The organism is Symplocastrum torsivum, assembly GCF_059505465.1.
Genome location: NZ_JCACKQ010000095.1, coordinates 173,014 through 230,684, shown reverse-complemented (window position 1 = coordinate 230,684; position 57,671 = coordinate 173,014). Strand labels below are relative to the sequence as shown.

The 57,671-nt window shown below is 46.2% G+C and carries 49 protein-coding genes; 21 read left to right on the top strand and 28 right to left on the bottom strand.

Annotated elements, in window-relative coordinates:
- Positions 1-224 precede the first annotated feature (224 nt).
- From AC5JL3_RS24295 to psbU, 3 genes are all read right to left on the bottom strand, one after another.
- Positions 225-1,793 carry a PAS domain-containing protein gene (locus AC5JL3_RS24295; RefSeq protein WP_496076918.1) on the bottom strand — a complete coding sequence of 523 codons (1,569 nt, stop codon included), beginning with the start codon at positions 1,791-1,793 and terminating at the stop codon, positions 225-227.
- Between the two features lie 1,719 nt (positions 1,794-3,512).
- Positions 3,513-5,294 carry an L-aspartate oxidase gene (nadB, locus tag AC5JL3_RS24290; protein ID WP_496076917.1) on the bottom strand — a complete coding sequence of 594 codons (1,782 nt, stop codon included), beginning with the start codon at positions 5,292-5,294 and terminating at the stop codon, positions 3,513-3,515.
- Positions 5,295-5,513: 219 nt separating this feature from the next.
- Positions 5,514-5,969 carry a photosystem II complex extrinsic protein PsbU gene (gene psbU / locus AC5JL3_RS24285; RefSeq protein ID WP_496076916.1) on the bottom strand — a complete coding sequence of 152 codons (456 nt, stop codon included), beginning with the start codon at positions 5,967-5,969 and terminating at the stop codon, positions 5,514-5,516.
- A gap of 379 nt (positions 5,970-6,348) precedes the next feature.
- On the opposite strand from psbU, the gene AC5JL3_RS24280 reads away from it, so the two are divergent.
- Entirely contained in the window at positions 6,349-7,221 is an 873-nt protein-coding gene (locus AC5JL3_RS24280) for a cyanophycinase (RefSeq protein ID WP_496076915.1), read from the top strand.
- 378 nt (positions 7,222-7,599) lie between these two features.
- A complete protein-coding gene (locus AC5JL3_RS24275) occupies positions 7,600-9,297 on the top strand; it encodes an ABC-F family ATP-binding cassette domain-containing protein (RefSeq protein WP_496076914.1) in 1,698 nt (565 codons plus the stop codon).
- Between the two features lie 109 nt (positions 9,298-9,406).
- Here the strand turns inward: AC5JL3_RS24275 and AC5JL3_RS24270 are convergent, their stop codons facing one another.
- The gene (locus AC5JL3_RS24270) at positions 9,407-12,961 is read right to left on the bottom strand and encodes a two-partner secretion domain-containing protein (RefSeq protein ID WP_496076913.1); all 3,555 of its coding nucleotides are present in this window, start codon (positions 12,959-12,961) and stop codon (positions 9,407-9,409) included.
- 392 nt (positions 12,962-13,353) lie between these two features.
- Between AC5JL3_RS24270 and gpmI the strand changes: the two genes are divergently transcribed.
- Together gpmI and secG are read left to right on the top strand one after the other, a co-directional pair.
- Positions 13,354-14,952 (top strand): 2,3-bisphosphoglycerate-independent phosphoglycerate mutase, encoded by a 1,599-nt coding sequence (gene gpmI, locus AC5JL3_RS24265; protein WP_496076912.1) that lies wholly within the window; start codon positions 13,354-13,356, stop codon positions 14,950-14,952.
- Between the two features lie 145 nt (positions 14,953-15,097).
- Positions 15,098-15,331 (top strand): preprotein translocase subunit SecG, encoded by a 234-nt coding sequence (gene secG, locus AC5JL3_RS24260; protein WP_192221080.1) that lies wholly within the window; start codon positions 15,098-15,100, stop codon positions 15,329-15,331.
- A gap of 17 nt (positions 15,332-15,348) precedes the next feature.
- Here the strand turns inward: secG and AC5JL3_RS24255 are convergent, their stop codons facing one another.
- On the bottom strand, positions 15,349-15,522 hold the full coding sequence (locus tag AC5JL3_RS24255) for a hypothetical protein (RefSeq protein ID WP_496076911.1): 174 nt from the start codon (positions 15,520-15,522) through the stop codon (positions 15,349-15,351).
- A 16-nt stretch (positions 15,523-15,538) separates the two neighbouring features.
- On the opposite strand from AC5JL3_RS24255, the gene AC5JL3_RS24250 reads away from it, so the two are divergent.
- Complete coding sequence (locus AC5JL3_RS24250; protein WP_496076910.1) at positions 15,539-16,402, top strand: peptidase; 864 nt, start codon at positions 15,539-15,541, stop codon at positions 16,400-16,402.
- 6 nt (positions 16,403-16,408) lie between these two features.
- Here AC5JL3_RS24250 and AC5JL3_RS24245 read toward each other — a convergent pair whose 3' ends face one another.
- From AC5JL3_RS24245 to AC5JL3_RS24220, 6 genes are all read right to left on the bottom strand, one after another.
- Positions 16,409-16,690, bottom strand: a complete 282-nt coding sequence (locus tag AC5JL3_RS24245) for a hypothetical protein (protein WP_192221081.1) — start codon at positions 16,688-16,690, stop codon at positions 16,409-16,411.
- Between the two features lie 313 nt (positions 16,691-17,003).
- Entirely contained in the window at positions 17,004-18,455 is a 1,452-nt protein-coding gene (gene ftsZ / locus AC5JL3_RS24240) for a cell division protein FtsZ (RefSeq protein WP_496076909.1), read from the bottom strand.
- Between the two features lie 54 nt (positions 18,456-18,509).
- Positions 18,510-18,875: an aspartyl protease gene (locus AC5JL3_RS24235; RefSeq protein ID WP_496076908.1), complete on the bottom strand. Its 366-nt coding sequence runs from the start codon at positions 18,873-18,875 to the stop codon at positions 18,510-18,512.
- A complete protein-coding gene (locus AC5JL3_RS24230) occupies positions 18,872-19,240 on the bottom strand; it encodes a hypothetical protein (protein WP_496076907.1) in 369 nt (122 codons plus the stop codon). Before AC5JL3_RS24230 ends, AC5JL3_RS24235 begins: the two co-directional genes overlap by 4 nt.
- 10 nt (positions 19,241-19,250) lie before the next feature.
- A complete protein-coding gene (locus AC5JL3_RS24225; RefSeq protein WP_496076906.1) occupies positions 19,251-20,138 on the bottom strand; it encodes a metal ABC transporter permease in 888 nt (295 codons plus the stop codon).
- 46 nt (positions 20,139-20,184) lie between these two features.
- Positions 20,185-20,922 (bottom strand): metal ABC transporter ATP-binding protein, encoded by a 738-nt coding sequence (locus AC5JL3_RS24220; protein WP_496076905.1) that lies wholly within the window; start codon positions 20,920-20,922, stop codon positions 20,185-20,187.
- Positions 20,923-21,092: 170 nt separating this feature from the next.
- Between AC5JL3_RS24220 and AC5JL3_RS24215 the strand changes: the two genes are divergently transcribed.
- Positions 21,093-22,091 (top strand): metal ABC transporter substrate-binding protein, encoded by a 999-nt coding sequence (locus tag AC5JL3_RS24215; RefSeq protein WP_496076904.1) that lies wholly within the window; start codon positions 21,093-21,095, stop codon positions 22,089-22,091.
- A 227-nt stretch (positions 22,092-22,318) separates the two neighbouring features.
- Here AC5JL3_RS24215 and AC5JL3_RS24210 read toward each other — a convergent pair whose 3' ends face one another.
- Both AC5JL3_RS24210 and AC5JL3_RS24205 read right to left on the bottom strand, forming a co-directional pair.
- Positions 22,319-23,143, bottom strand: a complete 825-nt coding sequence (locus tag AC5JL3_RS24210; protein ID WP_496076903.1) for a hypothetical protein — start codon at positions 23,141-23,143, stop codon at positions 22,319-22,321.
- 265 nt (positions 23,144-23,408) lie between these two features.
- Positions 23,409-25,886 carry a bluetail domain-containing putative surface protein gene (locus AC5JL3_RS24205; protein WP_496076902.1) on the bottom strand — a complete coding sequence of 826 codons (2,478 nt, stop codon included), beginning with the start codon at positions 25,884-25,886 and terminating at the stop codon, positions 23,409-23,411.
- 181 nt (positions 25,887-26,067) lie between these two features.
- Here AC5JL3_RS24205 and AC5JL3_RS24200 point away from each other — a divergent pair, with 181 nt between their 5' ends.
- Positions 26,068-26,193 carry a hypothetical protein gene (locus AC5JL3_RS24200; protein WP_496076901.1) on the top strand — a complete coding sequence of 42 codons (126 nt, stop codon included), beginning with the start codon at positions 26,068-26,070 and terminating at the stop codon, positions 26,191-26,193.
- A 61-nt stretch (positions 26,194-26,254) separates the two neighbouring features.
- Positions 26,255-27,649: a helix-turn-helix domain-containing protein gene (locus AC5JL3_RS24195; RefSeq protein WP_496076900.1), complete on the top strand. Its 1,395-nt coding sequence runs from the start codon at positions 26,255-26,257 to the stop codon at positions 27,647-27,649.
- Between the two features lie 151 nt (positions 27,650-27,800).
- Here the strand turns inward: AC5JL3_RS24195 and AC5JL3_RS24190 are convergent, their stop codons facing one another.
- From AC5JL3_RS24190 to AC5JL3_RS24175, 4 genes are all read right to left on the bottom strand, one after another.
- Entirely contained in the window at positions 27,801-28,196 is a 396-nt protein-coding gene (locus AC5JL3_RS24190; RefSeq protein WP_496076899.1) for an ACP S-malonyltransferase, read from the bottom strand.
- On the bottom strand, positions 28,193-28,567 hold the full coding sequence (locus tag AC5JL3_RS24185; RefSeq protein ID WP_496076898.1) for a DUF433 domain-containing protein: 375 nt from the start codon (positions 28,565-28,567) through the stop codon (positions 28,193-28,195). Before AC5JL3_RS24185 ends, AC5JL3_RS24190 begins: the two co-directional genes overlap by 4 nt.
- Positions 28,568-28,694: 127 nt before the next feature.
- Positions 28,695-28,913: a type II toxin-antitoxin system HicA family toxin gene (locus AC5JL3_RS24180; RefSeq protein ID WP_496076897.1), complete on the bottom strand. Its 219-nt coding sequence runs from the start codon at positions 28,911-28,913 to the stop codon at positions 28,695-28,697.
- Between the two features lies 1 nt (position 28,914).
- Entirely contained in the window at positions 28,915-29,124 is a 210-nt protein-coding gene (locus AC5JL3_RS24175) for a type II toxin-antitoxin system HicB family antitoxin (RefSeq protein ID WP_496076896.1), read from the bottom strand.
- A gap of 268 nt (positions 29,125-29,392) precedes the next feature.
- Between AC5JL3_RS24175 and deoC the strand changes: the two genes are divergently transcribed.
- The 4 genes from deoC (at position 29,393) to AC5JL3_RS24155 (ending at position 33,842) form a co-directional block, all read left to right on the top strand.
- A complete protein-coding gene (gene deoC, locus AC5JL3_RS24170; RefSeq protein ID WP_496076895.1) occupies positions 29,393-30,079 on the top strand; it encodes a deoxyribose-phosphate aldolase in 687 nt (228 codons plus the stop codon).
- Positions 30,080-30,216: 137 nt separating this feature from the next.
- Positions 30,217-31,146, top strand: coding sequence for a DNA repair protein RecO (gene recO / locus AC5JL3_RS24165; RefSeq protein ID WP_496076894.1), 930 nt, complete (start codon positions 30,217-30,219; stop codon positions 31,144-31,146).
- Positions 31,147-31,275: 129 nt separating this feature from the next.
- Positions 31,276-32,673, top strand: coding sequence for an MFS transporter (locus tag AC5JL3_RS24160; RefSeq protein WP_496076893.1), 1,398 nt, complete (start codon positions 31,276-31,278; stop codon positions 32,671-32,673).
- A gap of 20 nt (positions 32,674-32,693) precedes the next feature.
- Positions 32,694-33,842 (top strand): glycosyltransferase family 4 protein, encoded by a 1,149-nt coding sequence (locus tag AC5JL3_RS24155; protein ID WP_496076892.1) that lies wholly within the window; start codon positions 32,694-32,696, stop codon positions 33,840-33,842.
- 117 nt (positions 33,843-33,959) lie between these two features.
- Here the strand turns inward: AC5JL3_RS24155 and AC5JL3_RS24150 are convergent, their stop codons facing one another.
- Positions 33,960-34,484, bottom strand: coding sequence for a hypothetical protein (locus tag AC5JL3_RS24150; protein WP_496076891.1), 525 nt, complete (start codon positions 34,482-34,484; stop codon positions 33,960-33,962).
- 346 nt (positions 34,485-34,830) lie between these two features.
- Positions 34,831-35,481, bottom strand: coding sequence for a ribosome hibernation-promoting factor, HPF/YfiA family (hpf, locus tag AC5JL3_RS24145; protein WP_496076890.1), 651 nt, complete (start codon positions 35,479-35,481; stop codon positions 34,831-34,833).
- Between the two features lie 175 nt (positions 35,482-35,656).
- On the opposite strand from hpf, the gene lipB reads away from it, so the two are divergent.
- Positions 35,657-36,322 carry a lipoyl(octanoyl) transferase LipB gene (gene lipB / locus AC5JL3_RS24140; protein ID WP_496076889.1) on the top strand — a complete coding sequence of 222 codons (666 nt, stop codon included), beginning with the start codon at positions 35,657-35,659 and terminating at the stop codon, positions 36,320-36,322.
- On the opposite strand, the gene AC5JL3_RS24135 is transcribed toward lipB, so the two are convergent.
- A complete protein-coding gene (locus tag AC5JL3_RS24135; protein ID WP_496076888.1) occupies positions 36,312-36,740 on the bottom strand; it encodes a hypothetical protein in 429 nt (142 codons plus the stop codon). The two genes, lipB and AC5JL3_RS24135, sit on opposite strands and share 11 nt — an antisense overlap.
- 469 nt (positions 36,741-37,209) lie before the next feature.
- On the opposite strand from AC5JL3_RS24135, the gene AC5JL3_RS24130 reads away from it, so the two are divergent.
- Positions 37,210-39,915, top strand: coding sequence for a GUN4 domain-containing protein (locus tag AC5JL3_RS24130; protein WP_496076887.1), 2,706 nt, complete (start codon positions 37,210-37,212; stop codon positions 39,913-39,915).
- Positions 39,916-39,983: 68 nt separating this feature from the next.
- Here the strand turns inward: AC5JL3_RS24130 and AC5JL3_RS24125 are convergent, their stop codons facing one another.
- The 3 genes from AC5JL3_RS24125 to AC5JL3_RS24115 all read right to left on the bottom strand — a co-directional run bounded on the left by AC5JL3_RS24125 (position 39,984) and on the right by AC5JL3_RS24115 (position 41,845).
- Positions 39,984-40,298, bottom strand: coding sequence for a hypothetical protein (locus AC5JL3_RS24125; RefSeq protein WP_496076886.1), 315 nt, complete (start codon positions 40,296-40,298; stop codon positions 39,984-39,986).
- A 131-nt stretch (positions 40,299-40,429) separates the two neighbouring features.
- The gene (locus tag AC5JL3_RS24120) at positions 40,430-41,227 is read right to left on the bottom strand and encodes a carbohydrate ABC transporter permease (protein ID WP_396813186.1); all 798 of its coding nucleotides are present in this window, start codon (positions 41,225-41,227) and stop codon (positions 40,430-40,432) included.
- Positions 41,228-41,293: 66 nt separating this feature from the next.
- Entirely contained in the window at positions 41,294-41,845 is a 552-nt protein-coding gene (locus AC5JL3_RS24115) for a 5-formyltetrahydrofolate cyclo-ligase (RefSeq protein ID WP_496076885.1), read from the bottom strand.
- Positions 41,846-42,104: 259 nt separating this feature from the next.
- Here AC5JL3_RS24115 and AC5JL3_RS24110 point away from each other — a divergent pair, with 259 nt between their 5' ends.
- From AC5JL3_RS24110 to AC5JL3_RS24090, 5 genes are all read left to right on the top strand, one after another.
- Positions 42,105-42,848 (top strand): phycocyanobilin:ferredoxin oxidoreductase, encoded by a 744-nt coding sequence (locus AC5JL3_RS24110; protein ID WP_496076884.1) that lies wholly within the window; start codon positions 42,105-42,107, stop codon positions 42,846-42,848.
- A 125-nt stretch (positions 42,849-42,973) separates the two neighbouring features.
- Complete coding sequence (locus AC5JL3_RS24105) at positions 42,974-44,290, top strand: ABC exporter membrane fusion protein (protein ID WP_496076883.1); 1,317 nt, start codon at positions 42,974-42,976, stop codon at positions 44,288-44,290.
- A gap of 212 nt (positions 44,291-44,502) precedes the next feature.
- The gene (devC, locus tag AC5JL3_RS24100; RefSeq protein WP_496076882.1) at positions 44,503-45,651 is read left to right on the top strand and encodes an ABC transporter permease DevC; all 1,149 of its coding nucleotides are present in this window, start codon (positions 44,503-44,505) and stop codon (positions 45,649-45,651) included.
- Between the two features lie 104 nt (positions 45,652-45,755).
- Positions 45,756-46,448 (top strand): DevA family ABC transporter ATP-binding protein, encoded by a 693-nt coding sequence (locus AC5JL3_RS24095; protein WP_192221243.1) that lies wholly within the window; start codon positions 45,756-45,758, stop codon positions 46,446-46,448.
- 12 nt (positions 46,449-46,460) lie between these two features.
- A complete protein-coding gene (locus AC5JL3_RS24090) occupies positions 46,461-48,215 on the top strand; it encodes a HEAT repeat domain-containing protein (RefSeq protein ID WP_496076881.1) in 1,755 nt (584 codons plus the stop codon).
- A gap of 353 nt (positions 48,216-48,568) precedes the next feature.
- On the opposite strand, the gene AC5JL3_RS24085 is transcribed toward AC5JL3_RS24090, so the two are convergent.
- Both AC5JL3_RS24085 and AC5JL3_RS24080 read right to left on the bottom strand, forming a co-directional pair.
- On the bottom strand, positions 48,569-49,354 hold the full coding sequence (locus tag AC5JL3_RS24085; protein WP_192221109.1) for a hypothetical protein: 786 nt from the start codon (positions 49,352-49,354) through the stop codon (positions 48,569-48,571).
- Between the two features lie 191 nt (positions 49,355-49,545).
- The gene (locus AC5JL3_RS24080; RefSeq protein WP_496076880.1) at positions 49,546-51,207 is read right to left on the bottom strand and encodes a D-Ala-D-Ala carboxypeptidase family metallohydrolase; all 1,662 of its coding nucleotides are present in this window, start codon (positions 51,205-51,207) and stop codon (positions 49,546-49,548) included.
- Between the two features lie 224 nt (positions 51,208-51,431).
- Here AC5JL3_RS24080 and AC5JL3_RS24075 point away from each other — a divergent pair, with 224 nt between their 5' ends.
- Positions 51,432-52,214, top strand: a complete 783-nt coding sequence (locus tag AC5JL3_RS24075; protein ID WP_496076879.1) for an HAD family hydrolase — start codon at positions 51,432-51,434, stop codon at positions 52,212-52,214.
- A 122-nt stretch (positions 52,215-52,336) separates the two neighbouring features.
- Here the strand turns inward: AC5JL3_RS24075 and AC5JL3_RS24070 are convergent, their stop codons facing one another.
- Positions 52,337-53,848, bottom strand: a complete 1,512-nt coding sequence (locus AC5JL3_RS24070) for a glycosyltransferase (protein WP_496076878.1) — start codon at positions 53,846-53,848, stop codon at positions 52,337-52,339.
- Positions 53,849-53,944: 96 nt separating this feature from the next.
- A complete protein-coding gene (locus AC5JL3_RS24065; protein ID WP_496076877.1) occupies positions 53,945-56,080 on the bottom strand; it encodes a HEAT repeat domain-containing protein in 2,136 nt (711 codons plus the stop codon).
- A gap of 430 nt (positions 56,081-56,510) precedes the next feature.
- Here AC5JL3_RS24065 and galT point away from each other — a divergent pair, with 430 nt between their 5' ends.
- Complete coding sequence (gene galT / locus AC5JL3_RS24060; protein WP_192221116.1) at positions 56,511-57,509, top strand: galactose-1-phosphate uridylyltransferase; 999 nt, start codon at positions 56,511-56,513, stop codon at positions 57,507-57,509.
- A 23-nt stretch (positions 57,510-57,532) separates the two neighbouring features.
- On the opposite strand, the gene AC5JL3_RS24055 is transcribed toward galT, so the two are convergent.
- The gene (locus tag AC5JL3_RS24055; RefSeq protein WP_496076876.1) at positions 57,533-57,664 is read right to left on the bottom strand and encodes a hypothetical protein; all 132 of its coding nucleotides are present in this window, start codon (positions 57,662-57,664) and stop codon (positions 57,533-57,535) included.
- Positions 57,665-57,671 lie beyond the last annotated feature (7 nt).

Sequence of the window (57,671 nt, the reverse complement as noted above, 5' to 3'; positions counted from 1 at the left end):
TTATAGCGTCTCTCGGTTAAACGAGGTACAGTTCAAAGCTGTGAAACAAGCGCGACTAGTCAGGAAAACAAAAAAGCTGATGGCTGATAGCTGACCACTAACTGCGATAAAGCTATAGATACTGAGGTAGAGTAGACCCTGAAGATAGTGAAAAAGCGATCGCTAAAACCCTGGAAGTAATTCACTCTACAGGATTTCGCTGGAATCGGACTTAGCGCTTTTCCTTAAAATGGCTTGTGGTCAGTGAGGTTGCGTTTAGTTTCTACATAGTAGATAGGCTCACCAGTATCATTGCAGACAACAAACGTTTCCAGTTCCAGCGTTAGTAAGTGTCCGCTCTTGGTATAACTGGTGACTTGACCACAAAAGCGACCATTGTTAAGTAACTCCTTCCGGATGAGCGCAAACACCTCTTCTCCTAAGTGGAAAGCAGCGGTAAGTTTGGCAAGCTCATCATCACTGTAGCCCAGTAGCAAGGAATGAGAAGGATTCTGTTGAATGTAGCGACCTTTTAAATCAAGGATCGCCATCGCTTCGCTATATTGAGCAATAATTGCCCAATACAAATCTGCTCTTTCTTCCGCCTGTTTGCGCTGGGTAATATCACGAACAAAGCTTTGAATTGCTAGCTGACCTCCATATTCAACCACACGACTACTAATTTCTACTGGCATCTGTGAGCCTTGCTTACACTGGTGAACGTGCTCAAATGTCACGCTGCCTGTCTTCCACAAATGCTCAAGTATGTCTGCACGGTGTTCAGGGTCCATTGGTGGACTAAATACCTCAGCCGGTAAACTCAAAAGTTGCTTGCGGGTATATCCTAATCGTCGTGCCCCATGCTCGTTAACATCCAAAAGGACTTGGGTTGAGGAATCAGTGATAAAGATTGAATCGTGTGCCCACTCAAACAAGTTGCGGTAGTTTTTTTCCGATTCTCGTAGCAACTCTTCAGCTTGCTTACGCTCAGTAATATCTCTAGCCGTGTATACCACTGCCTCAATACTACCGTCAGGCGTGTTGATGGGGCTGAGAATGTACTCGTAGTCTCTAACGCCATTAACCGTTGGCAGACTAATTTCCTCAGCAATCGACTGCCCTGTCGCAAAGGCTATTTGACGTTTTGCCTCGAAAGGCTTCATTGTATCTGCTGGTAAGCCGAGTTGCTGCCAAGTCTTACCATACAGATCAGACTGCTCTAACCCGAATGACTGCATGAAGGCACGATTGGCATAGGTGTACCGCCCTAACCTGTCATACATACAAACATGATCTACAGATGCCGAGAGAACCTGTTCGAGCATCCTCGCTCGCTGCTCAACCTTTGCGGCTAGGACTTGCAGAGCCTGATGAACTCCACCGTTTTGCTCTTCAGCAGATTTTGACTCCTGGCTGATAACGTTGCTAGCGTCTATCACATCCTCAGACGCATTAATGCTTTGTGCTTGGGACACTTGTTGGGGTGGTAACAAGACATCATCAAGGAAAGCTTGACCAGCAACCGTATCATGATTTAACTCCTCTATACGATTAACGCTGTTGTATGACAGCGTGCCTCGATTCAGCTCAACCAACGATTGATTCAAGCCAGCAACCCCTTCGCTTAATGCCTCCTGTTGTTCTTGAAGCTTTTTCATTAAAGTGGGTGCTGCTGTACTCGTTCGTAATTCAAACACTTGCTTGAGCGCATCAATTACCACAGCAGTTTTGCATTTACCTGTTGCAGTAGCTTGAGACGTAATCGCTTGTATCAGGTCTTCTGGCAGCCTGAATGTCACTACCCTAGTAGCCATTTTATGTCCCATTAAGTTAAGTCCATAAAACTTCTCAATTTTATCTAACTTAATACATTGAAATTAATATTAATATAGCTCTTCTGTAAATAGTCTGTAAATCTTTGATGAATTTGCTGATTAGCCAATCAGTTTCTTCTTAGTTGAGCAATATTTGGCGAGAGGCTTTCTTGCGACACCAAGGAAAAAGAGAGCTTCATCCAGTGATTGTCATTATAGCTCATTATTGCCTTTTACTAAGTTTTATGAGAGTAATAAAGAACGTTGTCTACTTCCTTCTCTCCTCATTCAGGGAGTCCAAGCTTCTACTCAGACAGGCTTAGACCTTTGTAAATTGCTTTTGTTTGGATAACCTGAAATGACGTATAGTTATCGGTCTACAGTCTGGGAACACAATATTAGAAATTTTAATCAAAGATATTAGTTTTATATATTTAAGTTAGATACTTAAGCTCAACTGATTTAGGTTGAGAAGGCAAATCGAAATCTGTATGTAGTTTTTGGGAGATAATTCTGCAAAGAAAGGATTATACATCCGAAGACTAAGAGGCTCTGACTGAAGCCAAGTTTTTGCTACCCATCGAAACGTTCTTGTCATAAATACTTTTGAGCTTTCACAAGCTAGGTTTCTATTAAAGCTAAATTAGCCGAAGTAAGTGTTTTACTAATTCTACAGTCAGCTAAAAAAAAGTTGTTATAAATTGATTACTTTAAGTATTGAATTGGAAGTTTTAGAGATTTACTACTAGTCGTCCCTCTCACCTCCCAAGTTGTATCCTGTTGTTCCCGAACAATGGCAATAGAACAAAGGTGAAAGCTTAATTATTCCTTGCTTTTTTCTCTCGCTAAATTAACAGTCTCTTTGAAAAAAGCTTGGTATCACCGCTGTAGTACACAGGTGTTAAAACAGGAAACAGTATTACATTTAGCCAATTCACGTAGTACAAAAAACGGTACTGGTACTACGCTCATCAGCAAAACATAAATAAGTAACCTTGATTTGATTACAAGGCTTAAATCATTGATAACACGTTAGCTCAATGGTTGGGGTGTTGATTTTGAACCCAATTTTTACCCTGGCTGGAGCATCTTCAACTTAGGAGTAGACAAAGGTTTTATAAATAAACTATAAACTTCCGGTAAATTCAATCGTAAATTCATAAAGTTTTCTTGTAAGCCAGACGCTGATTAGTTTTTAGCTAGATTAGTTATTAATTTACTGATTCATAAACCTTCTGTAAATGGGTTGTGAATCTTCCATAAATGCTCTTACAACTTGTAAATCCACTGAATATACTGAACATGTGAACCCTAGAACAGTTGATTTACAGTTATGTGTCTTTTCCTACGTCTCACTAGTATTGCAACTCTGCTAATTGGTTTACAGCTATTCGCTCCTAAGCTAATTGATGATCAAGGAGAGCTTAGTTCTTTAACTTCGAGTTCATCGAATTCATCAGTTGTCGCTTCTTCTGGAAGCACATTACAATCATTGAAGCGAGCTAATCTCTCCAGTTTGAATGGAGAATTCAACCCACCCGATAATGGTGGTCCAGACAATACTAGAGGTTCTGGAACTCGTTAAAAACAAGATTGCTTTTTAGTGGAACAAAACAGTGAGTACATACGTCAAGACTCTATTTCCTCAAATAGTTCTCCAAACACGAACGACCTTTTTAGGATTAGGGTTAGATTACTTGCTGATTGTCTGTCTACTCATTAAAATCCTATGGGTGACGATTTCCACCACTGCTTCTTTTGCACCAATGTATGGACTTGCCAGTTGGGATCGGGTTGTGGATAGTCCAGTCGGTAATGTCCACCTCGGCTTTCTGTACGAAAAGCAGCGCTTTTAAGAATTAAGTACGCCACGTCGAGTAAATTATAAGTTTCTCCCCAAAGTCGCAGTTGTCGGTCAGCATCCGGTAAGTCAAATCTGACCGTATCGACAGGGGTTAAATTTAGTAAGTATTGGCTTAAGGGAAGATCAGCAAATTCCTGTCTTCGGGAATCTAAGGTTGCGATCGCATTTTCCAAGACATCCTGTTGCCGACAAATCCCGGCACTTTGCCACATGAGTTGCCGTAACTCAAAGCGCAGGGCAGTCATTTTATCCATTTGAGCTGCCCAGTCTTGCACTGCCAAACTGGGAATGGGGAATTGGGAATTGGGAATTGGGGATTCCTGATTCGTTATTGATAATTCATCAGGAGTAATTCTTGCTAGCTGGGCACCGAAGACGATGCATTCTAGGAGTGAATTACTGGCAAGACGATTTGCACCATGAACACCTGTGCTTGCGGTTTCCCCAACAGCATATAAACCAGGAATCGAGGTACGGTTCATCAAATCCGTTGTAATTCCACCCATCCAGTAGTGAGCGGCAGGTGCAACGGGAATCGGTTCGTTGAAAATATCAACGCCCCAGTGCTGACAGACTTGGATAATGTTGGGAAATCGGTAGCGAATCGTATCAGCAGGAATTGCTTGCAAGTCTAGATAGACACATTGAGGAGTAGGGGTTGCGGAGTACGCAGAAGATGAGGACAAGGGAGAATTTTCTTTTGTATTTCCCGTTTCTTGTTTTGCACTCTCAGCTTGACGTTGCAAATGGCTAAAGATTGCCCGACTAACAACATCTCTTGGCGCAAGTTCTCCTGCGGGGTGGTAATCAAAAGCAAATCGGTGTCCTTGTGCATCGACTAAGTGAGCGCCTTCTCCTCGCACCGCTTCACTAATCAGAAAGCGTGGGGCACCGGGTTTGGTTAAAGCTGTGGGATGAAACTGGACAAATTCTAAATCTTGTAGGATAGCTCCGGATCGCCATGCGATCGCAACTCCATCTCCTGTACTCACCTCTGGGTTAGTCGTTTGAGCAAATACTTGCCCTCCACCACCCGTTGCAAGTACCACTGCCCCAGCTCGTACCCAACTAACTTGACCGTTGTAGATTAGGCTTATCCCTTGACAACGACCCGTTTCGGGATTTAACCACAACGATACCGCAAAGGCTTGCTGTAAAACCGTGATGTTCTGACGGTGCAACACCTGAGACGTGAGCGTGCTAACCACTTTTCGACCTGTGGTATCAGCCGCATGTAGCACACGAGGACGAGAGTGAGCCGCCTCTAGTGTCAAAGCCAACTGATTTTCCTTACGATCAAAGGCAACACCCATGCCTACTAATGACTGAATGCACTCTGGGGCATATTCGACCAGAAACTTCACAGCATCTAAGTCACAAAGACCAGCACCCGCCCGCATCGTATCCTCAACATGCAATGCTAGTGAGTCAGTGGGGTCAATAACAGCAGCAATACCCCCTTGTGCCCAATCACTCGCACCTGTGGATAAAGTGTCTTTCGTAATTAAACCAACCTGCAACGTATCTGGTAGACAAAGCGCTGCATAAAGCCCAGCCGCACCAGCACCCACTACTAGGATGTCAAACTGGGTAGGACTATCTAGCTCAAGGGAAGAATCGGACGGGAGCAGAGTCAACGTTGATATAGTTCCTGATAAGGATTTAATAAATTTTAATAAATAAAACCCACTCCTTGATGGGGTGGGTTGAGTAAATAACTTGTCAACTTTTCGAGTTTTAAAGTGGCGGTGTCTGCAAGGGTTCTAGTTTTAGCGGTTGCTCTGTAGTCTGTTGCTCTTGAACACTAACAAACAAGCTTAAGAAAGAACGGTACTATGTGTTAAACGCCTAGGCGTTTAATAGATGCCGTTGTTGTAGCGATCGCCACCTTCTACAAACGTTGTATCAACCTTTGTGATCGCAAACTTATCAAGGTTGGCTTGGAGTAGTTCTTTTTGGCGAGTGCTTAATCCTGGAATTTCCAGAACATCCTCGACTGACTGGTAGGGAGCATTGTCCACAACTTTGCGAGCGAGGGTGGGGTACATTCCAGGGTACTTACGAAAGGCTCGAACATTGGTATTGTTCAAGTCAATTTTCTTGCCAAATTCAGTAGCCAGCTTGTCATCAGCCGTGTTACGCAGATTCAGCTCAGCGACCAAAATTGGCAATGATGGCGAAGTAACATTACTTAAAGAAGCTCCGTACACCAAAGGTGTGGGCGAAGCCAAGGCACTCTGAGACATTCCAAACCAGCCTAGACAGCCTACTAACAGGCACAAGACTGATAGGAAACGAACAAACTTTTTCATCAACTTAACTCCTTACCTACACAACGCAGCCTGAAGAGAGAGGTGCCTCTCTTCGATTAGTTTAATTTTTGTTTTCTATCATCTCATTTTATGGAATATGGCGTAAAACCCATAGCGATTCAGTGGCTATATCCACCCTCACGCAACAGGATTCATTTTACGCGACTACTCGCCAAACCACTTAGTTACTGGCAAAGCCTTGGAAGCGAGTCAAATTCCTACTTTGAGCGGATTTCACCGTAGTTTGATTTTACCAAACCGGAAGGGGGCTTTTTTTGCCAGTTGATTAATTTCTGTATAAAAATCTACCGTTTGGCTGTGTGAACAACCAGATGATGTCCGGCTTAATAGGAGTTATTAGCAGAGAATCGAGGGGAATATGGCAACTGATAGCAGTGGGCAGTTGGTAATTATTGGTGGTGCGGAAGACAAGGAAGGAGATTGTACGATTCTTCGAGAGTTTGTTCGACGTTCCGGAGGACTGCAAGCCCGAATCGTTGTAATGACAGTCGCAACCGAACTACCGAGGGAAGTGGGAGATAACTACACCCGCGTGTTTGAGCGGCTGGGAGTTGAGAATGTTCGGATTGTTGATACCGTTTATCGGGAAGATGCCACTGATGCCAGTGCCTTGGAAGCAATAGAAAAAGCAACAGGTGTCTTTTTCACAGGTGGTGATCAAGCTCGCATCAGTAGTGTTCTCAAGGATACGGATATTGATAAAGCTCTACACAAACGGTTTTCTGAAGGCATCGTGATTGGTGGGACAAGTGCAGGTGCTGCAATGATGCCCGATATGATGATTGTTGAAGGAGACGGTGAAACCAATCCCCGTGTAGAAATCGTGAAAATGGAGCCTGGAATGGCTTTTCTACCCGGTGTGGTAATCGATCAACATTTCGCACAGCGTGGACGGATAGGACGTTTACTCTCAGCTGTTGCACAGCAGCCAGTAGTTTTAGGATTTGGTATTGACGAGAATACAGCAATTGTCGTAAACAACAATCAGCTTGAAGTGATTGGAGAAGGTGCTGTTACTGTTATTGATGTCTCAGATATTACCCATACTAATCTTGGTCAAATTTTGAAAGATGAGGACTTGGCACTCTGCGGCGTTAAGCTTCATATCCTTCCCCATGGCTATCGATTTGACCTAAATACTCGCAAACCGATTCTTGAAGACGACGCTGCTAATACAAATCAAACGCAGAATGCATCCGAGCAGATGCCTTTGGTTGAATCAGCTAGTTAATGTCTAGTTTCCTGATACTAAGTAGGTCGGCACTAATATTTACTGTTGAGGCAAGGTAGAGGGCAGAAGGCAGAAGGGAAGAGGATTTTAGTCTCTTAACATTTGTTGACATACCGTCGTTTATCTGTGTCTACCTACTTAGTGATTTGCGGATGGAAGGGTGAAAATAAGTTTTTAAGAATTGGCGATCGCATTCTTGATTCACAAGCGCACCAACCTAAATCAATAAACTGTAGGTGATGGACATAACAACTCAATCTGACCGATCGCCCAATCCGTAATTAAATTTTGTTACGATTAACTCGGATATTAAGCAATCTGCGACTCTAGCTTCGTATATCGCTATCATCTCCCCTACACCTGTCCTGGAGACTTTTGATGCTGCGACTCGAACATATCAGTAAAATTTACCCGACTGGCGAAGTTCTCAAGGATGTCAACTGGGAAGTCAAACCAGGCGATCGCATTGGTCTTGTTGGGGTCAATGGTGCAGGCAAATCCACGCAACTCAAAATTATTGCGGGGGAGATTGAACCGACGGCTGGGGAGGTGATTCGTCCTGGGAGTTTGCACATCGCCTACCTCACTCAAGAATTTGAAGTCGATCCCACCCGTACCGTTAGGGAAGAATTTTGGACAGTTTTTAAAGAAGCTAACCAAGTTCAGCACTCGCTGGCACAAGTGCAGCGAGACATGGAAACGGCTGATCCAGAAAAACTAGACCAACTCATTCACAAGCTAGATCGCTTACAGCGCCAGTTTGAGGGTTTGGATGGCTATGGCTTAGAGTCACAAATTGAGAAAATCCTACCCGAAATGGGATTTGAGGCAGAAGATGGAGATCGCCTTGTGAGCGCCTTTAGTGGTGGCTGGCAGATGCGGATGAGTTTAGGCAAAATCCTGCTGCAAAAACCCGATTTGTTACTGCTGGACGAGCCAACTAACCATTTAGATTTAGAAACCATCGAATGGCTAGAAACTTACCTCAAAGGGTTAAAAACCCCGATGGTCATCGTCTCGCATGACCGGGAGTTTCTTGACCGTCTCTGCACTCAGATTGTAGAAACTGAACGTGGTGTCTCTAGTACTTACTTAGGTAACTACTCCGCCTATCTGCAACAAAAAGCGGAAGCGCAGGAAGCACAATTAAGTGCTTATGAACGTCAGCAGAAAGAACTGGACAAGCAACAAGCGTTTGTCGAGCGATTTCGAGCCAGTGCCACCCGTAGTACCCAAGCCAAAAGCCGTGAGAAGCAATTAGACAAAATTGAACGAATCGAAGCGCCAACAGGTGGATTAAGAACCCTCCATTTCCGCTTCCCTCCCGCGCCTCGTAGCGGTCGTGAGGTGGTGGTAATTAAAGATTTAGTGCATACCTACGGGGAGAAAATTCTGTTTTTAGGAGCAGATTTGCTGATTGAACGAGGCGATCGCATTGCCTTCCTAGGTCCCAATGGTGCTGGAAAATCCACCCTCCTCCACTTAATGATGGGTATGGAGCAACCTACCGAAGGCACAGTTGAAGTGGGACACCATCAAGTCATCCCTGGCTACTTCGAGCAGAATCAGGCAGAAGCCTTGGATTTGAGCCGAACAGTCATGCAAACTATTCATGATGAAGTACCCGACTGGAAAAACGAGGAAGTCCGCACTCTACTAGGGCGCTTCCTGTTTAGCGGCGAGACTGTATTTAAAAAAGTTGAGTCCCTAAGTGGTGGTGAAAAAGCGCGTCTAGCTCTAGCTAAGATGCTCTTACGTCCTGCCAATTTACTTATCTTGGATGAGCCAACCAATCACCTAGATATCCCAGCGAAAGAAATGCTGGAAGAAGCGATCCAGAACTATGATGGCACGGTAATTATTGTCTCCCACGATCGCTATTTCATCTCCCAGGTTGCCAACAAAATTGTTGAAATCCGAGATGGGGAATTCCGTACTTATTTGGGAGATTACCATTACTACCTAGATAAGATTGCCGAGGAGAAAGAGCAAGCGAGACAAGAAGCGATCGCAGCAGAGAAAGCCGCGAAGAAAGCCGCCAAAGCTGCCAAAAAATCTACCACCAAACGTCAATAACTTGTTGAGGTTCTCTCCAGCTAAGCTTACCCTCTACCTTTCACAACGCGGAGTTATAAAGCTCAGGTTTTAGCAGCGTAAGAGCTAAGTGAACTTATGTAAATCTGTACTAGGAACGACGACAAGCGGCTGGCGAAAGCCATGAACCATAAGAGGTGGCGGTGGGTGTAGAACTGGTTAGAACAACCTGCCCTTTGTCATTAATCACCCATTCTTGCGCTTCCACTAACGTTTTTACCGTGGAGTTAGTAGGCAATGTGCTTTCTTGAGAAATGGTGTGAGTTTCAGCGGTTTGAACAGTTGGACGCAAGTCTGTCCAAATAGCATCACTGTTAAGCATCTGGTTAGGATTGTCCGGCAACCCACCACGCCCAGTGATAATAAATTGATTTTGAGCGACTTTTCCTCCAGACGGACAATTCTGGGCAATCTGATTGGAGGCATCAACGACTTCAGTTGGTAGATTGGATAAACCTCGGCTGGGGTCAACATCGGGTGTATTGATTGTCACGAAACCGTTGATGCCAAATTGAGAACTGGCAGTGATATCACTTAAAGGGGTATCTTTCGGGCGGAATTGGGTTCCATAAATCCCTTGAGTCGTGATGTTGATATTACCGCCTCGACCTGTGAAGGCATTGGCGCTGATGTCGCTACCTTCCTTAGGGACAGCAACGATGAACTGAGCATCAATTGTGATATCACCACCATCTCCACCAGCTAGCGCAGTACCAGCCGTGGTAGAAATCTCACTCCCCTGACGCATCAGTAGTAAGTCTTTCACTTGCAGGGAAATATTCCCGCCGTCACCCGATAAAGTCGTAGCGCTGATGAATCCCTCGTTCAAACTAACGGAGTCAGACGTGACTTCCAGGTTTCCTGCCCTTCCTGTTCCTATACTATTCACAGATATGGCAGCGCCATCCTCAACATTCAGCTCTCCTGCGGTAATGCTCAAATTTCCTCCTTGTCCTATGCCAGAAGTCTGAGCTGATACCAAGGCTTCATCCCGAACAATCATGTTCCCTGTGTCAATTCTCAAGTTTCCGCCAGCCCCAGCACCTTCAGTTTCAACAAACAATCCGCTGAGAACCCGACCATCTGCTGAGGTACCAATCACTTCTACAGACTCAGAGGCGTTCACACTCAACGTCCCTCCCCGCCCCTCACCGAAAGTACCAGCTTCTACCTGTGCCCCATCGCGGACAATCAACTGTCTAGTATCAATCCTCAAGTCTCCAGCCGCTTCAGCACCTTCAGTCTGAGTAGTCAAGCGACTGGGAATACCGTTTGCTGATGTTCCAATCAGTTTTACCAAGTCCGAGGCGCTCACTGTCAATGTTCCTCCACGACCCGCACCCAAAGTTGCAGCTGAGACTTGTGCCCCCCCCTCAACAGTTAGCCGTCCAGTTTGGATGGTCAAGTTCCCCCCATCTCCCGCTGATTCTGGATTGACTTGAGTAGACAAGACACTAGGGTTACCATTAACTGATGTTCCACGCACTTCGACAGCTTCTGAGGCACTAACTATCAAATCTCCTGCATCCCCTAAACCCGAAGTGGAAGTCGATGCAGATGCCCCATCACGGATAATCAGCCGTCCAGTAGCAATTGTCAATTCTCCAGCAGCTACATCACCCTTAGTTGTAGAAAACAAGCCGCTAGGAGTCTGACCATCTGCTGTCGTTCCGCTTAGTTCTACAAAGTCAGAGGCAATCACCGTCAAAGTGCCTCCTTGACCACTGCCAGAAGTACTAGCTTGTACCTGTGCCCCATCGCGGACAATCAACACCCCAGTGGTGATTGTCAAGTCCCCGGCATCTCCTTCAGCTTGAGTCCCAACTGATAAGCCACTGGCAAACCGGATATCTGCTGATGTTCCAATCAATTCTACAAACTCAGAGGCGGTGACATTCAAGTTTCCCGCATTTCCCTGACCAAAAGTACTACTAGCTGCTATCAGTGCGCCATCGCGAACAATCAACCGTCCCGTGTCAATTGTCAAGTCTCCAGCATCTCCGTCACCTAAAGTTCTAGTGAACAAGCCGCTCAAAAAGCGATCGCCTGTTCCACTCACTTCCACAGAGTCAGAGGCGCTAACACTTAAAATCCCACCCTTCCCCTCACCAAAAGTAGAGGCTGATACCCGCGCTCCATCCAGTACAATCAAACGTCCCGTGTCAATTGTTAAGTTTCCGGCATTTCCGACACTGTGAGTTGAAGTCGATATGCTGCTGGGAAATAGCCCATCTGCTGATGTTCCAACCAGTTCCACAAAATCAGAGGCAGTGACTGTTAAAGTTCCTCCTTGACCCTTGTCAAAAGTACCCGTTCCTACCACTGCCCCATCATGGATAATCAACCGTCCAGTATTAATCGTTAAGTTGCCAGCGGCTCCAGCATCGTAAGTTGTAGTCTTTAAGTCACCTTCGCTCACTTGCACAGAATCAGAGGCGTTGACTGTCAACTTTCCCCCTGCGCCCTGCTCCCGCGTAATCGATGACACTAGTCCCCCATCCCGAACAATCAACTGCTGCGTGTTAATATCCACGTTGCCAGCCGCACCAGCACCATATGTGTCAGTCCCCAAGATACTGGAGTCCTCACCATCTAGTGTCGTTCCGCTTACTTCCACAGAATCAGAGGCGTTGACCGTCAAATTTCCCCCCTGACCTGTGCTAAAAGTACCAGCTAATACGAATGAGCCATCCCGGACTATCACCTGCGAAGCTTGGAGAAGGATTCCGCCACCGTTCTCGTTCCCTTCGGTATCTGCCGTAATTCCTGATTCATCAGTGAGCGTAATGCGATTCCCTCGTACCTGGATATTGCCACCGCCCTTGCCACTGGCATCGACTGATGCAGCGTTGCTCAAAGATACATCGGCTAGTGCTACTCCATCGGGAAAACTCAGACGCAGGTTGTTGTCATCCAGATTCAGCCCGACTGTTCCTGATCCTGCTACTCCACCCAACTCAACTCGACCTGCCTCCGCTTGCAAAGAAGCGCCATTGATCTGCACATTGCCACCCACAAGGGCTAATGTTTCACCATTGGGCACTTGGAGTGTAGAATTTTGCACCTGAATACTTCCGGCATTACCTCCGTATTGCAAACCAAGGGGAACAGTCACGGTCAGCAGGGGGGTAGTTTGGGAACCAGTGGCACTAAACTGGGTACCATCAGCAAAGTTCAAGCTATTCGCTGTACTCCCAACGAAAGACCCGCCAATATTCAGCGATGCATTGGGACTCAAAATAATGCCGTTAGGATTGAGTAGAAACAGGTTGGCAGTACCGTTGGCAGCAATCAAACCATCAATGCTAGAGATAGAACCACCTGTTACACGGCTAAGGATGTTTTGAATCTCGCCTGCATTGTTGAAGTAGGCAATACCGAAGGTGGGTACAGAAAACTCACTAAAACTGTGGAATAAATTTGTCCCCCTAGTTGCTCCACCCTCAATTAGGAAAGCTCCGGGTATTGGGGATGTGACTAAAGAACTTTCACTTCCCAAGGTATTGTCACTGGCGATTTGACCCCAAGCATAATTCCCAGAAAAAGCGATCGCCTCACCTAATACCAAGTAACTAACTACGCTAAGCTTCCAGTATCTCTGTAATCCACCATTCATGCGCTTGAGTTTCAGCCATTTTTGTCTCATCAACGTTTTTCCTGTCCTGCTTAGGTTTGAGCCTATTCTAGGGTGAGAAACTTTCAATGTGTCCCAAGCGCAACTTTTTCCAACAGTTGGATTTGATGGTGAGCTGGATATGGCTGTGCGCGATCGGGACAATATCTAGTAAAGATTAAATAGAGAATAAAAGAGTTGATGAAGTTATTTCAGCCTCTCAAGTGCATTAATTGAGAATATTGTCAACATATAGCGAATGATGCTCAGGAGCATAGAAATGCAAAGCTTTACAACGAGTGCGTTTCAGGCTTTGTTTTCTGCCTAAAGTTAGAAACTCAAAGGAAAAGCAAAATCAGCAGTGAATATCGGCTCTGATGGTATATCATTGCGGTGAAATTCATCTATGAATAAAGGGCAATACTATGGCGCAAGCACCTGTCTCTCCCGTGGTGCTAGTCATCTTGGACGGCTGGGGCTACCGCGAGGCAACTGAAGGAAATGCCCTTGCCGCTGCCGAGACACCCGTAATGGACAGCCTTTGGGCTGCTTACCCTAGTACATTAATCCGGACTTCTGGGAAAGATGTGGGGCTACCAGAAGGTCAAATGGGTAACTCAGAAGTGGGTCACCTAAACATTGGTGCGGGGCGCGTGGTACCACAAGAACTAGTTCGTATCTCCGATGCTGTAGAAGACGGCACAATAAGAGAAAATACAGCGCTGGTGCAAGTATGCCAAGAAGTTAAGGGTCGAGCTAGTAAGCTTCACCTAGTAGGCTTATGTTCTGAAGGTGGGGTACATTCTCATCTCGATCATCTGCTTGGCTTACTAGATTTTGCCAAGTCCCAAGGGTTGTCAGATGTCTGTATTCACGCGATTACAGATGGTCGTGATACTCGACCGACTGATGGTGTAGAGGCGATTCAAAAGATTCAGGATCACATTGATCAGATTGGTGTTGGGCGCATTACCACTCTTAGTGGTCGCTACTATGCGATGGATCGAGATAAACGCTGGGATCGCGTCAAGCAAGCCTATGATGTCATGACTCAGGATGGTTCTGGGGACGGTCGTGCAGTCATTGAGGTCTTAAAGGCATCCTATGAGTCAGATATCACAGACGAGTTTGTCCAGCCAACGCGAATTGCTCCTGGGGCTGTAGAACCGGGAGATGGTGTGATCTTCTTTAACTTCCGCCCTGATCGCGCACGGCAGCTAACACAAGCTTTGGTTGACCCAGCGTTTAAGGGTTTTGATCGGGTTCAAATTCAACCTCTAACGTTTGCAACCTTTACTCAGTACGAACCATCATTCCCTGTCTTAGTAGCGTTTGAGCCTCAGAACTTGGATAACATTCTGGGGGAAGTGATTGCGAGGAACGGTTTACTCCAATTTCGTACCGCTGAAACCGAGAAATACGCCCACGTAACATACTTTTTCAATGGTGGTTTAGAACTGCCCTTTGATGGCGAAGATCGGGAACTCGTGCAAAGTCCGATGGTAGCCACGTATGATCGGGCACCTGCCATGTCAGCCGTAGCAGTAACGGATGTCGTAATCGCTGCGATTGAAAAGCGCATTTACTCTCTAATTGTGATCAATTACGCCAATACCGATATGGTGGGTCACACGGGGAACATGGAGGCTTGTGTCCAAGCGGTTGAAACTGTAGATCGATGTATGGGACGGCTAATCGAAAGCATTAACAAAGCTGGTGGTACGGCTTTGATTACGGCTGACCATGGCAATGCTGAATATATGTTCGATGAGGAAGGTCGCCCTTGGACAGCTCACACAACTAATCCTGTACCTTTTATTTTGGTGGAAGGGGAAGGATTGAAAATCCCTGGACATGGTACGGATGTTGTTCTACGCAGCGACGGATGTCTGGCGGATCTCGCACCGACGATTCTAGAAATCTTAAGACTGTCGCAGCCAATCGAGATGACTGGGCGATCGCTTCTTCAACCCACTGAGTTTGAAGTCCGGGCGAATCGAACACCCGTGCGCGTCTCTCTCTAACGAAAGGGAGTGGTTAGCTGCTAGCATTTAGCTATTATCGAGATTTTCACTTTTGGACTAGGCACACCTTTCGTGTCATTTCACGAGTGAATTAAGCTAAACGCTACTTGTTAACCACTCTTAATTTTCCCTCAGAGTTTTCGTCATGACGATTGATAACGTTCTAAAAATTGTTTGGGCAGTGTCTGCCTTGGGTTTGGTTATTTTGGTATTGCTGCATAGTCCTAAGGGCGATGGAATTGGGGGGATCGGTGGACAGGCGCAACTGTTTACAAGTACGAAAAGTGCAGAAACAGCCCTGAACCGAGTTACCTGGGCGCTTGCTGTTATTTTTATGGGGTTGACGGTAGTTTTGAGTGCAGGATGGTTGAATCAGTAGCAAGCCAAGGCTTTGAGTTAAATAACCTCTAACACATACATCCCAAAGACACTCATAGCAAAGGGAGTGTAAGTAGGGGAAAAATTGAGGAGAAGAGAACGTACTGCATTAAAGCTGAGGTGTCGCCAGAACAGCAACTGGAGATGCCTCATTTTGATTGGGACGGCGATCGCTTCCACTGTGTTGGTCATTTTTACTTCGTTACAAGTGGATGCTCAATTGCAAACCCCTGGATTTATCCCTGAGGGTAATCTGACATCCCAAAGCGCACCTCCCAAATTAAATGACTTCCTAGTAGCTGCTGAGTTATCCTCGTCTTCTTTACCAGTTCCTCAGGCTCACCCTTTACCTTCAACACTAGTGCAGTGGCAATATACTACTGGTGCAGGTGACTACTTTTCTGATGTCAAGCTGACTCCAGTAGGCTATTTGGTTTGGTTTCGGTTTCCCGTCAAGGTTTATGTGGCGCGACCACTAGACCAAGCTGAAGCATCCCCCAGTATCCAAAGGTTCGACAATTGGGTTGAGGCAGTATTACAGGCTGTACAGGAATGGGGTGTCTATTTGCCTTTAGAAGTGATTGCCCAACCAGAGGGGGCGGATATTTCAATTTTGCGATCGCGTCCTCCTCTACAAGCTTCCTTAAACCGCGAAACTGGACAATTTAATCTGCCTCGCGCTCGTTCTGCTGAAACTAACTACGAGTTTTACCTGAGTACCGCAGTGGATAGAAACATAGAAGCTGACACAGGAGAAAGTCAGGGAACCGCTTCGCATCAGATACCCCAACTGAATGCAACTCAGTCTGAACCAGTTTTATCCCAACGATTTACTATCCAACTCAGTCCTGACCAGACTGTTGAATATACCCTTGCAACTGCCCGCCATGAACTCGGTCATGCTTTGGGCATTTGGGGTCATAGTCCGCTAGAAACCGACACGATGTACTTTTCTCAAGTACGCAATCCGCCCCAGATTTCTGTTAGGGACATCAATACGCTTAAACGAATTTACGAACAACCAACCCGCTTAGGCTGGTCTTTGGTGTCTCAGCCTAGTAGAGAAGAGTAAGAATTACTAGTCTTGGTAAAATTGTTTCTCAAGCTGGGATAGTTTCTCATCAATTTCAAAGTGGTTGAACTGGTGCCAGGAATTCGCGATCGCTAAAATTTGCCCAATAACCGAATGTGCCTCCTGAGAATAAGAAACATCTGTTCTTCCCCAAGTGCCTTGGTCAATAGCGGTACATTCAATAACACCAAGGCTTTGCTCTAGTTCCTTTCTAGCATCTTGGAGTAACTGACCTAGCCTTTTAGCATTTCGTTTTTGCGCTTTGGCTTGTTGACGTGTAAGTAACATATTGATTTTTTTACCTCAACTGTTCATACTTCAACAGTAGAAAGCTCTAATCAGGGAAAAGAATGCAATATGCAACTGTTTGAAGTGAGTCAAGCTAGGCCAGAGAGTTATTGCACTCAAATTTAAGTTAGTGACTTATGGATAGATTAGTGCGATCGCCTTCACATTAAAGTCAAAAATGCAATCATGCAGACTTAGATCTATCAATAAAAACTAAACTAATTTCAACCATTAACTCTTCCTTAATTAGACAATCCTACTACGAATGAAGAGCTGCTATAACTCTTACAGAAACTATCCCATCGTTCGCCTGTTACTGAGAGCTGTCATCAAATCTGGTCTTAGGAATCGATCCTATGTAAGGAACACGTCTTTGTTGGTAAGGAACCTCTCTGGCATCAGGAACATTCCTGCTATATCCGGTGGCAATGACCGTGATTCTGACCTCATCTCCCATTTTGTCATCAACCACTATGTCAAAAATGATGTTGGCACTAGGATCGACAACCTCAGATATCGTTTCCACGGCGGCATTAACTTCACCATAGGTTAAATCACTACCAGAGGTGAGCTTAATGATGACACCTTTAGCTCCTTCAACAGAATACTCAAGCAAGGGAGAAGAAATTGCCGCCATTGCTGCTTCTCTGGCTCTCGACTTTCCGGAACCGACACCTATGCCCATCATTACTGAGCCTGCATCTGCCATCACACCTCGGACATGGGAAAAATCAAGACTAAATAAACCAGGATTACTAATAATATCGGAAATTCCTTGCACTGCTTGACGCAGAGCATCATCGGCAACTCTAAAGGCTTCTTGAGGCGGTGTCTGTTCAGAAATTACTGACAAAAGCTTGTTAAGAGGTATAACCACAAGCGTATCCACTCGGCTTTCCAAAGCGGCAATACCTTCCTCGGCTTGAGAGCTGCGTCTGCGTCCTTCATGGGTAAAGGGACGGCTGACAACACCGATAGTTAAGGCTCCCATTTCTTTTGCCACTTCAGCAATAATCGGTGCCGCGCCTGTGCCAGTGCCGCCTCCCATCCTGGCAACAATAAAAACGACATCAGTGTATCCTATTGCCTTAGCAATTTCCTCGCGAGATTCCTCAGCCGCCTTCTGTCCAATCGCTGGATTCCCACCTGCACCAAGCCCTCGCATCAACCTTTGTCCAATTGGCAATTGTTTTGCAGCAGATGAGGATTGAGTTAATGCATTAGCATCAGTGTCAACCTGCAAAAATTCGATGCCAGTTACCTCAGCCTCGATAATGCGGTTAACTGCTTCGCAACCTTCCCTGCAAACGCCAATTACTAAAATTTTGGTCAAGCTACCTAGCGCTATATTGTCACTCCCAATTTCTTGCTGGGGTATTTCTTTGGAATCATTGGTTGAAGCTAACTGAGATTCATTGTTATGATAAATTTGCACCGTGTCCGCGCACTCAAGAGCTTGTAGCTGTGCTTTGAGAGCGACAATATCTGCTTCTACCTCTGTGAGATCTATGGCTTGAGTTGGCAGCGTCTGAACTTGCTGATGTAGGGATTGAATGACTTGATGCACATCAGCGATCGCGTTTGTTATGTACTGCCGTGTCTGTTGGTAGGCTCGTTTTCGATTAACCAGATTCAGCGAAAGAGCCAGCGTCAGAGGCACTGCTGCATACATCATCTGACTTGACGTAGCTGCTGCAATGATTCCTAATGCGGAACTAGCTAGGGAAGCATATTCGGCTATTTCTAGCCAGGGTTGTTTAAGCATGGATTTATCTTTAAACCAACTGCCTTAGCGAAGCGGGGGCGCAGTTCCTCGCTCTTACCCCAGCGTTAACACTCCTGCTGGAAAATCTGCTACTAACCGCTTGGTTTGCAACCAACGTACACCCAAGAGAATGTTTTCCAGTTCATTGCTACCTAGGACTTCAATTGTGAATTCCTGTCCATCCAGAAGCATAGTTCCCTCATAAAGATTAAACCGTGCTTCTCCCCGTGCCGTTTGCATATCCCGTTGATCGCTATCAAGTAGCCACCCTAGACTCTCAGCGTCTTGGTTGTCAATTGCCAACCAACCCGTGAAGCCTGTATCTAAGAGCGCCTTGACTGGGATAACATCACCATCAGCAGCAATTAATCCAATCTCAAAGATTAACTCCCCCCTATCACTGAACTCTCCTGAAATCATATTCTGCCGCAAGTTCCAGTTTCATTGAGGCGCATGATAAGTCGCTTCTTATCAGGATGTTTCTCACGCGCATTTGCCCTTGCAACTTTTTCATCTAGATCGATGAAATAATCTCCGCTGTCCGGTTCGATAATGATAAACCAGTCGTAGTATTCCTCAATTAGCTCAGGTTGAACTCGATCAAAAATCAGGCGACAACGCTGATAAAATGCTTCATCTTCAGCTTTGCGTCTGGCTTTCTCTTCGGGTGATAGTTGGCGTTCGGGAAATACCCTGCCTAAACGAGCAGTACGGTTAGAAGATAGCTGAGTCATGTTGTGTTCTACCTGTTTAACAGTAAGGGTTTGTTTTTCATTGTCGCTCAATCTGAAATCTTCAACGCAGCAAACTCTTAATCTCTCGCCAAATCTGTGACTGCCCCGAATTAGAACGAGGATTAGTCAAAATCCCTTGACTAGGGCTAAACAAAAACGCCAGCATAAAAAAACTGAAAGCAACTAACACAATTGCGGGACCAGATGGCAGATTGAAAAAATAGCTCAGGTACATCCCGCTAATGCTAGCCATAACACCAATTGCAGACCCTAAAATCATCATTTGTTGCAGTCGCGTGACCAATAAGTAAGCCGTTGCTCCGGGAGTAATTAGCATAGCAAGAACTAGGATTACACCAACGGCTTTGAGACTGGCAACAATAGTTAGAGCAATCAAAATCATTAGACCAAAGTCAAGCAAGTTGGTTGGGAGTCCAGCCGCTTTTGCCCCAACTGGGTCAAAGGTATAAAACATCAATTCTTTGTACAGCAGCACGACAATTGAGAGGACAATTAAAGTAATAATCGCTGTATTGATCACTTCTTCATTACTAACACTCAAAATATTGCCAAAAAGGAAGTGATTAAGGTCTATTTTATTGTCTTTCTGAACAATAGTAATTAAGGTAATACCCAGTGCAAAAAAGGCAGAAAAGACAATGCCCATTGCTGCATCTTCTTTAATTTGCGATCGCGTCCGTATCCAAGCAATCACCATTGTGCTAATAATGCCAGCAATGAACGCCCCGACAAAAATATCAGCACCTACAATAAACGCGATCGCTAAACCCGGCAAGACAGAATGGCTAATCGCATCTCCCAACAAAGCAAGCCGCTGCACCATCAAGTAACTGCCTACCGTAGCGCAAACAATGCCAACTAAAACAGCAGTCATAAGAGATCGCTGCATAAAGCCGTATTGCAGCGGTTCAATCAACGCTTCTAGCATATGTTTGTTATTTGTGGTTGGTTATTTGTTGTTTGTCAATAACCATTTAAGCTGCTGCTTCTTCAGAGAAGAACACAACTTGACCCCCATAGGCGCGTTGCAGGTTATCCGCACTCAGCACCTGCTTGCGGGAACCACTGGCAATTATTTCTCGATTCAGCAGAATCAAGTCGTCAAAATTAGTAATTGCCTGTCCCAAATCGTGGTTTACAACCATTAGGGTTTTGCCAGCGTTGGCAAGTTCGTGGAAGATATCAAAAATTACGGCTTCAGTTTTTTTATCAATCCCTACTAAAGGCTCATCAAAGCAGAAAATCTCAGCTTCTTCAGTCAGTGCCCTAGCCAAAAAGACTCGCTGTTGCTGTCCTCCCGATAGTTGTCCAATAGGGCGATTGCGATAATCACTCATGCCAACGCGATCTAAAGCCTCTGCCGCTAAATGCCTTGACACCATTGAATAGCGACGAAACCAGCCAGTTTTCCGCACTCGACCCATCAGCACCACATCCCACACTGTTGCAGGATAAGTCCAGTCAATTTGCGATCGCTGTGGCACATACGCCACCTTCTCCAACTGCTCCATCAAGGGTTTCCCCTTGTACATCGCCGTTCCACCAGTTGTCGGAACTAACCCCAGCATGGCTTTAATCAGGGTACTTTTTCCTGCACCATTGGGACCAATAATTCCTGTGAGTCGCCCTGGTTTGATATCGCAGTTGACATCCTTCAGAGCCTCTACCATGCGGTACTGCACACCCAATTGCTGAACTGTAACGCTTTCCATCTGTAACCCCTAGTTATCTACCTGTTGCTCATCTCTACTTGGTTGAACTGACTGTACGGAAAGTGGCAGTTTCCATGGTGGAGCTTTTCCAGAAAAAAGAATATGAAAGAAATATGAAAGTAGCTTACTGTAAAAAATGAAAGGAATATGAAAATAAATGTATCAATTGTATGAAAGTAGTAACTCAATCCCCAGGCAGAAAATACGGATGGTTGGCAGTTGGGCTAATCTTCGCCCTTTGGATGAGTGGGTGCAATTCAACATCTACCGACCAGAACACTTCTAGTGATGACGATAAGCCGAAGGTTGTGTCTACCAGCACAATGATTACCGACTGGACAGAACAAGTAGGAGGAGACGAGATTGAACTCACAGGTATCTTAAAACCAGGAGCTGACCCTCACGTTTACGAGCCAGTACCAGCCGATAGTATTGCCTTGGAGAAAGCCGATTTGATTCTCTACAACGGCTACAATCTGGAGCCAGGGCTAATTAAGTTGATGAACTCAGCAGGGGCTAATGCCAAGAAGTTTGCCGTTGGGGAAGTTGTGCAGCCTTTAGATTTTAATTACAAAGGGAGAAAAGAGCCTGACCCTCATGTTTGGGGTAATGCGAAAAATGCGATCGCAATGGTCAATGCGATTCGTGACCAACTCATTGCACTTTCACCCGAAGACAAACAAGAATTTACAGACAACGCAGCGCAACTTACCAATGAATTAAAGCAACTCGATACCTGGATTAGCCAACAGATCCAAACAATTCCACAGAATCAGCGCAAGCTAATCACAACCCACGATGCGTTTCAATACTATTCCCGCGCTTACGGTATACCAGTAGCAGGTACCCTAATTGGCATCAGCACAGAAGAACAACCCAGTGCCCAGACAGTGAAAAGCTTGTCGGACTCAGTCAGACAAACTGGGGTCAAAAGCATTTTTGCAGAAACAACGATTAATCCAGCGTTGATTAAAACTGTGGCTGAGGAAGCTGGAGTCAAGTTAGCGTCGCGAGAACTCTACTCTGATTCAATCGGCGCACCAGGCGGTGAAGCGGATACCTATGTCAAAATGCTTGTAACGAATACACACACCATTGTCGAAGCATTAGGTGGAAAATACACGGCTTTTGAGCCAGCAGGAGAACAGAAAAAGACTTCTGTGCAATAGAGAGATAGTATCTGCTAGGAGATATTGGTAGTAATGCATAGTAATGGTAACCTAGCAAGCTAAGAACTTTAATCATTACAGACGGCTCAATGTACTGTTCCAAGTGCCAATTAACTCAAATCATCCAATAGGGGCATACGCACTACGGCAAATCCCGATTCCGTTGCTCCCTTTTTTTATTCCAATGCCCAAATATTTGCCTGAGGTTATAATCAATTAGGTTTAACCTACCTTATAGCTTCTCCCGCAACTTTCATGTGACCACGCCAAGAAGCATGGTATGTGTATTTTTCTATGTTTTCTACTTCAACCTGCGGCAGATTATCCTCTGGTAGTGTAGGTGGGAAAGGTGCTGTTTGATCACACGCTCGGAACAAGCTTGCTTCGAGATATTCTAGCTTGCCATTCACATCATATACAGCCCTTTTAACATTGAGCGCCCCCGCGCCCCATACCTGGCATCCTAACTTGCCATGAGAAGGGTCTGAGTACAATTGGCGTGAGTAAGTAATTACATCTTCTATGGGTGTTGAGCCAGCTTCTCCAAAGGTATAGGTTCCTGGAATTAATTTACTTCCTGGCAGCGCAATTTGAATTTCCGCAACATTGCCTCTGGCAGGTGCGGCTGCCCCCTGTTGACATGCTCTAATCGTGTCTGATTGACATTGCTGCTCAGGTATGCTGGAAACTTGCAAAAGATATTTGATAGTATTACCCTGATTGATCAGAGTAATATCGAGAGCGCCGTTATTGTCGTGAGTAATAGACTCTGCATAGTTATCTGGATTTGTCTGGACTGAAGAGGGAAAGTCCACATGGGTTTCAAAATGAAATTCTTTTGCATCCAGATGAATTATCTGATGTTCCTTGCTGGAAAACTTTGAAGATATCTGATCGTTGGGCTGAAATTCTTGTTGATAAGTCATTTTAGGTTCGTCGTTTGGGTGTTGAACTCTTTCTTGAGCAAACGGTTTTGAAACAGCTAGTAAAGTAAATATAAAAGCTGTACTAAAAAAAAATATAATGTAGTACTTTTTAAAATATCTATTCATTGTCAAACCTCCGACTTTCCCCTACCTATTTTACTGATTCAATTCAACCCTCTTAAGCTAACAAGCCTCTCAAAATGAAGTTATCAAGATTGCGAAAGCAATAGCCCTATTGATGAAGTATTTTTCTTCTAAATGCGCTCATTAATTTTTATTGATTAAGTAGTTAGTCCAGGAGGGGATGAGACTCGCAATTAAGACATAGGTGTAGGGTGAGCAATGCCCACCCTAAATTATTTTTGTAATGTCTATCGACGATTAACCTCCTCTAGACAATAGAAACAGGGGAAGCCGCTCCAATCGTAAAATTCTGGAGGAAAATGATCGAGTCAGTTGTAGAATTAAAGCCAGATACTGCGTCATTGAGAGCGATGAACGTTCCGCTTTGACCAGTAACGGTAAATGCTCTAGCACTATTGCCTCCAAACACACCACTAGTCAGTACACCAGAGATAGCAGCTGCACTCAAACTAGCTGCGGTACCAATAAAGGTAGTGAGCGTTGCTGCAAAGATAGAACTAGGAGCATCAATTTGCTCACCACTAGTGTAGTCAGTAATGACATCATAATTGGCTAACAAGGAATCGCTCAGAGCTGTGTAGGTGAATTTATCAATGCCACTCCCACCAGTTAAGGTATCTTTCCCCGCTCCGCCAATCAGGATGTCGTTACCAGAATAGCCTAGCAGAGTGTCATTGCCGGCTTCGCCGTAGTAAGTTTCGTTGCCGGTGTACCCATAAATGAAGTCATTGCCATTGCCGCCGTAGAAGGTGTCGTTGCCCAAGGAGGTGATGTTGAGGTAGTCGTCGCCGTCACCAAGGTAGATTCGGTCATCGCCATTCCCACCATCAACGGTATCATTTCCGGCACCGCCGTAAATTGTGTCAATGCCATCCCCACCGTTGATGGTGTCATTTCCCACCCCACCATCGAGGATATTGTTACCGCTACTGCCAGTGAGAGTATCGTTAAAACTCGAACCCGTCACATTTTCAAAGTTGACAATAGTGTCACCGATGGCATCACCACCACTCACTGTATTCGTGGCGAGGTTGACACTCACTCCTGCCGTAGAGCCGACGTAGGAAAGAGTATCAGTATTTGCACCTCCATCCAGAGAATCTGCACCAGCGCCACCGTTAATCGTATCGTTGCCGGAAGACCCCCACAGAGTGTCATTGCCAGCCTCGCCGTAGTAGGTTTCGTTGCCGGTATACCCATAAATGAAGTCATTGCCATTGCCGCCGTAGAAGGTGTCGTTGCCTCCGGAAATGATGTTGACGTAGTCGTCGCCGTCGCCAAGATAGATGAGGTCATTGCCATTCCCACCATCAACGGTATCATTTCCGGCACCGCCGTAAATTGTGTCAATGCCATCCCCACCGTTAATGTTGTCGTTGCCAGCACCAGCGTTGAGAGTATTATTAGCACTACTGCCAATCACTGTGTCATTCCCGCCTCCGGTAAGGATGTTCTCAAAGTTGAGAATCTCCTCGTCATAGAAGCCTGGGAAGGATGCAACTCCAGTTGCGAGATTGTAAGTGCCTCCACCACTCCAGTGTGTGTAATTGACGGTGTCGATACCAGCACCACCATTCATGTAATCATCGCCTCCACCACCGCTGATGGTATCATTGCCATCGCCGCCGTTGAGGGTGTCATTGCCATCACCGCCGTTGAGGGTGTCATTGCCGCCATTGCCATTCAGGACGTTGTTAGCGCTGTTGCCGACAATTGTGTCGTTCCCCGAACCACCGTTGGCGTTTTCGATCAACGAGCGAACATCGCCATTGTACTGAAGCGCGTTGAACACATGACCACGAGCATAATTGCCGTTGCCAAGATTGGCGTTTTGGAAGTTACCACTAGCATCCAGGTCAGACCAACCGCCTGGTGTCAGGTCAATTGATTGATTAGTGGTGTAGTTCGAGAAGTCGTAGGTGTCGATCCCGTTACCATCCCAGATTGTGCGGAAGATGCGGTTGGCAGCCGGTGTACCTTGTCCGACGCCATTGACAAACATCTCCCCCGTGGTGGTGGAGAAGGTGTAAGTGGTGTTGGTGGAGTTGTAGCCAAACCACGCACCGTACATATGCTGAATCGCAGCGATGTCGTACATCATCAGCGATTGTGCATATCCCCCATACTCGTTAGTGTATCCGCCGGTGGTCGAGGCACCCACATATGACCGGTAGCTCATAATCGAGAACTCCATTGAGTCGCGGTCGGAGTTCATAGCGACGTTGCGAACACCACCAGTCTCATGAGGGTGCTTCAGACCCAGTGCATGACCAAACTCATGCCCAAAGGTGAGATAGGCATAGTTACCGATGGTCGGGCTGTTGTAGTCACGCGGGTTAAACCATACATCGCCCCCTTCAACAGAAGAGCCATTAGGGTAATAGGCGTAGGCTGTGCCTGGGTCGTTAGACTCTGCCATGCGGATCGTTGCATCGCGATCGCTGGCACCAGTCAGTTCAAACGGGCTGAGTAAGGAGACATTGTAGAACTCCCCCCCTGTCCCTATCCATCTCCGCGCAGCAGCTCGCTGAGTTTCGTTTAGCGTTTGGAAGCTAGCTGCATGAGTCGCACGGTTTGCATAACCAGACTCATAGTCATTGATGCTGTCAGTGAAGCTAAAGCTCACTGAGGTAGATGTCCACCTAGTCCCAATCAGTAAACCATCAATGTTATTGTTGCCTGTTGCTGTTACGGTCGTTGTTGACGTGGGAACTCCAAAGGTCATTTTCTATATCCTTTTTTGGTTTCAAGGAAAAATTTATATTCCTGCATGACATAAGGAATAACCCACGCCTGATCGCACTGTCGGTGAGAAAAAGTGAGTTATTTTTGTAAACTTTTTGCAACTTTCGCGTAATACCCAGCAAATATGCAGATGAATCAACAACAGGTCAAGATAGCTGGCAATGACGGAACAAGATGCGATCGCTTTAGCCGATACGCTTTTACAGCCTGCTAACCGAGGACAAAGACTCACTATCAACAATCGCCAAAATAATATCCCACTATTGGGGGATGTAAACCTTTTGTAAATTCGCTGAGCGGCAACCTGAAGAATCCGGTAAATTTAACCATCATTCAAAATAACTAGCAATGACGGAACAAGAAGCGCTTACCCTAGTCGATACTCTGTTACACACTGCCAACCAGAGGCAAGGACTCAACGATGTTCAATCGGTAGTCTTTCTGGAAACTTGGACGGGAACCTCTTACCGGGAGATTGCCGAGCAGTCAGGTTATGAATACGACTACATCAAACAAGTCGGTTCGCACTTGTGGCGATCGCTCACCCAATCCCTTGGCGAACCTGTCTCGAAGCGCAATCTTCAAGCTGTTTTGCGTCGCTACCAACAGTTGCAACAAGCTGCAACTACATTACCCATCATTCAAGATAGGCAAGATTGGGGAGAAGCGCCCGATGTTTCCCGATTTTACGGTCGGCAAGGGGAACTACAAACGCTAGAAACCTGGATTCTTGAGGACTGCTGCCGTGCAATTGAAATCTTCGGACTCGGCGGGATGGGCAAAACTGCCCTCTCGGTGAAACTCGCTCAACAACTACAATCCCAATTTGACTGTGTGATTTGGCGCAGCTTACAGCAAGCACCGCTCTTAGAACTCATCGTCAGCGAAATTTTACCCATTTTAGTGGGTTCAGAGGTCACAATCGACAACTCAATCGATACCCTAATGAAACAGTTGCGCTCAAAACGCTGTTTGTTAGTCCTCGATAACGTTGAGTCGATCTTGCAAGACGGAAATCGCAGTGGACAGTACCAACCGGGTTATGAAGCCTACCACCAGTTATTCGATCGCATCTGCGATGAACCTCACCAAAGTTGCCTGATTATCACCGGACGAGACAAACCAGGCGGATTCGCCCTGCGGCAAGGAAAAAAACTCCCCGTGCGATCGCTACAACTGCAAGGACTCGCAGGCGCAGAAGGTCAGCAAATCCTCATCGCCAAAGGCTTAGAAGCTACAAAATCCCAGAGTCAAACCCTTGTTAATTACTTTGGTGGCAACCCCCTTGCGATTAAGATTGCTGCAACAACGATTCAAACGCTATTTGGCGGCAATATTCAGGGATTTTTAGCCCAAGGAAGCCATGTTTTTAGCGATTTGTGGGACTTACTCGATCGCCAGTTCGAGCGCTTATCTGCCCTGCAACAACAAATTATGTACTGGTTGGTGATTAACCGAGAAGCGGTAATGCCCGCAAAATTACAGGAAGAAATCCTGCCCAAAGTACCTCTGCGAGAGCTACTAGAGGCATTGGAGTCACTTCAGGCGCGATCGCTTATTGAAACCGCAGACACAGGTTTAACGCTACAACCCGTGATTATGGAGTATGTCACGGAACGCTTCATTCAGGCGCTCAAGCGAGAGGTTACTACAAACGAACTCACTATTCAAAACCGATGCTTAATTGAATCCCAGACTCAAGACTACCTACGCGATCCTCAAATTCAACTGATATCTTCGTGAATCCAGGTGTTAGCAAAATATACGCTCTACTCTTTCTCCAGAAGGCTTTGCCAACGGAGCGGCAGGAGAAAGAGCTAGCGCATTCACTCAACCACTAGATTGAAGCGTAAAGAAAAGCGATCGCTCAATCATCAACTAGAACCAGAACGCTTCATGGAATGAACAGCCGACCGACTCCCATATAGTTTTCAATATCAAGCAAAATCTCAAGGAGACGATCGACACAGCGATTCCGGTAATCTCGTTCATCTAGCAATCGATCCAAACTTCCAATCGTAATAACAGGGAGCGAATTGGGCGTGTTTTCTTCACGAAGGACTTGCTCTAATGACTCCTCACCTTTCATGCTCCGATTTGCCGTCATCAAAATCATTTGGTTTGCTTCAGCAATTCGCCAAACCATGCGGTCGCTGCTATCAATCGACAACTCCATCTCTTTGAAGGTAACAAAGCGGATCGGTAGTAACTCAAGCCAGCCTTGATTAGCAATATTACCCAACAGAATCAGTGCATGTCCCTCAAGATTATGGTCAATGAGGAAAATCATGCCTTCGATTCATGTCTGGCTTTCTGTGCTTGAAGCTTTGCCCAAAGTGCCTCTCGACCTGGCTTTGGTGGCATTGCCGCAATCCGGGCAAAGTGTTCGCGATTGCGTTCTTCCCAGTACTGCCGTATTTCTTCTGCTTCCTTTAAAACAGTTTGATACTCGGCTTCTACTTCAGCACGATTTGCCTCAATATAAAACAAGGCAGCATTAACTTGCTCATCTGTCAAGTTGAGCATACCGCGAATAAACTTAGGTGGATACTCAGCAGTCACGTAATCCATCACATCATAGAGGGTGATGCGCGTTCCTGCGATCGACAGTCCACGTTCTGTACGGATGATGCCTAGTTGTTCATTGGATGCCGGAGTCATACCCAGAATCTACTTCTACTAGATACCGCCTTCATAGTACCTCACGAAAAAAGCAAGGAGGATAACAAAAACCAAGTGCGATCGCCTAATCTGTTAGTTTTCACACAGTCTGACGAAGTGTTAAACCTTATAAGCTCTCGATGAACTCTTCAGGAGTAACTTGCGCTTGCTTAAGAATACCGCTTAGTGTACCTATCTTCAGTTCTCGATGCACGGGGACAACACATCCAATCTCGCCATCTGCGGTTTTCCTCTTCATCACAACATGGCTACCAGTTTGTCGAACTTGCTCAAAACCCAAACATTCTAGTGCCCGAATCGCTTCTCTACTTGAGATTCGTGGCAATCTAGGTATAGCTAACTTCAATGCTGGTCACATATCTTGGAGATGTTGCAGGTAAAGGAAATTCCTCTAAGTAAAGCCGTGTAGCTTCTTTCAAACCAGCGATCGCCTGCTCAATGGTTTCCCCCTGATCAACTGTGCCAACTTCTGGACATTCAGCGATATACATATCCTCTTCTTTATACACAATGACTGTAAAGCCACGAGTTTTCATTGTGTTTTATCCTTAAAGCCTTTTTAGCAAGCATAACATCACCCTCCTCCATCTCTCTTCGTAATCCAAGCGTTAGCAAAGTATACGCTCTCTAATCCTTCTCCAGAAGGCTTTGCCAACGGAGACGAATTGGGTGGGTTTTCTTTATTCAGTTAGAGCGACAAAGAGGCTATCTCCCCATAGCGATTTCTAAGAAAATGCCTTTAATTTTTCTTAATATCTTAATAATTTGATAAAAGTGAAGAAGGAGTCGCTGGCAGATAAAAGGATGGCTATAGACTATCCGAATATAGATATTGCGCCGTTGATCGATCATGCACTGCTCGATCCAGCCGCAACAGCAGAGCAAGTCGAAAAGTGTTGTTATGAGGCAGAGCGGTTTGGCTTTGCCGCTGTGTGTGTGTACCCAGTTTATGTGAAACAAGCGGCTGATCTGCTTTACGGTAAAGCACCGAAAGTTTGTACAGTGATTGGTTTTCCAACAGGGGCAACAACACCAGCCGTGAAGCTCTACGAAGCGCAAGAGGCTACAGATAATGGTGCAACAGAGCTAGATGTAGTTATTCACATAGGTAGCTTAAAAGCTGGAAAAACCAACGAACTGTATCGGGAAATTGCCCAAATTTGTGAGGAAACCGAGCAAACTGTCAAAGTGATACTAGAAACTGCTCTGTTGACAGATGCCCAAAAGCGTCTTGCTGCGGAACTATGTATGGATGCAGGAGCACAATTTCTCAAAACCAACACCGGCTGGAACGGAGGTGCTACAGTTGCTGACGTTCGCCTCTTAAAAGAGGTTACACAGGGACAAGTTGGCATCAAAGCAGCAGGAGGCATCCGCACCATTGAACAAGCCTATGATTTAGTCCTTGCTGGTGCAACGCGCTTGGGCACATCTCGCGGACCAGAGTTGCTTCGGCAGCTCACGTCGCGAGACGAGGAGGAACATTCTTGATTTTGAACTAAAGAACTAGGAATTGCTAGCACGTTTGGTATTAACCTGGCTGTCACTGATTCTTTGGTCTTTAATTCAAAATCTACTCGCCTATCCCTCTTTGAGTAAGCGAGGAAAAGTAAAACCCAAAATCAGTGATGAGTCGAACCTACAAAGCCACTGGAATCAATCTTAAAAGTATGCCGCTGGGAGAAGCGGACAGATTAGTGACAGTCTTAACACGGGAGTTTGGGCTGATTCGGGTAGTGGCACCGGGCGCACGTAAGCAGAACTCGAAACTGGGAGGCAGAAGTGGCTTGTTTGTCGTTAATGAGCTGCTGGTTGCCAAAGGGCGATCGCTCGACAAAATTACCCAAGCTGAAACCCTAGAATCATATCCCGGCTTAAGTAAAGATCTCAGTAAGTTGGCGGCAAGTCAATATCTGGCAGAATTAGTCCTCTGTCACGCCTTGAGCGAGCAACCGCAGGAGGAACTCTACGCCTTGCTCAATGAACATCTACGGCGTTTGGAGTACTTACCCAAGCCTTCTACTGACAAGTTGAAGACAGCCTCGGTACTGGCGCACTTATCCCACGGAGTCTTTCACCTACTAGCGTTAGCGGGTGTCGCTCCTCAAGTTCAAGTTTGTTGTGTGACGCAGCACTCGCTTAAGCCAGATTTTACTTCTCCGGATTGGCGGGTTGGTTTTAGTGTCGATGCGGGTGGTGCTGTCAGTTTGGCAGACAATAACTCTGTAGCCCAAAGTTTGCCCCGTCCAGTTCTCGCCAGAGGAGGAACAATCGCTCAGACAACTACCAGCGATGCGATCGATGTTCAGATACCTCCTCCCCCACGGCTGAACGCGAAACTCACTGCCTTGGAGTTGACGCTGCTCCAAAAACTAGCGGAAGCCCAATTGCCTCAGCTTAATACTCTGTTGCCACAAGGAGGTTTATTTACTGTTGATGCTATGGATACAGCCTGGGTGAAAGTCGAGCGAGTTTTACGGGATTATGCCCAGTATCACTTCGGTCGAGCAATTCGCTCAGCAACGTTAGTCGATGCTTTATCTATCCCTGACTTTTGAATGTTCCACCTATTAAAACGGTTTAAGGTCAATTCGATCAGGGTTTGATTTATTACAAAAAGAGAGAGAATGCGATTATCTGAATCAGAACGAGCAATAACATATTCTTCTAAAAAAATATCCGATCCTATGGCGAAGTCAAGCTCCCCTGAAGCCGAACTAACGCCTGCCCAAGCCAAGGGTTTTCTACCAGACACGGATGAAGCCCTTGTCGAACCACTAAAACGGGGATTTGTTCCGGTTCTAAAAAACCGTAACTTCCTAACGCTGTGGAGTGGTCAGGTCTTCTCTCAACTGGCAGATAAGGTTTATCTGGTGCTAATGATTGCGATCATTGCCAGCCGTTTTCAAGACGCAAATCAAACGATCAGTGGCTGGGTATCAGCACTGATGATTGCGTTTACAATCCCGGCTGTGTTGTTTGGTTCAGTGGCTGGGGTTTTTGTAGACCGATGGTCGAAAAAGGCTGTGCTAGTAGTAAGCAACCTCCTGCGAGGCATCCTAGTCTTGGCAGTGCCAATATTGTTGTGGATTACTCAAGACTGGAAACCGCTCTACAGTTTGCCTGTAGGTTTCTACGTGTTGCTGGGGATTACTTTTTTGGTGTCCACACTAACACAGTTTTTTGCTCCGGCAGAGCAGGCGGTGATTCCACTGATTGTGAAGCATCAAAACTTGCTTTCAGCGAACTCGCTGTATACGACAACGATGATGGCATCGTTGATTATCGGCTTTGCAGTGGGTGACCCGCTCCTCGCACTGACCGATAGCCTGGTGCGTTGGCTAGGGTTTGAGTGGGATTTTGGGAAAGAATTATTGGTAGGTGGCTCTTATGCGATCGCAGGCTTACTATTACTACTCCTGAAAACAGGTGAAAACAGAGATGAGCCTGAAGGAGAGGTGCCTCATGTCTTTTCAGACATCCGGGATGGTCTACGCTATCTCAAACACAATCGGCGTGTCCGCAATGCTTTAGTGCAACTGGTGATTCTGTTTTCCGTCTTTGCCGCTTTAGCTGTTTTAGCCGTGCGCTTGGCGGAAACCCTCCCCGGTATCAAGACGTCTCAGTTTGGCTTTTTATTAGCCGCTGGTGGCGTTGGTATGGCTTGTGGTGCCGCCATTCTGGGACACCGGGGTCAACAGGTTTCCCATACCAAACTCAGCCTATATGGTTCTGTGGGTATGGCTGCATCGCTTATCGGGGTGTCCGTATTTACCCATCATCTCTGGCTCACGTTACTAATGACGACGCTTTTGGGGGGTTTTGCGGCGTTGGTCGGTATTCCGATGCAGACGACGATTCAGGGAGAAACACCGCCAGAGATGCGAGGAAAGGTGTTTGGTTTACAAAACAATGCAATCAATATTGCCTTGAGCTTACCGTTAGCTTTAGCAGGTTTTGCCGAGACTTTACTGGGGTTGGAGACAGTATTTTTAGGTTTAGCGACACTTGTAGTCGCTGGAGGCGTCTTAAACTGGTATATTTCCCGTACAGGATCATCTATGTCACCCAACGCTGACAAATAGAGACTCGATAAACAATCTGAATGCATATCGCCTGGATCGGAAAAAAAACACCATTTTGTGGCAACGTAACTTACGGTCGAGAGGTTACTAATGCACTACTAGACCGGGGTCACCAAGTCAGTTTCCTTCACTTTGCCCAGGAAGAAGCCGACGATCGTACTTGGTCTGGCTGTCAGGAAGTGTCGCTGCCTTTCATCTACAAGTCTCAGGTTTACACCATACCCACGCTCAAAGCGAGTAAGGTGTTAACGCGATCGCTCAAGCAGCTGCGACCTGATCTCGTTCATGCCTCTCTGACGTTGTCTCCTTTAGACTTCCTACTCCCAGAAATCTGCGAGGAACTCAATATCCCGCTCGTCGCTACCTTTCATCCACCTTTTGATGGTAAGCGGCGAAACCTCAAGTCAGGAACGCAACTTTTCACCTATCAACTCTATGCGCCATTTCTAGCGCACTATGACCGGGTAATTATCTTTTCTCAGCTTCAGCGGAATTTCCTCGTGCGCTTAGGTGTACCCTCCCAGAAGCTGGCTGTTATCCCGAATGGAGTTGATGTCCAAAAATATTCTCCGGGTTCATCCAACTTCAAGTCACAACTGAAAGCTCAACGCTTGTTTGTTTACCAAGGTCGAATTTCTACCGAGAAAAATGTCGAGGCACTACTCAAAGCTTGGAAGCAATGTGAACTTGGCGAATCTAGCCAGCTAGTGATTGTGGGTAACGGCTCACTCTGGGCTTCTTTGATGCCCTTTTATGGAGAAGAACACGGCATCATTTGGCTGGGATTTGTTGCAGATGAACAGCGGCGAATCGACATTCTGCGGGCAGCAGATGTGTTTATTTTGCCATCTCTTTTGGAAGGACTGTCCCTATCCTTACTAGAAGCGATGGCTTGTGGCGTTGCTTGTGTCGCAACCGATGCGGGTGCAGATGGGGAAGTTTTGGAGAATGGCGCAGGTGTCGTTCTCAATACTCATCGGGTAACCTCCCAACTACACACTCTTTTGCCTCAGTTTCGTGATCACCCGGAGTGGACAGCGTTACTAGGACAAAAGGCAAGGGCGCGGGTTTTAGAGCGCTACACCCTTAGTGACAATATCACCCAGCTCGAAGCTCTGTATGCTGAGGTTTTACAACTGCGACGTGTACAGTTGAGTAGTCGTGCGTAGCAGGTGTATTGAACGTGTTCTTCCCTTTGCCGTCGTCTTGAAGACTAATCAGCCAACTGATGATGCAAAGCGCCAAAGATAAAACGGCGGAGTTACTTGTATATCGCTACTTTATGGCTAGAATCTTCTAGCTACGTTAGATAGACGTGCTAATTCATTCAGATCTTGGCGCAGACTCACCCACTCGCGTTCAACACTAGTGTTTAGACGTTGGCGACGTATGAAATTGTCGATTCTTGATGCCTGATTGAGTACTTCTTGAACATTGTCTGAGATTCTTTGACCTCTGTCGAAGCGATCGCGTAGACCTTTTGTTGCTTCTTCAAAGTCTCTGACAAACTGGTTGATGTTATCTTCCCGATTAGAGCCATTCAAACGGCTGTCATCGAGGGTAGAGTCCAGAGAATCACGAAGTCGATCAGTACGGTTCTCGATTCGATTGAGAATCTGCTGAGTTGACCCATTTAACGCAGGACGCTCAAAACGGTCTGCTAGTATCAACGGCATTGCCTCGCTGAGATTTTCAACAGCTAGCGCAGCTTGGGTAGAGGAAGCGGCATAAGCCTGAGTAGGTGCAATGACGTAAATTGCACTAGAAGCCACCAGAACCGTTCCTATAGTTAAAACCTTTGAGAGTTTCATTTTGGTTCCTTGAGTGAGGGACTACCAATGTGCATGAACTACTCTCAAAGTACTTTCAGAGAATCGCTAGAGTCTTCACCCAATCGATTCACCTGAATGGATGAAATTTTTATTCTACTTTCCTAAGACCTTGATAAACTTCTGTCGAAAAAAAAATTAGGGAAAGTAAAGGGTCTAGCCCTTTCCCTTTCCCCTATTGAGCTAATAAAGTGCAAAGGTATTACTAAAAAAGGAATCCAATCCGGCTTTATGCGTTACATAAATGCCAATCTCCGCTTCTTGACCAAATAATTTCCTTGATTATCTAATGGACAACTTGGAGCTAGAAACCTGTGTTTTTCAAAGGTCAAAGAACATTTGATTTTTCAGAGATGAACTCAACATTTTGGTGAACCTTGCCATTTTTTTGATTGGTATGACCATTCCCATTGCGGGGCTGAATTACGCCATATCCACCATGGTTACGCTCGTAAATCACGTTGATCTCGTCGGTTTTAGCATTCCGAAACATATAAAAATCGTGATCTACCAGTTGTAGTTGTTCTAAAGCTTCCTCAATAGTCATCGGTGGCATGGCAAAATACTTCATGCGTAGCACTTCACTGGGTAGTTCAGGAGTGCGATCGCCAATTAGATCTGGAGCTACGGGTATGTCATCAACGATTACACCAGTCTTCGGCTGCTCATGAGTTTTCCGGTGTTGTAGCTTCTCTTTATATTTTCGTAGCTGGCGATGAATCTTATCTGCAACTAAGTCAATGCTGGCGTATAAATCTTCGCTACCTTCTTGAGCACGAATTACTGTTCCATTGGCATAAATCGTCACTTCAGCAGTTTGCTTAGAATTTATCCGGGGGTTTTTCGCCACAGATAAATGTACATCCACCTCGGTTGTCATTGTCTGAAAGTGACTGACAGCCTTTTCAATTTTTTGATGTACATACTCACGGATTGCATCAGTGATGTCGATGTTTTTGCCCTGGATCACTAGCTTCATACTGATTACTCCATCATGTACTGTTTGAGTCGAAAAGGGCGGCGGTGGCTAGACTTGCCGCTCTTTGGAGAATACTTTCATTGTAGGACTCAGCTTTTTAGCACCAAGACGAGATTAAGAAAACGATAAGCTTCAGGTTAACTCTTTACACAAGTCTTCACAAGGAGAAGGGAACGTGCAGCGTCGATGCTTGTTAGATAATCAAGGGGTAGTGCCTTATTCTGTAGCTTGGGACTGGCAGCGATCGCTTTTGGAAGAACGCATCAAAGACGCTAGTCTTGATGATGTCCTCCTCTTACTGGAGCATCCACCTGTTTATACCCTAGGTCAAGGAGCGAGTCTAGAATTTCTCAAGTTCAATCCGAGTGAAGTGGCTGTAGAGGTTCATCGAGTTGAACGCGGTGGTGAAGTGACGTATCATTGCCCAGGACAGCTAGTCGGTTACCCGATTTTGAATCTGCGGCATTATCAGCAAGACTTGCACTGGTATTTGCGACAGTTGGAAGAAGTCTTGATTCGGCTATTGGGTAGCTATGGACTAAAAGGCGATCGCATTGCTGGAATGACTGGCGTTTGGCTAGAAGGACGTAAAGTTGCCGCCATTGGCATCAAAGTATCTCGGTGGATTACCATGCATGGCTTTGCCTTAAATGTTTGTCCTGACCTTACAGGCTTTCAGCAGATTGTACCTTGTGGGATTGCCAATAAACCTGTGGGTAGTCTCGCTCAGTTTATCCCAGGTATTTGTGTAGAGGACGTGCGAACGTCTGTTGCCGCTGCCTTTGCAGAGGTTTTTGGCGTTGAACTCATCCTTCATCCTTCCAAAAACTTCAAGCACTAAGCTTTTCTTCCCAAAGTCGCCGGAGAAGTTTGCCCTCCTGCCGAAGTTCTCTTAATCTTTTGTTATCGTTTTCTAAGTAAAAGGTTTCTTCAAGCTTGCCAAATTTGATTACTAGTTTATTTGCCTCAATCATTTGGTAATCAAGGATTCGAGGACTATCACCACTTAAGCTTTTATTGGTGAAAACTAAATTTGGCTGATTAGCATCAACACACCAAGACATCTGTCCAGATTCATCTTTAATTACATAGTTCCAAGCCATTTTTACTCCAAATTCCGCTTCACTAAGCTGGTGAATTTGGCTAATTGCAAGGAGTTCCTGCTCATCGAGTAAACTGACTTTTACCTTAACGAGCTTAGAAACCCAAATTCCTTTGGAGCGAAACCAAAAATCATATAACTCCTGATGAAAAAACATAGACACCTCTTTGTATTCTTACTTGGTATAAAGTAGACCAAAGCTAATCTTTTGGTTAGTTAATAGGTGCAATGAGTAGCTCAAGTCCACTAGTGAATTCTTCAATCTAACGAGTTATATTTCCGCCAAGTTGGAAAAATGATGCAGTATCCAATGAGAAATCGGAAGTTTTTCTAAATTTCTTACGGATGAAGTAAACACGCTGCCGAAGAGAAGAAGATAATAATGCTCTTTCATTGTTGCCTCAGCACGAAGCTGAGGTTTTTTTTATTGAGATATCAGCACCTCAGATCCCCGACTTCTCCAAGAAGTCGGGGATCTACTCTCTATTTCCGTTCTATCCGTGCCTATCAAAGAATTTTGAATCTTGAATGAGCTGAGACACAATAGGACTATTTAATACAAAATCTGCTCTCTACCTGTAGAGAAGTCACAGCTTCCGAGTCCTATTTTTTAGCTTGCTACTTCCATGACTGAGAAATCACCAGAGTCGAAAACTCCTCTATCAGACCAACTTGCGGATGCTTTGCTCAAAGTGCTGTTTGTGGGTAGTGGTGGGTCATCCCTGTTCTTTTTGTTTCAAAACGAAATCCCAAAAGCCTTGATTGCGATGGGAGTTGCGGGTGGGACGAGTTTGTTGACTAGTTTTTGGGATGGTTTGCTAGAAATCCTCAGAACTCGCATGAAAGAACGGGGTCAAGAGGTCGGTAAAGCTATTGACCGAACCTTGGATCTCACACTGTCTGGTTTTAAGAAGAAATATCTGGAAGTTCTCAAGGTTGAGTGCTACAGCCTCGATGTGGAAGGGCATCAAATCGAGCAAACTCTGGCACTTGAGGATGTATTTGTGCCGTTATACATTGAGTCAGGTCACAATGCGGGGATTCTGACGACGGGTAGTCAGGAAATTTGGGAGTTTTTGCCCAAACAGCATTATTCTCTGGGTCAGTATCCTCACCGCAGAATTGTTATTCTAGCGGGTCCAGGCTATGGCAAAACGACTCTGCTGCGCTACTTAACTTTCACGTATGTCACCAAATCTCACCCCTCACAAACCCGTTGGTTCATCCCTATCCTGTTGCGGTTGCGCGAGGTTCATTCTCTGATTTTGGAAGAAAATCCCTCCTCCTTGTCTAACTTGATTGTCAAGCACTTGGAAAACCGCGCCGAATATCGGGATTTTAAGCCCTCGCAAAACTGGTTTGAGGAATGGCTGGATAAAGGGGAATGCTTGGTGATGCTAGATGGACTTGATGAAGTCCCGAAAACTCAGCGCGATAAAGTGCGTAGATGGGTTGATGGGGAAATGAAAGCCTACCCCAAAAGCCAATTTATCCTCACCTCTCGCCCTCACGGGTTTGAGTTGCGACCGGATGAACCAAATATCCCTGTTACGACTGATTTAAAGCTCAAGGTACTCGACTTTACTCCCGACCAAAAGCAGCAGTTTATCGAGAAGTGGTATGGTGCTTTAATTCAACGCAAATGGCAATCTCTACTCGAACATAACCGCCAGAAATCGGAAAGTAGCCGTTTAGCGGAGGAAGAGGTCGAAGCCAAAAGCAAGCAAGAGGCAAAAGACTGTGCCGATGACCTCACCAAGCAGATTTTTGCCAGTCCTGCCCTCAACGACTTAGCAAGAAATCCTTTGCTCATCACGATGATTGCTACAACTCATCGCATTCAGACCGTTTTACCCAAACGTCGGGTCGAACTGTATGAGACGATGTGCGGTTTGCTGTTGGGGACTCGACCTTATGCCAAGAAAACCAACCTGACCCTAACGGCAACCGAGAATAAGGCAGTGTTGCAAGTGCTGGCTTGGCAGCTAGTGCTACAGGAAAAAACGCAGTTTACCCCACAACAGGGAGAACAATGGATTGAAGATATCCTAACCCGTTGCCGGAAAGACCGCGACCTCAGCCTCAAGCAGTTTTGGGAGGAAATTGTTGACATAGCGGGTCTGCTAGTGGAAAAAGAAGCAGGTATCTATGAGTTTTCCCATCAAACCTTTCAGGAGTATTTAGCTGCCCTGCAAATCAAGGAACGGGGAGAGGAAGCGCTGTTACTAGAGAAAATCTCCAATGACCGTTGGCAGGAAGTTATTTGTTTCTACGCAGCGATGGGAAGTGCCACTAACTTAATTAACGCTGCTCTTGACAACCCAAATTCCTACACGTTGAAGCTGGCAAATCGTTGTAGGAACGAAGGCCGTGATGTAGACCCCCAGACTTCAACGCGACTGGAACAAGCTTTGCTAACGCTGCCATTGAGTGAACTTGAATTCGCTGCCGAGGTACGGCTAGAGCAACGGTTTCGCAGGAACTTAATGGCTATTGATGACCATAGGCTTATCGACCAAGGTCACATCACTTGGGGAGAGTATCAACTATTCCTGGAAGCTCAAGTAACGGGACAGTTTCATTCTCAGGCAACAGTCGTGCAGATAGACACCGAACAGATTAACCAACCTGTCAGTGGGATAACTTTTGAGGATGCCCGTTGGTTTTGTGCTTGGTTGGGAACGCAGGCGAACTTGTACACAACGGATGATACTGGGGTGTATGACTACCGCTTACCCACTGAGGAAGAATTACAGCAATTTCCTGCCAGGGAACCGGGGCAACAGCAACTGGTAGCTTGGACAAGTTCGCCCAACAGTCAAGCTAATGCTCTACGTGTGGTGCGGGTGCAACTGCCTAACCCTTACAAAGCCTTGCTGAACTACTTGGCTAATGGTCGCTGGCTCGAAGCGGATAAGGAAACAGCCAACGTGATGCTAGAAGTAGCAGGGCAAAAAGACCGAGGCTACCTAGACATAGAAGACATCAAGAGATTTCCCTGTGAAGACCTACAAATAATCGACCAGTTATGGGTAAAATTCAGTGGCGGGCACTTTGGATTTAGTGTCCAGAAACAGATTTACGTGGAAATAGGCAATAAACCCAACGGAAAATACTACGAAAAGGAATTCAAACAGTTTTGCGATCGCATCGGCTGGCCTTTCATGACGCCGCCGCTGGATAACTTTGGTCACTACGACCTATCAAATTCTCCATCCGGTCAACTCCCGTACAGTCCGTGGGGGAGGAATGTGGGTGGAATCTGGGATGGTAGTGAGGTAAGGAGGGGAGGGGGGAGTCTCTTCTCTCGCGTGGAGACTTGTAAACTGTAACGTCTAAAGGTTTCGGCGAATTGTAAATATTTATGACAGGGTAAATTTCCACGTAAAGACTGCTAGTTCTACCTTTCCGATACCTGGCACTGGCACTCTTGCTGCATCATGACTCCTGCGACTTGCGGGTTGTAACAATTGGCAAAGACAAACTTCTCAGCAACCTGTTGAACATCCGAGTCAGGTGTTTCCCACTGCGCCCAAGGAAACGCCATCTGTCCCGGTGAAGACTTCTTCGGCTTCCCCCTAACCACCAATCCTGCTAACAACTGACTTTCCCAATGGTTTTGCTTCTCCGGCTTTGGCTGAATATCCAAAATCGGGCGAATGGAATTCGCGGCTACAAAAACAAAGTCCGCCTTCGCGGACTGAGGAAAAACCAAGAATTTTGAAACCCGCGAAGGCGGGTTTAGTTTGTATAGCTGCGGTTTCAACCGCCAAGCTACCCACTAGGCAGTCCCAAGTTGCCCAAACGCAATGAACATACAACTGCGTTAAATTCGCCCTCATGTCATTACCCTTTAACACCACTACCAGTATCCGTTGGCACGATGTAGCGCTGCATCAAGAGGAAAAATAACAGGACTGGCGCAATTGAAATAACTGAACCTGCCGCAATGAGACGCCAATCCAGGGAAAATGTACCCGCAAGAGTTGCCACTCCTAAAGGTAGCGTGTAGTATTCCTCTCGATCTAGGACGATTAACGGCCAAAGGAAGTCGCTCCAAGAGCCGATGAAGACGAATATTGCCAGTGTTACCAGTGCCGGACGAACGGCGGGTAGCATCACATTCCACCACAACCCTAATTCAGAACAGCCATCAATCCGAGCGGCTTCTTCTAGTTCCTTTGGGACACCTTGAAAGGCTTGTCGCAGTAGAAAAATCCCAAAGGCGGAGGCAATACCAGGAAAAATCACACCGAGATAGGTATTTTTTAAACCAAGCTGTACGGTCAAGATGTAGAGGGGAATCATCACGATTTGGAAGGGAATCATGATGGTCGAGATGATACTAGCAAAAATTAAGTCACGACCTCGGAAGTTTAGCCGCGCTAGTGGGTAAGCGGCGAGGGAGCAGAACAAAAGGTTTAAGCTGACAGTGACTACTGCAACAACGGTACTGTTAAATAAGTACTGCCCAAAGGGTTTGCTTTGCCAGACAGTAACAAAGTTTTGGAACGTCGGCTGGCTGGGCAACAGTTGCGGGGGAGATTGAAAGATATTTTCGGCTGGCGATTTGAGCGATGTGCTGATCAGCCAAAGCAAAGGGAAGAGCATCACAAAGGCGATCGCACTTAGCAGCACATACATCCAAATGGCTTTCAATTTTGAATTTTGACGCTTAAGTAGTTTTATGTTTAAGTCGAATGTCATTACTTAAATACGGTTAAATCCTGTTTCTGTACAAACTAATTGCAGAGGTTTGTCCCACTGATCAATCGGAAGCTGGGGTAAATAAGCAAATTCAAATACAATCCCAATTGTTGGTGTTGCTGCCCACTCTGTTGAACTTAGCATCCGGTCGTAAAAGCCACCACCGTAACCCAAACGATACCCTCGTTTGTCGCAAGCCACCGCTGGAACTAGGATTAAATCTACTTCCTTGGGTGACAGCGTTGGGGAATCGGGGTGAGGTTCAAAAATGCCAAATTTATCCTTTTGCAAGGGTTCTCCAGGCTTCCAGCTATGCCAGGAGAGGGATTTGCCTTGCACACGCGAGAAGCCCCACTGGTGTTTAGAGTTTGTAAATAAAGGGCTGAGTTCTGGTTCTTGCCGAAAGCTGAAATACGCCAGGATGGTTTGAGCCGAGGTAAACAGGGGTAAGGATTGGAGGTGGGTACAGATGCGATCGCTCTTTTCCCGCCATTCTGTGAGTGTCATAGATTGGCGAGTCTCAAGAAGCGATCGGCGTAATTCCCTTTTTTCCATAGAATAACCTAACCCCCAACCCCTTCCCACCTCTCCCTAGCCCTCTCCTACAAGGAGAGGGAAAAGGAATAATGTTTTTAGCTGGAAGGGGAGTAAGAATCATAGCCTCACTCAAGAGTAGGAGAGAGGTCAGAGTGTACCGCATCCAAGTGAGAAACGCTATAGATTAATTACAAGTTTTGTATCGCCCTGGTTCATTGGCTATGCCAAGCTGAGATCATGAGCCTATAGGTCTTTGCTTGGGCAACGTTTATATAGAATGTCAGTAACCTCAAATCCTTCCCTACGAGAACAACAACATCCCCTGATTCGTCAATTAGCTGACTGCATTGAGTCTAACTGGCAGCACTACCTGGAACTCTCACCCTATCCCCTACCTACTGAGTTAGGTTACGTGGAAGGAAAACTGGAGGGAGAAAAACTGACGATTGAAAACCACTGCTATCAGACACCTCAGTTTCGGAAACTGCATCTGGAACTTGCAAAAGTCGGTAAAACGCTTGATATTTTGCACTGTGTGATGTTTCCTCGTCCAGAGTACGCCCTACCAATGTTTGGTTGCGATTTAGTAGGTGGGAGAGGACAAATTAGTGCGGCGATCGCGGATCTCTCACCTCTCTCTCGTGAGCGTATCTTACCGGATTCCTATCGCCAAGCTTTAGGTGCCTTGCCAACACCTGAATTTTCTCAACAGCGAGACTTGCCAGATTGGGGAGATATTTTCTCAGAATTTTGTCTATTTATTCGACCGGGTAGTCGAGAGGAAGAACGTCAGTTTCTCTCGCGGGTGGAAAGCTTTTTGCAGATTCACTGTGCCTTTGCGGTTCAAGCCTCACCTGTATCTGAAGAACAACAAGCAGAGATTTTGGAGAGTCAACACTACTACTGCACCAAGCAGCAGCAGAACGACAAAACTCGTCGAGTGCTGGAAAAAGCCTTTGGGGTAGATTGGGCAGAACATTACATGACTTCGGTTCTTTTTGACTTGCCAACAACCGCTTAAAAAGATAGACAGGGGCTGATTTCTAGGCTCACAACCTTAGCTTGCTACTCACAAACCCACTATCTTACCCCGTAAGATGGATGAAGTACAGCAATAAAAGCTTTAAATACTCTACCCAGAGAATTATGGGGCATAAACCAGGGATAAAGGATCAGCTATCCTCAAAACTGATAACCCGCTGGGCAATTATCCTAGCTGTGCTAGGAGCGATCGCAACCGGGGCTACTGCCATTTATACCGTCAGCTTTGCCGATCAGCGCCAACTGGACGAGTCCAGCCCTACCCGCCCTCCAAGTCCTGCGATTAAAGCTGTTACTGCCTTAGGACGCTTAGAACCAGAAGGGGAAGTCATTCAACTATCTGCCTCAAATTCGCTGCAAGGAGCAAAGGTTGCTCAACTGCTGGTTTCTCAAGGCGATCAGGTTCGTGAGAAACAAGTGATTGCAGTATTGGATAGTCGCGATCGCTTACAAGCCGCGCTAGAGCGTTCCCAAAAACAGGTCAAAGTCGCTCAAGCAAATCTGGAAAAAGTCAGAGCAGGTGCTAAACTTGGCGCAATTGGCGCTCAGGAAGCCACAATCAAACGTCTAAAAGCAGAATTGGACGGTGAGAAAACTGCCCAACAGACAACTGTTACTCGGTTACAAACTCAACTGTTGGAGGCAAGACAAGCGCAAGATGCGATCATCAGGAGATTAGAAGCTGAGTTACGCAGCGTCCAAACAGATTTTGAACGCTATCAAAAGCTAGCGCAGGATGGTGCAATACCGGCAACAGAATTAGACACCCGCCGCTTAAAAGTAGAAACAGCGATCGAGCAACTTAGTGAAGCACAAGCGAATCGAAACCAGGCTTTAACAACCCTCAGCGAACAACTCAAAGAAGCCGAAGCCAACCGTGACAAAACTACTGCTGTCTTAGAAGAACAGATTAACGAAGCAACGGCAACCCTGGCACAGATTAAGGAAGTTCGTCCAGTTGATATTCAACAAGCAGAAGCAGAGGTGGAAAGTTCTCTTGCAGCCGTTGGAGAAGCCCAAGCTGACTTGGAATTAGCGTATGTGCGGGCACCTGTAGCGGGTCGAATTTTGAAAATCAATACCCTTGCTGGAGAAAGCATTAACGAACAGGAAGGTATTGCTGAACTAGGTCAAACCGATCAGATGGTTGTCATCGCCGAAGTTTATGAAAGTGATATTAGTAAAGTACGCCTCGGCCAGCGAGTTACTGTAACTAGCGAGGGGAAATCGTTTGAAGGCGAACTCCAGGGTAATGTTAGCCAAATCGGATTACGCATTGGCAAAAAAGATATTTTGAATACTGACCCAGCGGCAGCAGTTGATGCCAGAGTTGTAGAAGTAAACATTCGTTTGAATCCAGAACATAGCAAGCGTGTGTCGAGCTTAACCAACTCAAAAGTTATTGTAGAAATATTGCTATAACGCTTTTCAGTTGAATGAGGTACAGATCAGGTGTGTGAAGACTAGAGAGAGCAATGAAAACAAAAAAGCTGATAGCTGATAGCTGACGGCTTTCTGCTATATAACTGAGAGCTAAAGGCTTTAAATAGAGTTTAAGAATTGGCAGCCTAACTTCATCCTTAATTCTTATTTTGCAATTCAATATTTTGTAATAAATCGAGACTAAGTAACGTATGAGAATACCTCTAGCCTGGTTACAACTCAGCCGCGAAAGAATGCGGTTATTCGTGGCACTTGCAGGGATTGGCTTTGCTGATATTTTGATGTTCATGCAACTGGGATTTCGGGATGCTCTATTTGAAAGTGCAGTAGTTTTGCATAAAAAATTACAGGGCGACATTTTTCTCATCAGCCCTCAATCAACGTCAACAATCGCGATGAAAAGCTTTCCGGCTCGGCGCTTGTATCAAACGCTTGGGTTTGAGGGGGTCAAATCTATTAGTCCAGTTTATTTAGATTTTGCCTTATGGAAAAATCCCCAAACTCGTGGAACTCGGAGCATTCTCGTTTTGGGTTTTAATCCAGCAGATAGTGTTTTAACTTTGCCTGGAGTAACGGATAATCTAGGTACTCTAAAAATTGCAGATGTCGTTTTATTTGATGACACGTCTAGACCAGAGTTTGGTTCAGTTGCCCAGGAATTTAATGCAGGAAAAGACGTTACGACTGAAGTGGGAGGACGCCGAATTCGAGTCGGTGGAATATTCAGCCTAGGTGCTTCTTTCGGGGCGGATGGAAATATTGTTACCAGTGATTTAAATTTTTTACGCCTGTTTCCAAGTCGAGAAAAGGGATTGATTGATATTGGCATTATTAACTTAGAACCAGATGCAGATCTGCAAGTTGTAATCAAAAACCTGAAACAGAGCCTACCCAAGGATGTTGATGTTTTATCAAAGGAAGAATTTATTGCCCTTGAGAAAAACTACTGGCAAACTAGTACAGCTATTGGCTTTATTTTTACCCTAGGTACAGGGATGGGTTTGATTGTTGGCACGGTAATTGTTTATCAAATTCTCTATACTGATGTTTCTGACCATTTGCCCGAATACGCAACTCTAAAAGCGATGGGTTATAAAAATAGCTATCTCTTGATGGTGGTATTTCAAGAAGCTCTGATTCTTGCTGTGCTAGGTTATTTGCCGGGATATTCTCTAGCTATGGGACTCTATACTTTAACAAGAACTGCGACTAATTTACCCATGGCAATGAACCTTGCTAAAGCGGTATCAGTATTAATCATGACAATTATTATGTGTGCAGTTTCCGGCGCGATCGCAGTACGAAAATTACAGGCAGCAGACCCAGCGGATATCTTTTAGAATAGTGAAAATCTAGAGTGAGGTAGTCAGTGGTTAGTCCAAACCTCAGCAACAATTCAACGTTGGGACAAAGTACTTGGGTAGACCCGTTTTCGAGCCATCCCATGCCTCAACAGCCAGTTGTATCAATCAACAATCTGAGTTATTACTTTGGGAAAGGTTCGCTGCGTAAGCAAATTTTGTTTAATATCAGCTTGGAAATCCAGGCGGGAGAGATTGTACTGATGACGGGGCCTTCTGGCTCAGGGAAGACCACTTTACTGACGTTGATGGGAGGATTGCGATCGCCTCAAGAGGGTAGCCTGAAAGTTTTGGGTAAAGAACTGAGGGGAGCGTCAAAAAATCACCTGGTGGAAGTCCGTCGCAACATTGGTTACATCTTCCAGGCTCACAACTTGCTCAAGTCCCTTACTGCTCGCCAAAATGTGCAGATGTCTTTGGAACTACACCCTGAAATTTCTTCGCAAGAGGCTGTTGCTAAGTCAGCCGCGATGCTGAGAACTGTAGGCTTAGGCGATCGCATCAATTACTACCCGGATAGCCTTTCTGGAGGGCAAAAACAGCGAGTGGCGATCGCACGCGCCTTGGTGAGTCATCCGAAATTAGTCTTAGCAGACGAACCAACAGCCGCACTCGACAGTAAATCAGGTCGTGATGTTGTCGAATTGATGCAACGGCTTGCCAAGGAACAGGGATGTACGATATTGATGGTTACTCACGATAACCGGATTTTGGATATCGCTGACCGTATCGTTCATATGGAAGACGGACATCTGCAAAAAGATACCGCCATCTAAAACTAGAATTTTATGATGTCTCGAATAAACTTGGCTTTGAGCGTGTTAACAATCCTATCTTTCCTTGCTGACAAGATACCTGTAGCTGCTCAAAGGGAAACGTTTAGCTTACCTCCAGCCGTGCTAGCTATGCAGGGGCAGCAGGAGAGTGCTGAACCAATCGTCGTTGCCGAGTTAGTGGAACAACTTCGCACTGCCAATGTTGAACAGCGTCGGGAAATTATTCAACAACTGAGCGACACCCAACAGAATATTGTGCCAGCATTGGTTAGAGCTATGGACGACCCCGATCCTCTGCTCAAAAGTGGCGTGGCAGAGGTACTGGGAAATCTCACTAATGAGGCAGTGCCAGCCATTCCTGGATTGATTGAGATGATGAACGATGGGCGAAGAGCGATCGTACCAGGGTCGTTCAGTTCCGGATTTTACCCAAATATAAGACCGATAAGACTTCCTGTTCTTTCTTCTCTTCCTGCCTCTGCAAATGTTGAAGAGCGGCGCAGTCCACCTACTCCTCCCGAAAACCCCGAAAACCTGCTGCGGATTACAGCGATCATTGCGATCGGAAAAATTGGTTTACCTGCTAGAACATTAGCAACACCACCCCTAACCCAAGCCTTGCAAGACCCCGATCCTTGGGTGAAGCTGAATGCGACCTGGGCGCTCTCGGAAATCGGAGCCTCTATCCCCTTACTGCCTCACTGGTTAGAAGCCTTACAGAACCCTGACCCTAACCTGCGTCGCAGTGCAGCGTCCGTTTTTCAAGATTCAAGCTCACTCCTGCGTAAAGTCTTGGGAGCGGAGGCTGATGACAGCACTACTGCCTCGCTGCTTACGGCACTTAAAGATGATGATGTTACGGTTCGGGATGCCGCCAGGGAAGCATTAGGACTGCTGGGGACAGGGGCATTACCAGGATTAGTCCAAGCGTTAAAAGCACCAGAGCCAATAGTTCGCTTGGAGGCTGCGGAACTGGTGGGCAATCTAGGAGGATCGGCACAGTCTGCGGTTCCTGACCTCCTAGCACTATTGGGAGATACAGGGCGTTATGTGCCACCCGCCTCAAACCAAGGCGGCTTTGTTTTCCCCGCTTTACCCCCTTTGCCTCCGTTGTTTCCAGGCTCACGTCAATACCCCCTAGCCCCTAGTAATCCTGAGCAACTGGTGCGAGTCAATGCCGCTATTGCTCTGGGCAAGCTTAGCGATCGCAGTGCCATTCCTGGTCTGACTACTGCCCTAAAGGATAATAATCCTTGGATGCAGCTTGCAACTGGGTGGGCATTACTCCAATTGGGACAGGCTCAAGGCTTGCCTGTTGTCGGGCGATTGGTGCAGCACCCCGATTCATCAATTCGGCGGGAGGCATTGTCTCAGTTAGAGGGCTATGGTTCACAGTCTACGCCTTATATTCTGCCCTACTACACAGCCCGATTAGACTCTGCCGATGATAACGAACGCAATGGCGCAATTATTCGGATTGGGGATTTTGGGGCAGCCGCGTTGGATCTGGTACCCAAGCTCCGGGCAATACTTGTCGGCAACCAGAAAGACTCGCCAGGGTATGCCGCAACAATTTTAGGGGAAATTGCGCGGGATACAGCGATCGCTTGGCAGAATGGCAATCTTTCAGCTAACCAACGCCAACAAGCGATCGCTGAATTGAGCAAAGTGCTGAATATCATGCAGGCTCCCAATGCTCGGTTTAACCGTGAACCAGTTGAGCGCGTCCGTAATGCCCTAACTACACTCCGAGGAGTGACACCGTAGTTGGGCGACGAAAGTATAAAGGTTCTAGGGGGTGTTATCAATTAAGCCACAAGTCCTCTCTTCTAGAAGAATTCTGAACACAGCCACTTCTATATTCTTCTTGTTCACAAACTATTCACAATCGATTAGTAGCATTTGTTTTAGTCATTAATCACGCTCTGTTGCCCTTCCAAAGCTAATCTGGGAGGGCTTTTTTATACCAAGCTTCCAACAAAGCCTGACCAACTTTAGAGCTTCTGCCCTCTGCCTTCTGCTATACATGATGCTTAGCTCGAATCGCTAGAGCGATCGCTAACCAATTAATTTAAAGATTAATGTACCCTGAGGAATCTAATTAATTGGGGTTGAGAGAGTTACTGAACACCCGCCCGTTTGGGTTTTAAGGTTACATTGACACCTTCACTCGATTGTTGCAGTACCAGTAAAGGGGTTGGTTTTGCCTTTTGATCCCAACGAATTAAAACAATGCGACCTTGAATGGTTGGTTGCCAACTATCTTGATCGTCTTCTGGGCTAAGAAATGTCTCAATACAGTCAATAATCTGACTAATTGTTGCAGAGGTTGCTTGCGTGGGTAATTTCATCAATCTGATTTGAATGCGAAACAAGACTCGTAGAGTACGTTTTCCCCCGCTTTCTGTTTCGTACATCACATCAAATATTTCATCCACTTGGCGCCCTGTCGTACTGGCAATACCAATCGCTGTTTTATTTCCCTGATTCGGTCGAAGCGCTACACTGATTAACTGCTTGACCTTAATTTTGATTTGGTTGACTACTGCAAAGTGAAACACCTCTTCATCCATACGCATTCTGAGGTAGTCCAAATTGAATTCACGAGAGTGAACCAAATCTGGATTGCTTTCCATCTTCCGGATGGTATTTAGAGCGAGCTTTAGCTTTTTTTGAAGGTCTGTGATTTTAAACTGCTCATATTTGAGCTTCTTTGCCATATCGTTGTATTTCAGCTTTCCGTACACCGCTAAACCAATAAGTATTAAGGCAAGACTAATAGAGACATACATCCAGATTTGCCCAGAAGGACGGGATTCTGGTGGACTCACTGGCGAGGATGAGGGTTGCGACTTAACCGGAGCTTGAGCTAATACAGATTTTATAAGAAGGTTAGAAGTGGGCATAATCACTACTAGCTAGAACGCTGCATCTTTTTTTTTAGAATGCACTTTTAGAGTGCATTCTGTGGATTAAAGTCATAGAAAGAAATAGATGAGGTGGAGAAGAGCTAATCGTTGATTAATGAAAGTCAAAAGTTTTAAATGAGACATTCTTAACGATTAACTTATTAATTATCTCTACACCTACCTTAATTTCAGTTTCGCCACCTTGCACGGTAACTTCGTGCGTCAATATGACATAAGTTGGGAAATTTAACATAGCGACCCAAGCCACCGGGCCACCAAGGTTCAAGTGACCAATAAAGTTGATTACCAGTCAAACCCTCACAGAGAAAGTCCATTGCATCCCCAACTAAATGACGGCTGTAAATAGCTCCTCCAACAGCGCGATTAATGGCAGGTGGACGATACCAACTTGTGATGATAAAGGGTCGCCCAATGCGATCGCGTGCCCGTTGCGCGAGTTTGGCAATGCGAACCATTGCATCAACTGTTGCTTGGTTAGGAGGCATTCGTGTACCACCATGGGTTGCCTCTGCCCAAGTAAAGTTACCATCAGGAATGATTGAGGCAGATAGTTGAATGTTTTGTGGTGTCCAACGGGCAGGACGTTTGGGAATCACTACAGGTAAAGGTTTCGGCGCTGCCTCTTTTGACTTGCGGCTAGCTTCATTCAGACGTTTTTGGTCTTCTAGTAAGCTAGAAATCGTCTGATTTCTGGTCGATAAATTGCGCCAGAGTTGGACAAGGCGGATTAAAGCTTCTCGTTGGTGGTCACGTTCTTCATATGACCCAGGTACACGCCGCATAAAGGTTAGGAGTTCTCGATCTAGCTGAGTCGCCAGCTTGAGCATTGCTGTTTTGTCAGTGGTGCTAGTATTGAGCAGCTCTGGATTAATCCCTAGAGTTGTCAGCACACTAGCACGAGAATCGAGTTGTCGCCAGAGCCGAAACATCTCCGTGAGCGCATTCCGTTGACTGCCTTGCCCTTGATAGTACTCAGGAAGGCGTTGGACAAAGGTAATCAAAGCGGGATCGATGATACGGAGGTTTTCCTCCGGGGAGGTGTTGGTTTTTAGAGAAGCGATCGCTTCTTCCCGTGTCCGCAACTGACGCCATAGTTGGGTCATGCGAATCAGCGCCTCTCGTTGCTGAGGATATCCGCCATAGTTCGCAGAAAGCCGTTGCACAAATTTCTTGAGTGGAACGTCTAACTGGGACTCATCGCTACTCGCTACACTAACTTGAGCGGCTGGAACCAAAGAAGCGATCGCAGCTTCACGAGTATCGAGTTCCCGCCAAACACGCACCGCTTCGAGTAACGCATCCCGTTGAAAAGGCAAGCCAGTGTAATACTCTGGAATTCGATCCACTAACGTTAGAAGCGCTTTATCCAGATAGGCAAGATTTTGCGGTAAGCCTTGAGCTTTGAAGTCAGTTTCAAGGTCAGCCAGATAAGCTTTCAAGAGTTTATCAAAGTTAGACGCTTCTAAACGTGCAGTTGTTGGCTCATTAGCTGGTGGTGCATACCCTTTCGCAACGCTTTGAAGAAATTGGTCAGCGTAACGACCTTGCTCAGCTTGCCATATATCCCCAGCTTTCCAATCTTGAGCCACTAAACTATCGGTAAGCGATCGGATGGCATTCGCGGCATACTGCACTTGTTCTGGGAAAGTGTTGACTTGCGCCAGTGGAACACGATTAGCTGGCGAGATACCCAAGCCAGTCTCTCCATCTGAAAGGGAAGGTGCAGCATGAGCTTGATAAAGTGCTGCCAGAATCGGCTTGTGAATGCCCGCTCGTTCGGCTTCGATTAGGTAGTAATAATTTCGTTGGTCTGGTGAGAGTGTTGCCATGGCAGATTGTAAGAACCCAACTCCTATCCAGTTTGGTTAATTACTTCGTTTATAAACCTGAGTGTTTTGTCAGTCGTCTTCCCGATGGCTAGATGACCATCGGTTAGTAGTCAGTCGTCAGTAGCAACAGACAACAGACAATGGACAACAGACAAAAAGCGACAACTTATGTACGAAGTGAGTTCGCCGGACTTGATGTTACAGCACTCATTACACAATAATCTATGCCTTTTGCACCGATTGAGCAGGGAATAACAAACAATTGCTTTAAAAATCTTCGTCTGATTGCCTCAGACATGGATGGTACGCTAACGCAGCAAGGCAAATTTCGGGCAAAGTTGTTTCAAGCCTTTGAGGATTTAAGTGCAGCAAATTTACCAGTGCTAATTGTTACAGGTCGTTCAGCGGGGTGGGTGAGTGGGCTGGCGACTTACTTACCGATAGTGGGTGCGATCGCAGAAAATGGCGGACTGTTTTATCCTGCTGATAGCGATCATGCGATCGCCTTAACACCCATACCTGACTTAATCGTACATCGACAACAGTTGGAGGTTGCTTATCAACAACTCAAGTCAGAATTTCCTGATATTCAAGAATCAACTGACAATCGCTTTCGCCTGACCGATTGGACATTTGATAATCACAACCTGACACCCACTCAACTAGAACGCTTGGGGAATTTGTGCCATTCAATGGGTTGGGGTTTTACCTACAGTTCTGTACAATGCCACATCAAGCCAGTATCCCAGGATAAGGCAACGGCTCTGATGCAGGTACTAGGCGACTATTTCCCCCAGTACACACCAGAGCAAGTGCTAACTGTTGGCGATAGCCCAAACGATGCCAGTTTGTTTAACCCTCAACTATTTCCCCTTTCTGTTGGCGTTGCTAATGTCTTGGATTACGCTAATGAACTCAGTTATCAGCCAGCATACGTTACCCAAGGAGTTGAAGGAGAAGGGTTTTGTGAGTTGGCACAGTATTTAAGTAATTCGTTAGATTCCTGATCGGGATATGGTGAATCGAAATCTAGTAGAGACGTTCCGCCGGAACGTCTCTACAATGTGTGCATTCAAACGGCTGAAAATAACTCATCGCTCGAATACTTCGCCCTTACAGAAGTTTGCTGTTAATTTTGGATAGCCGCAAAGTAGAGGTGGCTCAATTCTTCCAGAGAAACATCTGTTTCCGATTGTGGATTGAGGAAGTAGCTATGGATTGGCAGAAGTTCTGCTGGACGGCGTGCGGTGGGTGAGGACACAATCTCCTTAATTAAGTTCAAGTACTCATTTCCCGCTGTTTCCCAGGTATAGCAATTGAGTACGTGCTGCTGACCACACTGGGCAAAATGCTCCCATTCTTGGGCATTGCAGAGCAACCGCTCTAATCCTCGTACAATATCAGCCGTGTCTTCTGGGTCAACTAGCACACCGTATTCATTATCACCCTTTCGCAGGCTCTCGCTGAGTCCTCCGTTTTTAGTCGCAACTACAGGTAGCCCAGCCACAGCGGCTTCTAAGGGAGCAAGACCAAAGGGTTCAAAAAGCGACATTAGTGCAAATACTGAGCGGCGTTGAGCCATAAAGCGATAGGTTGCGGCAAGTGCGCCTTGATCGGGAACGCAAAAGGCGCTGATTTTACCCCATAAGTTTTTCTCGTTCACAATCTCACGGATCGGAGTCAATACGGTGCGTTCGACTTGCTCATCTTTGACTGGCTCATGTAGAGGATTGTGCAGTCCAGCCGTAATCAGTACAAGATTGGCTTGTTCCTGAATTGTCTCACTCTGAGCGTAGGCTTGCACCAAACCTAGGGTGTTTTTCTTGGGAGATAATCGACTGGAGGCAAGAATCACAGGTAACTCCCGGCGTGACTCAGAAATATCCCGCGCTAAGCGCTCCTGAATTAGCTGATAGGTTGCTTCTTCATTGTGGGAGCGAGCCTTTGCACCAAAAACAGATGGCTCTACGCCTGGTGGAATTAAGGCAAAGCGAACATCGTTGTTTACATCAATGGCTCCCTGATAAGCAGGATGATTGTACTGCCCAAAACGTTCCTGTTTGAACGTACTGGTGATGTTGACGGCTGAACGATTCATACTCAACCGTTCAGCAAGTAGGCGGCGGCTGAAATAGTAGTATTCGTTGATCTGAGCGAGATTTTCTGGAGTGACGTGCAGTTTATCCATTTTCTGGGCACCGAGGGAATGAGCGGTGAACGTGAAGGGCACTCCTGTCTTATCCTCAATCAGCACACCACACAGTCCTCCATCCCCGTAGTGGGTGGTCATAGCGTCTGGTAAACGACCTTCTCCTTGATAGAATTTCAGGATGTTGGGCACCCAATCGGTAACGAGATGAGGCCACAGTAACTCTTTACGCAAAAATTCTTTTGGTCCTGCGGGTAAGCGAATGATACGAACATTCTCCACATCTGGGTAAGTATCAAAGGTTTGAGCAAACTCAGGCCAATCTGGATCAATAATTTGGCGAGTCAGAATATCAACTTGGTGACCCTTACGAGCGATCGCGATCGCGACTTCCTTAACATAAACTAGCTGTCCCCCAAAATCGGCGTGTTCTGTTATGTAACTGTCATGTGCGTCGAAGTTGCCCTGCGGGTTGAGAAATCCAATATGCATCGCCCGATTCCTAATACGGCTTCATCCTGTCAGGTAGCTTACCGCTTAGGGTATAGATTTTAGCGACAAGTTAGCTAAATCCTGATATGGCAAGGATTAGGAGGCTGCTACGTCATGGTTGTAGTACCCACAACGCTCTTGAATTGATGCGATCGCATCGAGTATCGTACTCAGTTCATAGTTGTCCGTTGTTGTGTATAGCATCTGGCGAAGCTGAGCAAGTAATTTCGGGCTACCAATCTTCCCCAATGCCTCAGCTGCACTGTAGCGCACTCGACTATCTGAATCATTCAACGCTTGCTCTAGTGCCATGACAACCCTCTGGGTACCAATTGAAGCTAACGCAGAGGCAGCCATCCAACGCACCCAGGAGTCTTCTGCTCTTAAAGCTTCCTCCAATGCCACGATTGCTGCCTCAGTTCCCTTAGAACCCAATGCATAAACCGCTTTTCCTCGAAAGTCTGAGTCTTCATCATCCAAAACAACTCGCAGTGCAGCTACGGCTGTCTCAGTACCAATGTTCCCTAGCGCCTTAACTGCACTTAAACGAACATTCGAGTCTTCGTCATTCAAAGCAACACGCAGCGAAGCAACGGCTGTCTCACTCCCACTGTTTCCTAGCGCATAGGCAGCCCGACGACGAACATCAGAGTCTTCATCTCTCAACGCACTCCGCAAGGCTGCCACAGCTACATCTGTGCCAATCTTTCCTAACGCCTCAGCGGCTCTGCGACGCACCCAAAAGTCCTCATCGTACAAGGATTGTCGCAGTACAGTGACACCAGCCTCAGAGCCGATATTCCCTAGCGCCTCAGCTGCTTTCTCACGCACCTCAAAGTTTTCATCGCCCAACGCTTCTTGCAGTGCCGCCACCCCCATCTCTAAGCCAATTTTTCCTAACCCGTAGGCAGCACTCAAACGTATCCAAGAATCTTGATCAGTCAAGGCTTGCTGCAAGGCGGCTACTGCTGTTTCTGTGGCAATTCTCCCCAATGCCCAAGCCGCAGTTCTCCGAACATAGGAGTCTTCACTGCTCAAAGCTTGTTGTAATGAGGTTACCGCTGCCTCTGAGCCAATATACCCTAACGCCTCAGCCGCTGTTCTGCGAACCGAAGAGTCTTCATCTTGCAAAGCAATGAGTAATGGCGCTACTGCTGCCTCAGCGCCTGTAGAACCTAACGCCTCAGCCGCTTTCTCACGCACTCGATGGTTTTCATCATTTAACGCTTGTTGCAGAACTGCCACTGCCGCCTCTGTGCCAATACTGCCTAATGCCAAAGCTGTTCTTCCACGTACTCGATAGTCTAAATGAGTTAAAGCAAGGCGCAGTGCGGCAACAGCGGATTCAGTGCCAATTGAACCCAGTGCCGAGGTAGCTTTTCCCCGAAAATCATAGCTGTCATGGTTCAGCACTTGCTGCAAGGCTGCCACGGCAGCATCGGTGCGAATATGACCTAATGCCAGGGCAGCACTCTCACGCACCTGATAGACTTCATCATTGAGAGCTTGCTGCAACACCGCTACCGCTGCATCAGTCCGAATTTGACCTAATGCCGAGACAACTCTCTCTCGAAAATTAGGACTTTTGTGGTTTAGAGCTTGCTGCAAGGCGGCTACGGCTGCATCGGTTGCGATCGCACTTAGTGCCAACGCTGCACTCTCCCGTACCTGATAGTCGTTGTCGTTCAAGGCTTCTTGCAGCGCTGCCACACCTGCCTCACTGCCAATTTGCCCTAACTCATAGGCAACCTGCGTCCGAACTTCTGAGTCTTGCGCCCTCAAGGCTTGTCCCAGCGCTGCCACAGCCGCTTCACTACCGATTTTTCCTAACGCAGAGGCAACTTGGGGACGAAATCGAGAATTTTCATCGTGCAAAACTTGCAGCAGTTGTGGCACCCCGCTGTCAGAGCCAGTGCTACCCAATAGCCGAATTTTCAGCACTTCAGGAAGCTCTAGCGTCGCCAACAAGTCTACCGTTGCTGCCTGAAACTCCGGTTTTACAGATCCTATTAGTCTTGCCCCAAGGCAGAAATCTAGATCAAGGGCTAGCTTTACCACTCGCAGTACCTGAGATTTGTCGTCCAGCAACGGCAAAATCAGGGATAGAGGTTCTGTCCATTGCAGAGCATTCAAATACTCCTGTTTGAGCTGCTCGTCACTGAGATGAGGTAGCTGTTGGAGGAGGCTTTCTGCGGTTTCGGATTCCTGAAGCTGCTGATGCTGAAATTCCATCGGGTTGCGGTTTCGATTCTGATAGCTCTAGATATGCGATCGCGCTCCCTGTGTTTCCCTAGCGACATATCACGCCCTGATCCTAGCAACACCTAGCTGACTCTGCTTACAAAGATAGTTCAAAATGCGATCGCCTGAAGATGCGATCCGTCAAAACCTATAAAGATGGCGCTTTTGATGTAATTCCTGCTCTTGATGAATTGCCTGAACTCCTGAACACAGCCACTTCTGTGTTCAGGAGTTTAGGAATAAAGACGAATTCTGAATCCTGGACTTGCCTGGAGATAGGAGCGACCAAAATGAAAAATAGCAAGAAAAAGTTCACAATTTATTAAGGACTGGGAAGCCCCTTCTATACCGCGCTTCGCGGTTAGGAGGGGAGGATGTCACTGACCTGCTTATTCATAATCAATGCTGTAGGATTTAAAAAATGCAAGCAAGTGAAATTCGGCTCAACAAGATAACGAGAGAATGGGTCATTTATTCACCCAGTCGGCGCAAACGTCCTCAGGATTTTCAGAAAATTAGTCGAGCTAAGGAATTACTACCAGACACAGAAAAAAAATGTCCCTTTTGTCCCGGCAATGAACACATGTCGGACGCGATTGTTCTGGAGATGCTGAATCGAGAGCAAAGTTTTTGGCAAACCCGCGTTGTTCCTAACAAATATCCGGCATTAACGCCTGATAAACATATCTGCCGCTCATCTGAAGGGATTTATCTCTCTATGCCCGGTTATGGCAGACATGAAGTAATTGTTGAAAGTCCCGATCATCACCAAAACATCGCCACAATGCCACAAGAAGCTGTGGAGATTCTCATTGAAACCTATCACAGGCGCTACATCGAGCTGATGCAGGTGCATGAGAATATGATGGCGATCATCTTTCGCAATCATGGACAGCAAGCGGGTGCGTCTTTGGAGCATCCTCATTCTCAAATCATTGTGACAGGAATGGTTCCCCAAAATCGCCGTTGGCGGGAGGAAGAGGCGCAGCGCTACTTTGATAAATGGGGACGGTGCGTGTATTGCGACATCTTAGAATTTGAGCTGCAAAACAGTAGGCGAGTTGTTCAAGAAAATCAATCGTTTCTTGCCTTTGTCCCATTTGCGGCTGAGGTGCCTTTTGAAACTTGGATTATGCCGAAGAATCATCAGGCAGATTTTGGCAGTATCTCTCTTCAAGAAAAATTAGATTTTGCGCTGATCTTGAAGAACGTTCTTGCTAATTTGTACGAAAAGTTAAATGACCCTGATTACAACTACGCGATTAACACGGCTGCCCGCTACAAAGCCGAGGAACCCCAAGTACACTGGTATTGCCAAATCCAACCTCGACTGACAACAGACGCTGGTTTTGAGTTGGGTTCAGGGATTAGGATTAATCCCTCCCTGCCAGAAGTAGACGCTGACTTTTTGAATGCATGATTAGGCGTCTGTATTGAAATGGTTCAAGTCTGTCCATCGTTGGTTTCTCGTAATTCTCCAAACTGTTCCCGATAGCAAACCAATAAGGCTGCCATTTCTACTGCTTGCTGCTGCACTAAGTTCATGGTTGCTTCCACTTCTAGAGAAGTCTGCAAGGATTTC

What these genes read in the sequence shown, in the direction of transcription:
- AC5JL3_RS24270 (WP_496076913.1), bottom strand. Translation starts at nt 12,961, where the DNA reads ATGAGACAAAAATGGCTGAAACTCAAGCGCATGAATGGTGGATTACAG.
- AC5JL3_RS24105 (WP_496076883.1), top strand. Translation starts at nt 42,974, where the DNA reads ATGGGGCATAAACCAGGGATAAAGGATCAGCTATCCTCAAAACTGATA.
- ftsZ (WP_496076909.1), bottom strand. Translation starts at nt 18,455, where the DNA reads ATGCTTAAACAACCCTGGCTAGAAATAGCCGAATATGCTTCCCTAGCT.
- AC5JL3_RS24205 (WP_496076902.1), bottom strand. Translation starts at nt 25,886, where the DNA reads ATGACCTTTGGAGTTCCCACGTCAACAACGACCGTAACAGCAACAGGC.
- AC5JL3_RS24075 (WP_496076879.1), top strand. Translation starts at nt 51,432, where the DNA reads ATGCCTTTTGCACCGATTGAGCAGGGAATAACAAACAATTGCTTTAAA.
- AC5JL3_RS24200 (WP_496076901.1), top strand. Translation starts at nt 26,068, where the DNA reads ATGACGGAACAAGATGCGATCGCTTTAGCCGATACGCTTTTACAGCCT.
- psbU (WP_496076916.1), bottom strand. Translation starts at nt 5,969, where the DNA reads ATGAAAAAGTTTGTTCGTTTCCTATCAGTCTTGTGCCTGTTAGTAGGC.
- AC5JL3_RS24135 (WP_496076888.1), bottom strand. Translation starts at nt 36,740, where the DNA reads ATGTTTTTTCATCAGGAGTTATATGATTTTTGGTTTCGCTCCAAAGGA.
- AC5JL3_RS24215 (WP_496076904.1), top strand. Translation starts at nt 21,093, where the DNA reads ATGAAAGTAGTAACTCAATCCCCAGGCAGAAAATACGGATGGTTGGCA.
- AC5JL3_RS24185 (WP_496076898.1), bottom strand. Translation starts at nt 28,567, where the DNA reads ATGACTCCGGCATCCAATGAACAACTAGGCATCATCCGTACAGAACGT.
- AC5JL3_RS24175 (WP_496076896.1), bottom strand. Translation starts at nt 29,124, where the DNA reads ATGAAAACTCGTGGCTTTACAGTCATTGTGTATAAAGAAGAGGATATG.
- AC5JL3_RS24070 (WP_496076878.1), bottom strand. Translation starts at nt 53,848, where the DNA reads ATGCATATTGGATTTCTCAACCCGCAGGGCAACTTCGACGCACATGAC.
- AC5JL3_RS24130 (WP_496076887.1), top strand. Translation starts at nt 37,210, where the DNA reads ATGACTGAGAAATCACCAGAGTCGAAAACTCCTCTATCAGACCAACTT.
- AC5JL3_RS24280 (WP_496076915.1), top strand. Translation starts at nt 6,349, where the DNA reads ATGGCAACTGATAGCAGTGGGCAGTTGGTAATTATTGGTGGTGCGGAA.
- AC5JL3_RS24110 (WP_496076884.1), top strand. Translation starts at nt 42,105, where the DNA reads ATGTCAGTAACCTCAAATCCTTCCCTACGAGAACAACAACATCCCCTG.
- AC5JL3_RS24155 (WP_496076892.1), top strand. Translation starts at nt 32,694, where the DNA reads ATGCATATCGCCTGGATCGGAAAAAAAACACCATTTTGTGGCAACGTA.
- AC5JL3_RS24255 (WP_496076911.1), bottom strand. Translation starts at nt 15,522, where the DNA reads ATGACCAACACAGTGGAAGCGATCGCCGTCCCAATCAAAATGAGGCAT.
- AC5JL3_RS24150 (WP_496076891.1), bottom strand. Translation starts at nt 34,484, where the DNA reads ATGAAACTCTCAAAGGTTTTAACTATAGGAACGGTTCTGGTGGCTTCT.
- galT (WP_192221116.1), top strand. Translation starts at nt 56,511, where the DNA reads ATGCAAGCAAGTGAAATTCGGCTCAACAAGATAACGAGAGAATGGGTC.
- AC5JL3_RS24245 (WP_192221081.1), bottom strand. Translation starts at nt 16,690, where the DNA reads ATGTTACTTACACGTCAACAAGCCAAAGCGCAAAAACGAAATGCTAAA.
- AC5JL3_RS24295 (WP_496076918.1), bottom strand. Translation starts at nt 1,793, where the DNA reads ATGGCTACTAGGGTAGTGACATTCAGGCTGCCAGAAGACCTGATACAA.
- recO (WP_496076894.1), top strand. Translation starts at nt 30,217, where the DNA reads ATGAGTCGAACCTACAAAGCCACTGGAATCAATCTTAAAAGTATGCCG.
- AC5JL3_RS24090 (WP_496076881.1), top strand. Translation starts at nt 46,461, where the DNA reads ATGATGTCTCGAATAAACTTGGCTTTGAGCGTGTTAACAATCCTATCT.
- AC5JL3_RS24120 (WP_396813186.1), bottom strand. Translation starts at nt 41,227, where the DNA reads ATGTATGTGCTGCTAAGTGCGATCGCCTTTGTGATGCTCTTCCCTTTG.
- AC5JL3_RS24065 (WP_496076877.1), bottom strand. Translation starts at nt 56,080, where the DNA reads ATGGAATTTCAGCATCAGCAGCTTCAGGAATCCGAAACCGCAGAAAGC.
- AC5JL3_RS24195 (WP_496076900.1), top strand. Translation starts at nt 26,255, where the DNA reads ATGACGGAACAAGAAGCGCTTACCCTAGTCGATACTCTGTTACACACT.
- AC5JL3_RS24085 (WP_192221109.1), bottom strand. Translation starts at nt 49,354, where the DNA reads ATGCCCACTTCTAACCTTCTTATAAAATCTGTATTAGCTCAAGCTCCG.
- AC5JL3_RS24275 (WP_496076914.1), top strand. Translation starts at nt 7,600, where the DNA reads ATGCTGCGACTCGAACATATCAGTAAAATTTACCCGACTGGCGAAGTT.
- AC5JL3_RS24225 (WP_496076906.1), bottom strand. Translation starts at nt 20,138, where the DNA reads ATGCTAGAAGCGTTGATTGAACCGCTGCAATACGGCTTTATGCAGCGA.
- hpf (WP_496076890.1), bottom strand. Translation starts at nt 35,481, where the DNA reads ATGAAGCTAGTGATCCAGGGCAAAAACATCGACATCACTGATGCAATC.
- AC5JL3_RS24095 (WP_192221243.1), top strand. Translation starts at nt 45,756, where the DNA reads ATGCCTCAACAGCCAGTTGTATCAATCAACAATCTGAGTTATTACTTT.
- AC5JL3_RS24160 (WP_496076893.1), top strand. Translation starts at nt 31,276, where the DNA reads ATGGCGAAGTCAAGCTCCCCTGAAGCCGAACTAACGCCTGCCCAAGCC.
- deoC (WP_496076895.1), top strand. Translation starts at nt 29,393, where the DNA reads ATGGCTATAGACTATCCGAATATAGATATTGCGCCGTTGATCGATCAT.
- AC5JL3_RS24210 (WP_496076903.1), bottom strand. Translation starts at nt 23,143, where the DNA reads ATGAATAGATATTTTAAAAAGTACTACATTATATTTTTTTTTAGTACA.
- gpmI (WP_496076912.1), top strand. Translation starts at nt 13,354, where the DNA reads ATGGCGCAAGCACCTGTCTCTCCCGTGGTGCTAGTCATCTTGGACGGC.
- AC5JL3_RS24220 (WP_496076905.1), bottom strand. Translation starts at nt 20,922, where the DNA reads ATGGAAAGCGTTACAGTTCAGCAATTGGGTGTGCAGTACCGCATGGTA.
- secG (WP_192221080.1), top strand. Translation starts at nt 15,098, where the DNA reads ATGACGATTGATAACGTTCTAAAAATTGTTTGGGCAGTGTCTGCCTTG.
- AC5JL3_RS24190 (WP_496076899.1), bottom strand. Translation starts at nt 28,196, where the DNA reads ATGATTTTCCTCATTGACCATAATCTTGAGGGACATGCACTGATTCTG.
- AC5JL3_RS24115 (WP_496076885.1), bottom strand. Translation starts at nt 41,845, where the DNA reads ATGGAAAAAAGGGAATTACGCCGATCGCTTCTTGAGACTCGCCAATCT.
- devC (WP_496076882.1), top strand. Translation starts at nt 44,503, where the DNA reads ATGAGAATACCTCTAGCCTGGTTACAACTCAGCCGCGAAAGAATGCGG.
- AC5JL3_RS24080 (WP_496076880.1), bottom strand. Translation starts at nt 51,207, where the DNA reads ATGGCAACACTCTCACCAGACCAACGAAATTATTACTACCTAATCGAA.
- AC5JL3_RS24235 (WP_496076908.1), bottom strand. Translation starts at nt 18,875, where the DNA reads ATGATTTCAGGAGAGTTCAGTGATAGGGGGGAGTTAATCTTTGAGATT.